This is a genomic window from Streptomyces sp. ISL-66, from assembly GCF_018614135.1.
GTDB lineage: Bacteria > Actinomycetota > Actinomycetes > Streptomycetales > Streptomycetaceae > Streptomyces.
The window spans coordinates 1-56,062 of record NZ_JAGGOW010000048.1 but is presented as its reverse complement, the minus strand read 5'-3'; the positions used below and the strand labels follow the sequence as shown (position 1 = coordinate 56,062).

Below are 56,062 nucleotides of genomic sequence, written 5' to 3'. Positions count from 1 at the left end.
GGCGGCCAGGGCGGCGAGGTCGGGCTCGGACTCGGGGTGGCAGCAGAGTCGGGCGGCCGGGTAGACGGTGGTGAACTCCCTGCTCAGGGAGAGTCGTTCGGCTGCGAGGGCGCCCGGGCCGCGGCCGACCAGAGCCAGTTCGGTGCCGGAGGGCACGAGGCGGCGTACGGTCGCGGCCACCGTGCGGACGTACACCACGTAGGGCTCGTACGCCTCGTCGGCATCGTACGCGTCGTGGGCCTCGTGCGAGGCTTCCACGCGGCCCGGATCCCTTGGTGGGCCGGCGAGTTGGACCACGCACCGCTCGGTCCCGTCGGCCCCGGTGACCAGCTGGAGCAGGACAGCTCCCCCGGCCGTGGCGATCAGGCCGGCGTTGCGCAGGTATCCGGCCGGGGTGCCGGTGGTGTCCGGCTCCGCGAGGAGGCCGGTCTCCGGCTCAGCGCAGGCGGGGCCGCGGTCGAAGAAGGCCAGGAAGGCGGCGCCCAGCCCGAGGAGCGGTTCGGCGGCCATGGCCCGGCCCGTGGCGACCTGCCAGCCGGCGTGGTCGTTGAAGGGGTTGTCGTCGGTCAGCGCGTTCCAGGCCAGGATGTCGGCGAAGGACGGGTTCAGCAGCGCGAAGGCCGGTCCGGCGCCCTGCCTGCGCACGAGGTCGCGGAACTCCCGCACCGCGTCCGCCTGCCGGTCGTCCTCGACGGCCCGGAGGACCACGGCCGCGTCCGGATCCTCCTTCAGGCCCGGGTTGCACGTGTTCGCGACCCGGATCCGGCCCTTGAGCCCGCACACGGCGAGGCTGACGGCGAGGTTCTCCCGGCCCGCGAAGACCCCGGCCAGCCAGCCGGCTCGCGCCACGCCCCTGCCCCGGGGGGCCCAGCCGAGTCCGGCGGGGTCGGTGAGGGCGCGCAGCAGTGTGCGCCAGGCCGCGCGGCGGCGGCTGCCGAAGCCCAGGGCGGTGAACGGCAGTCGGGAGCCGAGGGCCAGTCGGGAGGCGTAGCCGGCGGCTTCGCCGACGGCGTCGGCGGCCTCGGCCAGCTTCCGGCACAGAGCGCCCAGCTGGTCGGCGTCCGGGTCGGTGGACTCGGAGGTCGCGGCGTCGGACATGGATTCCTCGTGGGGTCGAGTGGGCCGGGTGGGCCGGCGGAATGCTCAGGATGATGTCGCGGGGCTTCAGGGTCGGCGGTTCGGCTTCCGGGGGTTCAGGTCAGCCGGCTGCTCCCCGGGGCAGCGCCCTCCGGCACGGCTGAACGGAGCCATCCGGATGCCGGCGTCCGCCTCGCGGAAAGCCCAGCTGCCCTTAACCCGGGCCCCGGGCCCGAGTCCGTCGAGGGTGGTCCCGTGGACCGTACGCATCCGTGTACCTCCGCGCAGCCGGGACCAGACGGTCGGTGATCTCGCGCTCACCGTACGTCGGCCATCGCGGGTCCGCGCTTCGGGGACCGTCGCGGCTACGGGAGCGGATCGGGCTCGGACGCGGGGTCGGCGTCGAGGTCGACGAGCAGGGCGGCGGCGTCCAGTCCGGTGGCGAGGAAGGCGGTGAAGGTCCCGTTGTGCAAGGCCCGGGGCGAGCGCTTGTGGCGGACGAGGCCGATGGCGGCGTCCGGCGCGAGGCCGATGGCGGCGTCCGGCGCGAGGCCGATGGCGGCGAGGCATTGGGCGACGACGAGGCCGGACCGGTTGTAACCGGAATGGCAGCGGACGAGGATCGTCCGTCCGGAGTCGAGCGCGGCACGGGCCGCGCCCGCGAGCCGTTGGACGGTACGGAGCTGCGCGCCCGTGAGCGGAGCGTCGGGCATCTCCGCGACCAGGTGTTCCACATGCGGGTCGGGGCCGTGGCCCGGTCGGGTGAAGAGGCTGATCGCGAGGTCGAACTCGGCGCCGACGACGACCGGCCACAGCTCCCCGGCCGGGCCGGTCCAGAGGTGGCCGCCCATCCAGAGGCCGGGGACGATCTCGTCCCACGGACTCTGCGGACCGGGCACGTCGCGGTCCCGCCGACGGGTTCTCCTCATGACCCGCCGAGAATACGACAGCCTTCCCAAGGAGGGCAGTTCAGGTGAAGACCGCATCGCGGAAGGCTGTGCGGAGCGAGTCCGACGGAGCCGTCGGCACGAGGGCGGCCCAGCGCTGTCGGCGGGGGGAGATCCAGACGGCGGGGCCTTCGCCGTGGGACCAGGCTCCCTGCGGGGCCGGATGCCAGAGGAGGCCCCGGGCAGGGATGAGCTCGCCGGTGCGGATGCGCAGCGATTCGGCGGTCCACGCGCGGCTGACGGGCCCGTCCGCCGCCGGTGCGAGGAGGTGGCTCAGGAAACGGGCGAGGTCGGCGATGGGCGCGCGCAGGGTTCCGTCGGCGGCGAAGCGGGTCCGGGTCATGCCGAGCGGGCCCCAGATCCGGTCCGCGGCGAATCCGGCGAGGGGGCTGCCGCACAGCCGCTCGGCGAGGGCGGTGAGCCCGGCGAGGGCGGACGACGGCCCGCCGCCGTGGGTGAGCAGGTGGTGGGCGGTGGTTCCGGCGGGCAGGCCGTCGCCGGCCCCGTACGCGGTGAGAGGGGTGTGCAGGCTCAGCTCCCCCGCGTCCACGAGGATCCCGATGACGGGCCAGACGGCCAGCACGGCCGTCAGCCCGCCGACATCGAGCGCACCGGCCGGGGCCGGACCTCCGGTCCCCGTTCCCGGCTCTGCCTCGGCCCCCACTCCGGCCTCGGCCCCCACTCCGGCCTCGGCCTCGGCCTTGGCCTTGGCCTTGGCTCCGGCTCCGGCTCCGGCCTCAACCATCGCGTCCGGCCCGCCCGGGCCGCCCGGACCACCGACCGCCCAGGCGGCCCCGGGATCGATGTCCCGCACCATCGCCCGGATCCGGTCGGTGTCCTCGTGCGGACCGTACGGCCCGGCCGGTACGTGGGGCCCGGTCGGCTCGGCCGGTGCCTGGGGCGCGGTCGGTTCGCTCTGCTCGGCCTGCCCGGCCCGGTCGCTCTGGAGCGTCATGGTCAGCCACGGTACGACGCCTCCCGCGCCCTCCCCCGCGCGTCGCGCGGGCCGGTCGCCGGCCGCCACCCGATTGCCCCGCGCCCATTCAGCCGGGCTCCAGGCGGCGCCTTCAGGCCGAGGCGCCGTCAGGACGCAGACGTCGTCAGGCCGCAGGCTGGCCCGGCTGATCGTGGGTCGAGCAGTGGATGCCGCCGCCGCCCGAGGCAATCGTGTCGATGGCGACCGGTACGACCTCCCGCTCGGGGAAGTGCTCCCGCAGAATGCCGCGGGCCCGGTCGTCGGCTTGACGGTCCCCGAACAGCGGCATGAAGACGGCGCCGTTGGCCACGTAGATGTTGGCGTAGGTCGCCACGAAGTCGTCTCCCCTGCCCGTGATCCTGTCCAGGTCGGGCTGCGGAAGGTCGATGATCTCGAAGCGGCGGCCGCGGGCGTCGGTCGCCTTCGACAGGACGGACTTGGCCTGGTCGGCGGAGCGCGACCAGGAGTCCGGCGGGGTTCCCGGGTGCGCGCGGTCCAGCAGGACGACCCGGGGCGCGGTGAACCGTACGAGGCTGTCCACGTGGGCGTCCGTGATGTCCTCACCGCGCACGCCGGCCAGCCACACGACCTTCTCGACGCCCAGGGTCTGCTTGAGCTCCGCCTCGATCACGTCCCGGTTCTTGCCGCGGTTGCGGCTGTCGTTGACGATCGAGCTCTCGGCGATCAGCAGGGTGCCCTCGCCGTCGGTCTCGAAGGAGCCGCCCTCGGCGACCAGCGGAGCCTGGTTCCGGGGGATCCCGTACTTCTGGAGCAGGGTGCGACCGACCGCCCCGTCGTTCTTGTGCTCCTGCTTGTCGCCCCAGCCGTTGAAGTTCAAGTCGACGCCGGTGACCTTGCCGCCCTCCTCGACGAAGACGGGGACGGTGTCCCGGGCCCACAGGTCGTCGACGGTCAGCGGGATGACCTCGACCTGGGAGCCGACGGCCCGCCGCGCCGCGTCCACCTGCTCGGGCCGGGCCATCATCACGACCGCCTCGTACTCTCCGACGGCCCGGGCGATCCTCGCGATGTCCTCGCGTACGGAACGCAGGTCTTCCTCCCAGATCGCGTCCAGCGCGGGCCAGGCCATGAAGGTGCGGGTGTGGCTCCCACTCGGCTCCCAGCCGGCGCTCGCCGGGGTCGGCCGCGGGGATTCAGTCAAGCCGTCGGGGCTTTCCCGCGCTCCCCGCGCCGCCCCCTCCGGTGCTGCCGTGCGGAACCGGCACGCGGAAGGGCGGGGCGCCCGAAGGCACCCCGCCCCGGATCACCGCCGGGTCAGCTCTTGTCCGGGCGGTCCGTGACGCGCAGGGTGTTCAGCAGGGGTTTGCCGTAGCCGCTGTGCGTGACGAAGCGGACGTTGAGGGCCCCGTCCGTGACCGTGACCGTGTATGTGCGGGTCAAGGCCGTGTACGCGCCCGCCTCGAGGGAGATGTCCAGGGACGGCAGCACTTGGGTGCCTTCCGCCAGGACGTCGAAGACGCGCTTGTTCGGCTTGGTGGAGGAGAGCTCCGCGAAGCCCAGTTCCACGGTGTAGGTGCCGTTCGGGACGTTGTCGAATCGGTACTCGTACGCGCGGCCGTGAGGTCGGCGGCGCTGTCGAGGTAGACCCAGAAGACGGCCTTCGCGGAACCGTCGAGCTGGGCGCGCAGACTCGGTTCGATCTTCCGCTCGGCCGCTCCGGGCCCGGGGGTGGGGCCGGGGTCCGGGGCGGCCGCGGCGAGGCCCGCGCCGAGGGGGAGGAGCACGGTCGCGCCGAGGGCTGCCAGCCCGGTGCGCAGGAATCGTCATCGCGATCTGGAAGATCGCCGGCTGTCGGTCCGTGCCACGTGGGGTCTCCTCGTACGCCGTGTGCAGGTCGTGCGGAAAGGGGTGTGCGTGACGTGCGCGGGTCATGCTGCGGGAGATGTCATGAGCAGTACAAGAGGGCCTAATGAGCCGATCCCCGCACCTGATCCCCGGGCCCGATCCCCACACCGGATCCCCGGACGCGATCCCCACACCCGCCCCCGGGTCGCCGTTCGGCGCCCCACGGTCCAGCCTGGTGGAATGACCGACCCCGCACTCCCGCCGCCGTCCCCCGGTGTGCGGCTCGGCACCGCGCGGGGCCGGTGGATCGTGCTGACCACCGTGCTCGGGTCTGCCATGGCGCTGCTCGACTCGACCGTGGTCAACGTCGCCCTCCCCCGCATCGGGCGGGACCTCCACGCCGATCTGGCCGTCCTGCAATGGACGGTCAACGCCTACCTGCTGACCCTCGCCGGACTGATCCTGGTCGGCGGGGCGCTCGGCGACCGGTTCGGGCGGCGACGGATCTTCGTGCTCGGGGTGGTGTGGTTCGCCGTGGGCTCGCTGCTGTGCGGGATCGCGCCGAACGCCGGGGTGCTCATCGGCGCCCGCGCCCTGCAGGGCATCGGCGGCGCCCTGCTGACACCCGGTTCGCTCGCCCTGATCCAGGGCTCGATCCACCCGGACGACCGGGCCCGCGCGGTGGGGCTGTGGTCGGGTTTCGGCGGGGTGGGCGCGGCCGTGGGGCCGTTCCTGGGCGGCTGGCTGGTGGACGGTCCGGGCTGGCGCTGGGTGTTCCTGCTGAACGTGCCGGTGGCCGCGCTGTGCGTTCCGGTCGCCCTGGGGCACGTACCGGAGTCGCGGGACCCACGGGCGCACGGGCGGTTCGACGTCGCCGGGGCCGTCCTCGGCGCGGCGGCGCTCGCCCTGCTCACCTACGCCCTGATCGAGGCCCGGTCCGGCTCCGCGCTCGTCCCGGCCGCGGCCGTCGGCGGTGTCCTGCTGGCCGGCGTCTTCGTCCGGGTCGAGCGGCGGCGGCCCGATCCGATGGTGCCGCCGGAGGTCTTCGCCTCGCGCCAGTTCACGGCCGTCAACTTGGTCACCCTGTGCGTGTACGCGGCCTTCGGCGGGTTCTTCTTCCTCGTCGTGCTCCAGCTCCAGGTGGTCTGCGGCTACTCCGCCCTCGCGTCCGGGGCCGCGCTGCTGCCCGCCACCGCCCTGATGCTGCTGCTGTCGGCCCGGTCCGCGGAGCTCGGCGAGCGGATCGGTCCGCGGATCCCGCTGACCGTGGGGCCGCTGCTGTGCGCGGCGGGGATGCTGCTGATGCTGCGGGTCGGCCCGGAGGCCTCGTACGTACGGGACGTGCTGCCGGCCCTGATCGTGATGGGCATGGGCATGGTGACCTTGGTGGCTCCACTGACGGCCGCCGTCCTGGCTTCGGTGGATCCCGGCCGGGCGGGTCTGGCCAGCGGCGTCAACAACGCCGCCGCGCGCGCCGCGGGGCTCCTCGCGGTGGCCGCCCTGCCGCTGCTGGCCGGGATGGGGCCGGAGGCGTACCTGTCGGCCGGCGCCTTCGACGCCGCGTTCGGGCGGGCGATGCCCTGGTGCGCGGGGGTGCTGGTGGCCGGAGCCGCCCTGGCGTGGGCGACCGTACGCTCGCCCGCTCCGGGGGCGTGCCACGCGCAGTGCCGTACCCACTGCGCGGTGACCGCCCCGCCGCTCGAACCCCCGGGAGCGGCGAAGCGGTGATCCGCGGACCGGCTGCCCCACAACACAGCAAGATATGCGCGGCATTTTCTTGTCCTCATCGAATTCTTCCATTGATCTGTGACGTGGTGGACGAGAAAGCCTCCGCTTTCCCGTGGTACGGGGAGGTCGCCATGTGCTGGAGCGCGACCGCCGATCTGACGGCGGGCACGGCCATCACCGCCGTCGGGATCGCCTGCCTGGTCCGCACGCGCCGGATCCGGGGCCTGCCCGTCGCCGCGCTGCCGCTGATCCTGGGTGCGCACCAGCTGGTCGAGGCCGCCGTCTGGCGCTCCGGCGGTGGCTGCGGCCCGGCCACCACCGCCTGGGCGGTGATCGCACTGCCGCTGCTGGCGGCGTGGGTGCCGCTGGGGGTGCTGCTCGCCGCCGCCCCCGCGTTCCGTCCCCGCCTGTGGTGGCCGGTGGCCTCGGGACTGGCCACCGGCGCATACCTCTCGTACTGCCTGGCGACGCGGCCGGTGAGCGCCGAAATCCGCAGCCACGTCCTCGGGTACGGAGTGCATGTTCCATGGATGGCGCCGACTCTTGCGGCCTATCTGTTCGCCACGCTCGGCTCCCTGTCGATGTCCGGTGACCGCCTGCTGCGCGTAATCGGCGCGCTCATGGCGGCCGGGGCGCTGGTCTGCGCGGTGCTGTGGAGGCTGGAATTCGCCTCCACCAGGTGCGCCTTCGGCGGCCGCCGCGGCCGCGCTGATCCTGGTCTGGACCGGCCGTCGCGAGGGTTCCCCTTGTGCACGCAAGACCCTCGCGCGGAGATCGCCGGGTCTGTAACACCGGTACGGGCGGCGAACAGACCGCTGGGTGAAGGTAAAAAGATTCCGGCACCGATCGTGGGCTCGCCTGCGGTTCGCCGCTTTTCGGCCTCCGCCTCCGTGGGACGCAGCCATGACGCGGTGGCTGGGTCCTCCAAGATCGCCGGTCGCCCGGCGCAGGACGTCCCTTCGCCCCGCGTTCGACTTCTGACGTGCCGGATTCGGCCGCGGGAGCACCGCCCGGCCCGTACGACCCCGCCCCCAGGGCCGTCACTCTCAAGCCATCGCCCGTCCACAGCCAGTCGCCGTTCCCAGCGCCCGATGGGACCTTCGCGGCCGCGGCGCGGACTCCGGAACGTCGCCCGTCAGGACCATGATCGGCGAAAGATACCCCGGCGTATCTAGTGACTTCACATGCACTCAGCAGTAGAACTCGTTCTCATTCAGCCTAGCGTGAGGAAGCTCACATGACCGATAAAGGCCTGCACAAAACAGGCTCCAACGGAGTCTCGCGTCGCGGTTTCCTGGGTAGAACTGGTTCCATTCTCGGCGCCATGGCCCTCGCGGGTCAGATCGCCCCGACCCAGGCACAGGCCGCTGCGGCCAGCGCGGCCGCGGCCGCCGCCGGACCCATCGACAACGGAGCCCACGTACCGGTCCTGGTGATCGGCACCGGGTACGGCGGCTCCGTCGCCGCCCTGCGGCTCGCCCAGGCCGGCGTGGACGTCCACATGATCGAGATGGGTATGGCCTGGGACACCCCCGGCTCGGACGGCAAGATCTTCTGCAACACGACCACCCCGGACTACCGCGCCTACTGGCTGCGCACCAGGACCAAGGCGCCCCTGAGCAACTTCCTGGGCTTCCCCATCGACAAGAACGTTCCGCGCTACACCGGCATCCTGGACGCCGAGGAAATGGGCGGGATCATCGTCTACCAGGGCCGCGGCGTCGGCGGCGGCTCGCTGGTCAACGGCGGCATGGCGGTCACCCCGAAGCGCTCGAACTTCGCCGCGGTCCTCCCGTCCGTGGACGCGGAGGAGATGTACGGAACCTACTACCCGCGCGCCAACGCGGGCCTCGGCGTCGGCCTGATCGACCCGGCCTGGTTCGACACCGTCGACTGCTACCAGTTCGCCCGGGTCGGCCGCAAGCACGCCCAGCGCTCCGGATTCCCCTTCGTCTTCGTCCCCGACGTGTACGACTGGGACTACATGAAGGCGGAGTCGGCCGGGACCGTCCCCAAGTCCGCCGTCGCCGGCGAGATCCTCTACGGCAACAACGCCGGCAAGAAGTCCCTCCAGCAGACCTACATCGCCCAGGCCAAGGCCACCGGCAAGGTCACCATCTCCCCCCTGCACAAGGTCACCTCGGTCTCCCAGTCCGCTGCCGGCGGGTACACGGTCGTCATCGACCAGATCAACACCACCGGCGACACGACCGGCACCAAGACCGTCCGCGCGGACAAGGTCTTCTTCGCGGCCGGCAGCGTCGGCACCAGCAAGCTGCTCGTCCGACTCAAGGCCACCGGCGCGCTGCCCCACCTCAACAACGAGATCGGCAAGGGCTGGGGCGACAACGGCAACGTCATGGTCGGCCGCGCCAACCACATGTGGGACGCGACCGGCAAGGTCCAGGCGTCCATCCCCTGTGGCGGCATCGACAACTGGGACGCGGGCGGCGCCTTCGCCGAGGTGGCTCCGCTGCCGACCGGCATCGAGACGTACGCCTCGTTCTACCTGTCGATCACGAAGAACCCGAACCGCGCGGAGTTCACGTACAACGCGGCCTCGGGCGCGGTCGAGCTGAACTGGCAGACGGCCTGGAAGCAGCCGTCCATCGACATGGCCAAGACCATCTTCGACAAGATCAACTCCAAGGAGGGGACGATCTACCGGACCGACCTCTTCGGCACCAACAAGATCTGGGGCGACCACCTCACCTACCACCCGCTCGGCGGCGCGATCCTGAACAAGGCCACCGACAACTACGGCCGCCTGCACGGGTACACCGGCCTGTACGTCATCGACGGCGCGCTCATCCCCGGCAACACCAGCGTCAACCCGTTCGTCACCATCACCGCCCTCGCCGAGCGCAACATCGAGAAGATCATCGCCACCGACCTGTAGCACGGCCGAGTACGTCGGCAAAGGCCCGGGGCCGTCGGATCCACCGACGGCCCCGGACCCGTGTCCGCGCGTCGCGCGTCCTTTTTTCGTGTCCGCGTGTCCGCTTCGCCTCTGCCCGGACTCAGTGGCCCGGGAGCACGCACACGCTGTCGAGACCGAGCACGTGGTTGAGGCGGCCGAAGGCCAGCCACGACCCGATGCTCATCGTCAGCTCCACGATCTCCACCTGGCTGTAGCACGCCGTCATCCGCTCCCAGAACTCCTCGTCCAGACCGTGGTGGTCGAGGCAGTACCGCTCGGCGTACTCCGCCGCCAGCCGGGTGCGCTCGTCGAAGCGGTCCGTGGTGCGCCACTCGGTGACGGCCTCGGGAAACGCGTCCTCGACCTTCTCCCCGTCCCGGTCCGTCCGCCAGTCCAGGCAGAAGACGCACCCGTTGATCTGCGCCACGCGCAGCCGCGCGGCCTCGAACTCCCGCAGGCCCAAGGTGGTGTGGGCGTACACCGACAGGGAGAAGTTGGCTGCGGCCATGCCGATGCCGGGTACCAGGTCGCCCCACACGTACTCGATGGGGTGCTGGCCTTCGGGCACGTCGATCCTCATGGCTGTTTCCTTCCGAGTTTGCCGATGGCGGGGCGCAGGGGGACGTCCAGGGCGTCGTAGAGCCCCGGTTCGGCGGCCACCAGCCAGTCGATGGCACCGACCAGCCGGCCGACGGCGGTGGCGTTCCCGCCCGCGGAGCGGTTCTCGCCCTCGTCCGTGGCCTCGATGGTGACCTCTATGCGCGGGCGGCCCTCGATGACGACCCGGTGCGCCCCGTCCCCTCCGTCGGGCGGGGAGGGCCAGTCGGGGGCGCAGGAGCCGTGGATGCGGGTGACGTGCTCGATGACGATGCGCGGTTCGCCCTCCACGATGCCCTGCACCTCGAAGCGGATGGCGCCCTGCGTACCGGCCTCGAACGCGCCCATCGTCCGTGTGGTGACGGTGGTGTCGAGGGCGCGGCGGTCCACCGTCTCGCGGATGTCCTCGAGTTCGACCCCGAGCGCGCGGGCCATCATCCGTATCTGACCGCCCCACACCATGGTCGGGACGGAGGGCATGAGCATCATCGGCTCGAAGTCCATGGGCTGGCCCATGCCGACGAGGAGGCGGACCGAGTCCGGCTGGTCGTAGGTGGAGTAGTCGAATATCTCCTGGCAGCGGATGACGTCGATCCTGGTGCCGAGTCCGCTGAGCAGGAGCGGGAGCACGTCGTTGCCCCAGCCGGGGTCGACGCCCGAGCCGAAGAACGAGCCGCCGCCCTCCGCGATGGCGGCGGTCACCGGATCGAGGAACTCCGGCGGTGCGCTGCGGTGGTCGTAGAGGGGATAGAGGGCGGGGCTGACGACGACCGCCCCGGAGCGGATCGCCCGCGTGATGTCGGCGAGTGCGTCGTCGGGGCGGATGTCGCCCGAAGCCGCGTACACGACGGCCTGCGGACGGGCGGCGAGCACCGCCTCGATGTCGTCGGTGGCCCGAACCCCGACTCGGTGGTCCAGTTGGCCGAGTTCACCGGCGTCGCGGCCGACCTTGTCGGGAGCGTGGACGATGACTGCGGCCAGTTTCAGCGCCGGATGGGCTTCTACGGCACGGATGGCCAAACGGCCGACGTTGCCGGTACCCCAGACAACCGTGGAAATCATGCGCGGAGGGTAACTTCAAGACTTGCAGGTTCCTAGAGCCGCGAACGGAAACTTCGAGCCCGGCCTCACTGGTTCTTTCCGCCGAGGACGAAGAGCAAGTAGACGAAGAAGGCGAAGAGATGGCCTACGAACAAGTAGGCAATGAGCCGGATGACCAGACCGCGCGGGAACTTCGACTCCAAGCGCCGCCGGACGCCCTCGGACGCCGCCGCCTCCGCGGGCTGAACCTCCGTGGCTCCGGAGGGCTGGGTCTGCGCGGCCGGGGCTTGCGGCGCCTGGGGCTGCTGCTCCGTCTGGGACATGGGTGGGGACTCTCCTCTGCTTTCGGTCGGGGCGGCTTACGGGGGCGCCGCTTCGGCCGTCTTCGGCCGACGGTCCGCTACGGGTGGTGCGTCGTGGTGGTGCCTGCGCCGAGGCACAGTCCGGCGAGGCTGCTCTGCAGCAGGGTGTGGACGAACAGGAGGTCGGCTCCGGCCGACGAGGCCGCGCCGATCCGGTGCGCGGTGAGCGAGTCGAAGTGCGCGCTGTCCCCCGGTTCCAGCAGGTGTTCGCTCTCCCCGAGGTGCAGCCGTAGCCGCCCCTGAAGGACGTACAGCCACTCCTCCCCGGGATGTACGCGGACCAGCTCGCCCTGGCTGCGGCCGTAGGGGACGTGCACGCGCAGCGCCTGCATCCCGCGGCCCGAGCCGCCGGCCTGCCAGTACGTCCAGCCGTCGGCCTCGCGGGCGCCCGGGCCCCCGGACCGTACGATGGGATCGGCGACGGCCGGGGTCTCCCCCAGCAGCTCCGAGACGGTCGTACCGTAGGTGCGGGCCAGACCGAGCAGCAGCGGGAGCGAGGGCTGGCGCCGGCCGGTCTCCAGTCGCGACAGGTGCGCGGGCGAGAGTCGGGCGCGGGAGGCGGCGGCCTCCAGGGTGAGCCCGGCGCGGCGGCGCAGCTCGCGCAGCTGCGGGGCCACGGTGGGCAGCTCCGCGCCGCTGCCGGCCGTGTCGGTGATGCTGTCGGGGGCGACCGCGTCTTCGGGGCCGGGGGCAGGACCGGTTGTCATGCCCCCGATTGAGCCAGATGATTACCTCGGTGGCAATCTCCGTTGCCTCTGAGGCAAATCCTTCCTCGGCCAGCCGACCGCCCCGCCTGATCTGGCTCTTGTCCGCTCAAGCGGAACGGTCCGGGCCGAACCCGGCGAGCACCGTCTCCACCGTGTCCGCGTCCTCGGCCCGCTTGTCGGGCCGGTGGCGCAGGACCCGGGCGAAGCGCAGGGCCACTCCCGCCGGGTAGCGCGGGGAACGCTGCAGGCCGTCGTAGGCGATCTCCACGACCAGTTCGGGGCGGACCCGGACGGTGTATCCGTCGTCCTCGACCGCGAGCTCGCCGAGCCGCTCGGTCTGCCAGCGCAGCATCTCGTCCGTGAGCCCCTTGAAGGTCTTGCCGAGCATGGCGAAGGTCCCGTCGGCGGACCGGGCGCCCAAGTGCAGGTTGGACAGGAGGCCGGTGCGCCGGCCGTGTCCCCGTTCGACGGCGAGGACCACCAGGTCCAGGGTGTGCACCGGTTTCACCTTGAGCCAGTGTTTGCCGCGTCGGCCGGCCGCGTAGGTGGAGTCGAGCGACTTGGCCATGACCCCCTCGTGGCCCCTGCGCAGGGTCTCGATCCAGAACTCCTCCGCCTCGGCACTCTGGGTCACCGGGTCCTCGACCACGAGCCGGCGCACCCGGAATTCCTGGGGCACCAGGGCCGCCAGCGCCTCGTACCGTTCGCGCACCGGCAGGTCGAGGAGCACGTCGTCGCCCGCCGCCAGCACGTCGAAGAAGAAGGGGGAGACCGGCAGGACACGCCGGGCGGCCTCGACGTCGGTCCGCGAACCGACCCGGCTCGCCACTTCCTGGAAGGGCACGGGCCGCCCGTCCCGCGCCGACCGTCCGATGACCTCCCCGTCGAGGATGAACCGCTCCCCGGGCAGCGACCGGGCCAGTTCGGCCACCTCCGGCAGCCGGTCGGTGATCTCGTCGAGGGAACGCGTGTACACCCGGACCTCGTCGCCCTCGCGGTGGACCTGCACCCGGATGCCGTCGAGCTTCTCCTCCACCACGCACGGCCCGAGCGCGGCCAGGGCCTCGGCCACCGATCCGGCGGTGTTCGCCAGCATCGGCTGTACGGGCCGCCCCACGCGCAGTGTCACCTCGCCCAGGGCCGCCGCGCCGCCGGCGAGGGCCGCCGCCGCCACCCGGGGCAGGGAACCCTCGAGCATCGCGGCCCGGCGCAACGCGGCGGCCGGCACCCCGGCCGCGGCGGCCGCGCCCTCCAGGGCGACCGCGTCGAGCGCACCCTGGCGGACCTCGCCGGAGAGCAGACTGCGCAGGAACCGCTGCTCCGGTCCGGTCGCCGCCGCGAAGAGGCCCTCCAGGATCCGGCGGCGCTCGGCCTGCGCGCCGGCCCCCGCGACGGCCGCGAACCGGGTCACCGCCTCGTCGACGGCGGACACGGTCAGGGTGGGTTCGGCGGCGGGCTCCGTCTCCCGGGCGAGCGCGCGCCAGCCGATTCCGGGGCGGCCCTGCGGGAGCCGGCCCGCGAGGTAGGAGACCACCAGCTCGGCCTCGTCGCGGGGCGCGGCGGCGAACAGCTCCGCGAGCAGGGCGGTCTTCCGCGAGCGGGCGGAGCTCTCCGCGACCTCCCGGGACACGCGCGCGACCTCGGCCAGCAGCATGCGGCCATCCTCCCGCCGGCCGGCGCCGGGCGCAGGTCGGGGCTCGGGGCAGGGGCGGGAGCTCCGCTCCATTTCTTCGGCGGCGTACCCGCCCTGGGCTGGGCTGCCCTGGCCTCGCATGGCCTGCTGCCCTGGGCTGGGCCGGGCTGGCCTGGGCTGGGCCGGGCCGGGCCGGGTCGGCCTGGACTGGACTGGGCTGGGCTGGGCCGGGCCGGGCCGGGCCGGCCTGGACTGGACTGGACTGGGCTGGGCTGGGCTGGGCTGGGCTGGGCTGGGCTGGGCTGGGCTGGGGTCCCTACCGCGTACCGGCCTCCCTACGGGGCTGCGTACCGCGCCGGGCCTGCCGCGTACCGACTCGCGTGCCGCCCCGGGCCGACCGTGTACCGCAGGCGCGGTACGCGCGGTCGGCGGCGTAGTCCTTGAGAAGGTCGGCAGTTCACCCTTCGGGAGCGCGGACGGCGCGGGCCTGGCGATTAGGGTTCCCGTATGAAGCTCCGACTGCCCCGGCGCCGCCGAAGCCGCCTGCTCGCGGGCGCGGCCGCGCTCGCCGTCGTCGCGGGGGCGGGCAGCGCCGCGGCCACCGCCGCGGCCGGCGGCGCTCCGGTCGTGCGCCGCGAGGACCACGTAGTGGACATGCCCGGCGCCGGCATCGACATCTCGTACTTCACCACCGACAGTGGCGACGGGCACGGCTCGGACGGCGGGGCGAAACGTCCCGCCGTCCTGCTCGCGCACGGTTTCGGCGGCAGCAAGGACGACGTACGGCCGCAGGCCGAGCGCCTCGCCCGCGACGGCTACGCCGTGCTGACCTGGTCCGCACGCGGCTTCGGCCGCTCCGGCGGCAAGATCGGGCTGAACGACCCCGCCTACGAGGTCAAGGACGTCTCCCGGCTGATCGACTGGCTCGCGGCCCGCCCCGGGGTGCGGCTCGATACGGCGGGCGACCCGCGCGTGGGCATCGCGGGCGGCTCCTACGGCGGCGCCGTCTCCCTGCTCGCGGCCGGTCACGATCCGCGCGTGGACGCCATCGCCCCCTCGATCACGTACTGGAGCCTCGCCGACTCGCTCTTTCCCGACGGCGTCTTCAAGAAGCTGTGGGCGGGCCTCTTCTTCACCACCGGTTCCGCGAGCGGCCTCCAGCCGGGCGCCCCAGGCGCTTCGGGCGGACCGGGCGCTCCGGGTGCGCAGCCCGCCGCGCTCGCACCCGGCTGCGGGCGGTTCCAGCCCGAGCTGTGCTCGATGTACGAGCGGGTCGCGGTGGCCGGGAAGCCCGACCCGGAGGCCCGCGAGCTGCTGGATCGGCGCAGTCCTTCCGCGGTCGGCTCGGCGATCAAGGTGCCGACGCTGATCGTGCAGGGCCAGGACGATTCCCTCTTCCCGCTGGACCAGGCCGATGCCATGGCCAAGGCCATCGCCGCCAACGGGGCGCCCGTCTCCGTGGACTGGGCGGCCGGCGGCCACGACGGCGGGATGCGCGAGGCGGACCGCGTCGAGGACCGGGTGAAGACCTGGTTCGACCGCTACCTCAAGGACGACACGGCCGTGGACACCGGTCCCGCCTTCCGCGTCTCGCGTTCCGGCGGCATCGACTCCACCGACGGCGAGGTCAAACTGCGCGGAGCGACGGGCTCCACGTACCCCGGGCTGCTGTCCGGCCCGCGCGCGTTCGCGCTGACCGGCCGGGAGCAGACCTTCGCAAACCCGGCCGGCGGGGCCCCGCCCGCGCTGTCCGCGCTGCCGGGCATCGGCGGGCAGCTGGCCGCCCTGGGGGGCGGGCTCTCGCTCGACTTCCCCGGGCAGAACGCGCGCTTCGATTCGGAGCCGCTGGCCGAGGGGATGCGCATCACCGGCACCCCGACCATCACCCTAAAGGTGAGGTCGACAGCTGCGGACGGCGCGGCCGTGCTGTTCGGCAAGGTCTACGACGTCGGGCCCGACGGGCGCCAGCAGGTGCTGCCCAGTCAGCTCGTGGCCCCGGTGCGCGTGGAGAACGCGCAGCAGGACCGGACCATCGAGCTCCGACTGCCCGCGATCGACCACGCCGTCGAGGCAGGGCACCGGCTCCGGCTCGTCGTCGCGGCCACCGACCTCGGTTACGCGTCCCCGGCCGCGCCGGCGGCGTACACCGTGTCGGCGACGGGGCCACTGGCCGTGCCCGTCGCGGAAGGGGTGCGCACGGCGTCTTCCGGGCTGCCCGCCTGGACGTGGGGGATGCCGCTCGCGGCGGTGCTCCTGGCCGCGGGTCTGGGGGGGATCCGGAGGACCGGCCGGGGGCGGGGCGGGATGGGGGCGCGCGCACCGCAGCCCGAGCCCGCGCTCGTCGGCGTACCGCTGGAGATCACCGGGCTGACCAAGCGCTATGCCAAGGCGCAGGACCGCTATGCCGTACGGGACCTGTCCTTCCGCGTGGAACGGGGCCAGGTGCTCGGCCTGCTCGGTCCCAACGGCGCGGGCAAGACCACGACCCTGCGGATGCTCATGGGCCTGATCACCCCGGACGCCGGGGAGATCCGGGTGTTCGGGCACGCGGTACGGGCCGGCGCGCCCGTGCTGTCGCGGGTCGGAGCGTTCGTGGAGGGCGCCGGATTCCTGCCGCACCTGACCGGACGGGCCAACCTGGAGCTGTACTGGCAGGCCACCGGCCGCCCCGCCGAGGACTCGCACATGGGAGAGGCCCTGGAGATCGCCGGGCTCGGTGACGCCCTGGAGCGCGCCGTGCGCACGTACTCGCAGGGCATGCGCCAGCGCCTCGCGATCGCGCAGGCCATGCTCGGCATGCCGGACCTGCTGATCCTCGACGAGCCGACGAACGGCCTGGACCCGCCGCAGATCCGCGAGATGCGCGACGTGATGATCCGGTACGCGGCGGCCGGGCGGACGGTCATCGTCTCCAGCCACCTGCTGTCGGAGGTCGAGCAGTCCTGCACGCACCTGGTGGTCATGGACCGCGGCCGCCTCGTGCAGGCGGGCGAGGTGGCCGAGATCACCGGCGGCGGGAACGTCCTGCTGGTAACGCTGGCCGCGCCGGTGGACGAGACGGTGACCGAGAAGGTGGCCGCGCTGGAGGGAGTGGAGGCCGTGGAGCGCGCCGACGACGGGCTGCTCGTACGACTGGACGGCGCGAGCGCCGCCGACCTGATCGCCGAACTCGTACGGCTGGAGGTGCCGGTGTCGGGAGTGGGGCCGCACCGTCGGCTGGAGGACGCGTTCCTCACCCTCATCGGAGGTGCGGCGTGAAAGCCCCGACGGATGTGACGGACATGGCGGATGTGGCGGACATGGCGGATGTGGCAGAGCTGATGGACGTGACCGAGGTGGCTCCCGGCTACCGGGCGAACCGGACGCTACCGCTGCGCGTGGAGGCGCTGCGGCAGTGGCGTCGGCGCCGGACGCTGGTCATGGGCGGGATCCTCGCCGCGCTGCCGTTCGTCCTGATGATCGCCTTCGCGGTGGGCGGCGGACCGGGCAGCCGCGGCGGCGGCAACGGCCGGATCACCCTCATCGACACGGCGACGGCGTCGGGCGCGAACTTCGCGGCCACCTGCCTGTTCGTGTCGGCCGGTTTCCTGCTGGTGGTGCCGGTGGCCCTGTTCTGCGGGGACACCGTGGCCTCCGAGGCCAGCTGGTCCTCGCTGCGCTACCTGCTGGCCTCGCCCGTGCCGAGGGCGCGGCTGCTGTGGAGCAAGCTCGTGGTGGCGCTCGGGTTCAGCCTGGCGGCCATGGTGCTGCTGCCGGTGGTGGCGCTGGCGGCGGGCACGGCCGCGTACGGCTGGGGGCCGCTGAAGATCCCGACGGGCGGCGCCCTGGCGGCCGGGGACACGGTGGGGCGGCTCGCCCTGGCCGTCGCCTTCATCTTCGTATCGCAGCTGGTCACGGCCGGACTGGCGTTCTGGCTGTCGACGCGGACGGACGCGCCGCTGGGCGCGGTGGGCGGCGCGGTCGGTCTGACGATCGTCGGCAACGTGCTGGACGCGGTGACCGCGCTGGGGTCGTGGCGCGAGTTCCTCCCGGCGCACTGGCAGTTCGCGTGGGCCGACGCCCTGCAGCCGCAGCTGGAGTGGGGCGGCATGGTCAAGGGCGCGGCGGTGTCTGTCTCGTACGCCTTGGTGCTCTTCGCGCTCGCCTTCCGCGGATTCGCGCGCAAGGACATCGTGTCCTGACCCCGGACCCGGTGTCTGTCATGCGGCCGCCGCCGCGATGGCGTCGACCTCGTCCAGCAGCTCGGCGACGAGCTGACGGTCGGCCACGGCCGCGTTGGCACGCACTTGTTCGGCGGAGGTGGCGCCCGCGATGACCGAGGCGCAGCCGGGCTGGGCGGAGAGCCAGCCGATGGCGAGTTCCAGCACGGTGCGGCCGTGCATCTCGGCGAGCGCGGCCAGCGCTTCCACGGTGTCGAGGCGCTCGTCGGTGAGGTAGGCGTCCCGGCCTTCGAGGCGGGAGCCGGCGGGGACGGGCGCGCCGCGTCGGATCTTTCCGGTCAACAGACCGTTGGCGAGCGGGAAGTACGGCAGTACGCCGACGCCGTAGTGGAGGGCGGCGGGGACGAGCTCGCGCTCGGCGGACCGCTGGAGCAGCGACCATTCGTTCTGCGCGGACACGAAGGGTGCCGCGCCGGTTTCGCGGGCGACGTGGGCGGCTTCGGCGAGCTGCCAGCCGCTGAAGTTCGAGTGGCCGAAATAGCGAATCTTGCCTTCGGCGACGAGCTCGGTGAGCGCGGCGAGCGTCTCGGCCACGGGAACGGCCGGGTCGGGGCTGTGCAGCTGGTAGAGATCGATGTGGTCGGTCTGCAGGCGGCGCAGGGATTCTTCGACGGCACGGCGGACGTAGGCGCGGCCGCCGCGGGAGCCGGCCGCGGGTCCGTAGCCCATGTCCACGCCGTCGAAGCCGAACTTGCTGGCGAGGACGACCTGGTCGCGGCGGCCCTTGAGGGCTTCGCCGAGGTGAGTTTCGGAGCCGCCGCGGCCGCCGTAGATGTCGGCGGTGTCGAGGAGGGTGATGCCCGCGTCGAGCGCGGCGTCGACCACGGAACGGGTGGCCCGTGCGTCGAGGCGACCGCCGAAGTTGTTGCAGCCCAGCCCGATCGCGGACACCTGAAGACCTGAACTGCCCAGGGGGAGATAGCGCATGAGAGTCGTTCCTCCACACTCGTCCGGCACATGATCAATCAAGCGGCCAGTCTAGGACGAACGGTTCGGGCGGGGCATGTGCCTGTGGACAACCCTGGTGCGGCCGTCCGCCGTCCGCCGGTGGGCAAGAACAAGTCCGTCTGCCCGCTTGCGCGTCAGCCTGTCGAACCGCGGGGCGTCGCGGCCGGTGCGAGCTCCTCCACACGGCCGCGCGCTCCGGGCAGCGGGTCAGTAATCGATGTCGACGACCGTCGGGCGGCCGAGGTCGGGCTGGTCGCGCAGCGGCAGTTCGGTGCCGGGGGCCTCGAGCTCGAGTACGACGATCTCGTTGGCCCCGGCCCGCCACAGCGGGGCGGGGGCGTACAGCGTGCGCTGCGGGCCGCGCGGAGTGTCGTAGTGCCCCAGGAGGAAACCGTTCAGCCAGATCAGGCCGGTGCCCCAGCCGGAGAGGTCGATGAACCCGTCGGCGGGACCGCCGGGGCCGCCGGAGGAACCGGCCGGGCCGAGGGTGTGGGTGAAGCGGTGGAAGGCGGGCCTGGCCAGACCGTCCGTGCCCATGTCCGTGCCCGCATCGGCTCCCGCGTCCGTGCCCGCGTCGCGGTCTTGCGACCACTCCAGCGCCGTGAGCGCGGCCGGGTCGGCCAGCGGTAGCGGCCGTATCTCCCACTCGAAGAGGTGCTGGTGCCCGTGGCGCACCGCCCGCGCGATGCCCTTGCGGTCGTCGAGCAGCGGGCCGTAGTTGACCCGCCCCTGGGCCCGGACGAGGACGTCGAGGACGACTCCGGCCTCGCCGACGGGCAGGGCGATCCCCTCGTCGGGGGCGTTGCGGTCCAGGATGCCGAGCGGCACGCCGTCGGCGAAGAGGTACGCGCGGTCGCCCAGCCCGTCGATCTTGATCGGCATGGCGGGGCGAGGACCGGTGATCGTGGTCCGGTAGTGGATCAGGCCGTGGTCCTGGCCGAGCTTCTCCATGGATTCGGGAGCCGGGCGCAGGACCGGGGCGCCCGCGAGGACGTCGAGGTGCGTCAGGAGCGGCGCGGCGCCCCCGGGGACGGCGAGGGCGGGGGTCATCCGGGGCAGCGGCTCGGGCAGGGGTCCTTCGGGCAGCGGCACGTACTTGCCGATGACCTCGCGGAACGCGTGGAACTTCGCCGTCAGCTCACCCGCCTCGCCGATGGGGGCGTCGTAGTCGTAGCTGGTCACGGTCGGTTGGTAGCCCGGATCCCCGGGGCGGGAGCCGGAGTGGTTGGCACCGGCCCAGAAGCCGAAGTTGGTACCGCCGTGGGCCATGTAGAGGTTGACGGATGCGCCGGAGGCCAGGAGCTCGTCGAGCGACTGCGCCGCCTCCTCGGCCACGCGTACGTGGTGTTCCTCGCCCCAGTGGTCGAACCAGCCGATCCAGAATTCCATCGCGGTGAGCGGGCCGGTCCGCTGGTAGCGGCGCAGGTGGGCGAGGCGCTCGGCGGGCTTGGCGCCGAAGGTGGCGGTGGCGAGCCGTCCCCGGAGCATGCCTCCTTGCTGCATGGCGTCCTCGGGGCCGTCGGCGGTGAACAGCAGGCAGTCGACGCCTCGTTCGACGAGCCCCCGCTCGATGTGGGCCCGGTAGCGGACGTCGTTGCCGTACGAGCCGTACTCGTTCTCTATCTGGACGGCGACGACGGGCCCGCCGCGGCTGGCGAGGTGGGGCAGCAGCTCGGGGACGACGAGGTCGAACCAACCGTCCACCTCGGCCTCGAAGCGGGGGTCCGAGCAGCGCAGGCGCAGGCCTTCGTCGGCGAGGAGGCGGGCGGGCAGACCGCCGAAGTCCCATTCGGCGCAGATGTACGGGCCGGGGCGGACGATGGCGTCGAGGCCGAGGTCCTGGGCGATGCGCAGGAAGCGCCCGAGGTCGCGCCAGCCGGTGAAGTCGGCCTTGCCGGGGGCGGTCTCGTGGAAGTTCCAGGGGACGTAGGTATCCACGGTGTTGACACCCAGGGCGCGCAGCCGGGTGAGGCGGTCCTCCCACAGGTCGGGATGGACCCGGAAGTAGTGCAGGGCCCCCGAAACGATGCGGTGGGGGCGGTCTGCGCGCCGGAAGCCGTCCTGGTCGTACGTGAGCATGCGCTGACTCCCGGGAGAGGTAGAGATGCTGCCGTGAGGTGCGGGACCTGGCCGAATATATGAATGCGCGGATCACGGCGTCAATGACCACTTGATCGGTAGCGATCGATTCGATCGTTTGGTTCTCTATGATGGAGCCGCCTCACGAACACGCAGGGCCGCGGACCGTGCCTCAGCACCCGTGCGCAGCGCGCCCGCCGACCGCAGGGGGACCCCTTTGAGACCACATGTGGACCAGCGCCAGGCCCGGGTGCTCGAAATCGTCCAGGCCCGGGGCAGCGTGCGCGTGGCGGACGTCGCCGGAGAGCTCGGCGTCTCCCCCGTGACCCTGCGGCGGGACATCGAGGCGATGGCGGCTCGCGGCGAGATCCGGCGGATGCACGGGGTGATCAGCCGGGTGGAGGCGGGGCGGGACGGCCAAGACGGGCCCGCCGCGGCGGTCGGAGCGGCCGGGCCGCGACCGTCCCGTACGGGTGGCACGGGCGGCGGAGGCGACACGGACGGCGGTGCCGAGGAGGGCGAGTGCGCGGGCGCGGGCGCGGGCGGCGGCAGCGGGCTGGTGGTCGGGATGGTGGTGCCGACCACCGAGTACTACTTCGCCGATGTCGTGCGCGGTGCCCGCGAGGTCGTCGAAGCGCGGGGCGCGCGGCTCACCGTAGGGCTGACGCGCTACCTGCCGGGCGAGGACCGGACGCAGGCGGAGCGGCTGCTGTCCACGGGGGCGCACGGACTGCTGCTGACCCCGACCTGGGACACCGGCTCGCCCGGGCCCGGCGAGGGCGCGTGGACGGCGGAACTGGCCGTCCCGACGGTCCTCGTGGAACGGTGGGCGCCGCCGGGGCACCCGGCCGCCTCGCTGGACCGGGTGGCCTCCGACCACGCCCACGGCGCGGCGCGGGCGGTGCAGCACCTGGCGGGGCTGGGCCACCGGCGGATCGCGCTGGCCAGCCGCGAGACGCCGACGTCCGCGCGGCTGCGGGCCGGGTTCGAGGCGGCCGTGGCCGCGCTCGGTCTGGATCCGGCCCCGGCCTGGCCGGAGGCCGGACCGGGGCCGAGTACGGAGGCTGAGGTGTTCGCACGGGCGCTGGAGTACCTGTGCGCGGCGGTCACGCGGCGCGGGGTGACGGCTGCCCTGATCCACAGCGACACGGACGCGATCATGCTCATCCCGCGGCTCCAGGCGCGGGGCGTGCGGGTGCCGGAGGACCTGGCGGTGATCACGTACGACGACGAGGTGGCCGGGCTGGCCGACGTACCGCTGTCGGCGGTGGCGCCGGCCAAGCGCGAGGTGGGGGCACGGGCGGCGGGGCTCCTCCTGGACCGGCTGACCGGGGGCGGGGGCGGGCACGGTTATGGGTACGGGCAAGCAGGACGCGGCGGTTCGGGAGAAGACACCGCGGACGAGGGTCCGCGGCAGCACGTGGAACTGCTTCCCCGGCTGATCGTCCGCCCGTGAAGGGAGGGCCGGGAGGGCAGGCGGAACGGACCGGACTGATCGTTTCGATCGACTCGTGCGTTCGCTCTTGACGACGTGGCTGACGGTGCAAAGGATGGGCCTCACACGGACAGCTCCGGGGCCGCCTCCTTGGGGAGCGGTGGCCCTGGCCCCCCACCCCCACCCTCCCGGCCCGGCCCGGCCCGCACCCTCCGGACGGCAAGAGTGAACCCGCGCACGCTCGTACCCGTGTCGTTCCCGGTGTCGCGGTCGGGGTTTGTGACCATCTTCCTGTTCGCCTTCGCGGCCGCCCGGGACAACTTCGGATCTCACCGCAGGAGCCGCCAAGTGACCGACCCAGCCCCCTCGTCCGGCCCGGCCGCCGCCTCGGCCGCCGCATCGGTCCCCGCCGCTGAATCCGTCTCGGCCGCCGCCGCCTACCGGCCCGTTACCGTGCTCGCAATGAGTCCGGGCACCCGGGCAGCCGTCCTCGGCGGCCGGATCCTGCCGGAGCTGGTCAGGGTCGCGGACGTGGACCCGGACCTGCTCGTCACCGACTTCGATTCCGCCTTCGCCGAGGACTCCTGCGCCCAGCGGCTCGCCGCGGCCGAGGTGTTGTTCACGGGCTGGGGCTGCCCTCCGCTGGAGGCGTACGCACTGGACCGGATGCCGCGGCTCCGGGCCGTCGTGCACACCGCCGGAAGCGTCAAGCACCATGTCACTCAGGCCTGTTGGGACCGCGGGCTGCTCGTTTCCAGTGCCGCCGCCGCGAACGCCCTGCCCGTGGCCGAGTACACGCTCGCCGCCATCCTCTTCGCCAACAAGCGCGTCCTGGAGTCCGCGCACACCTACCGGGCGGCCCGCGGCCCCATCGACCTGTTCCGCCGCTACCCGGCCGTCGGCAACTACGGACGCACGGTCGGCCTGGTCGGCGCCTCGCTCATCGGCCGCCGCGTACTGGAGCTGCTGCGCCCCTTCGACCTGCGGGTCCTCGTGCACGACCCGTACGCCGATCCGGCCGAGCTCGCGGCCCTGGGCGCCGAGGCCGTCTCCCTCGACGAACTGCTGTGCCACAGCGACGTGGTGAGCCTGCACGCGCCCGCACTGCCGGAGACCTACCACCTGTTGAACGCCTCGCGGCTGGCCCTGATGCCGGACGGCGCCACCCTCGTGAACACCGCGCGGGGCTCGCTCGTCGACACCGCCGCACTAACCGAGGAGCTGGTGTCGGGGCGACTGCACGCCGTGCTCGACCACACCGAGCCGGAGGTGCTGCCCGCCGTCTCCCCTCTGTACAACCTGCCGAACGTGCTCCTGACCCCGCATGTGGCGGGGTCGCTGGGCGGGGAGCTGGACCGGCTGGCGGCGACGGCCGTCCAGGAGCTGGAGCGCTACGCGCTGGGGCTCGGCTTCCGCCACCCCGTCGACCCGGGCCGGCTCACCCACTCGGCCTGACGGCCCCCGCAGGCCCGCCGGTCCCGCCGGTCCCCCGGGCCACCAGCCCCTCCAGGTACTCCCGGCCCCGCGCGAGCTGCCCCGGCAGTTCGGCGGCGTCGGGGTGCCACCGCTTCTCGTACTCCCAGCAGATCCAGCCGCCCGGCGGTACGAGGGCCACGGCTTCGGCGAGCGGCAGCGCTCCCCGGCCAAGACCGAGGGGAGTCAGCTCGTGCGCGGACGCCACGTCCTTGACCTGTACGTAGCCCAGGTGCGCGGCCAGGGCCCGGCTCGACTCGGCCGGCGACTCGCCCCCGAGCCAGGTGTGCAGTACGTCCCACAACACGCCCGCGGCCGGATGCGCGACCCGGTCCAGCACCCGGGCGGCCGCGGCCCCGGTGCGGTGCGAGTCGTGTGTCTCCAGGAGGATCCGCACCCCGTGCCGCTCGGCGAACGGGGCGGTCGCCAGCAGCCGGCGGACGGCCCGGTCGTCGGCTTCCGCCCCGGCCTGCGCGCCGCCGCCGGGAAAGATCCGTACGTAGGGGGCTTCGAGGTCGGCGGCGAGCCGGATCAGGGCGTGGACCTCGGCGACGACCGCCTCGTCGGGGCCGGGGGCGGCCACCTTGGCGTACCCCGCGACCCCGAGGACGCGGACGCCCTCGCCGGTGAGCGTCCGCAAGCCCGCCGTGCGCTCGGCCGCGGAACTCCCGGGGTGCAGGGGCTCCTCGGGGTGGGCGCGCAGTTCGAGGCCGTCGTACCCGTGGGCGACGGCGAGGGCGGCGCTCCGCTCCAGGGGGGTGCCGGGCAGACCGAGCGTGGAGAAGGCGTACCTCAAGGACGGCTCCCTCGGCGGGCGGCGGGCGGCGCGGCGGTGGAGGCGCGCACCATCAGCTCGGCGGGCAGTGTGGTGATGCCGCCGGGGGGCAGCGCTCGGCGGCCGGTGACCAGTTGGGCCGCGAGCGAGCCCGCCTCGCGCAGCGGCAACCGGACGGTGGTGAGGGCGGGCGCGGTGTCCAGGCAGACGGGCAGGTCGTCGAAGCCGGCGACGGAGACGTCCTCGGGTATCCGCAGGCCCGCTTCGCGCAGGGCGGCGGCCACGCCGGTGGCGACGGTGTCGTTGGCCGCGGCGACGGCCGTGAAGGGGGCTCCGCGGCGGAGCAGTTCGCGGGTGGCGTCATAGCCGGCGGAGCGCTCGAATCCGGCGTGCACCGTGAGGTCCGCGCAGCGCCCGGGCAGTCCAGGATCGTGCTGGCGCAGGGCGTCGTGGTGGCCTGCGAGCCGCTCCCGGGTGGTGCTCAGTTTCGGCGGGCCGGCGACGTAGGCGATGTGGCGGTGACCGAGGGCCAGCAGGTGCTCGGTGAGCCGGAAGGCGCCGCCACGGTCGTCGAACATGACGGTGGCGACGGGGAGTCCGGCGGGCATGGGCAGCGGGGGGCGTCCGCACAGGACCACGGGTGCGCCGCTGGCGGCTATCCGCGCGAGGCGGGCGGCGAGTGCCCGGGTGTGCTCCGGTTCCTCGACGGCGCCGCCGGTCAGGACCACCCCGCCGGCCCGCTGGCCCTCCAGGAGGGCGAGGTAGGCGAGCTCGGCGGCCGGATCCCCTTCGGTGTTGCAGACGACGGCCAGGCGGCGGGCGTCGCCTTGGCCGCCGGGGGCGAGGGCGCTCTGGAAGGAACCGGCGAGGATGCCGAAGAAGCTGTCGGCGACGTCGTGGACGAGGACGCCCACGAGGTCAGAGGTGGCGGCGGCCAGGGCCCGCGCGGGGCCGTTGGCGATGTAGCCGAGGTCTTCGACGGCCTGCTCCACGCGGGTCCTGGTGGCGCCGGCCACCGGGTAACCGCCGTTCAGCACGCGCGAGACCGTCGCGGGTGATACGCCCGCCTGTGCCGCGACTTCGGCGAGTGTCACCGCCATCGGACCCCTCCTCCCGATCTCTTCCCATCCGTCCCGGGTCATCGTCTCATCCCGTGTGTGGATCTCCATCCTCCCCGATCGAGAAAGCGCTTTCTATCACCCGTAAGAGTCTTGCACGGCGGCGTTGCGCGGCCCTAGCCTGAACGGAGTGAAAGCGCTTTCTATTGCGGCTTTCCCCGTATCGAACAACCGCACACGAAGTGAAGGAGGGGACTCCGTGAAGCGCAGGACGATCAAGATCGCCATGAACGGCGTCACCGGGCGGATGGGTTACCGCCAGCACCTGGTCCGCTCCCTACTCGCACTGCGCGAGCAGGGCGGGCTCGATCTCGGCGACGGCACGGTGCTGTGGCCGGAGCCGGTGCTGGTCGGGCGCCGCGAGGCGGCCCTGCGAGCCATCGCCGAGCGGCACGGACTGGAGCACGTCAGCACGGACCTGACGGCCGTGCTGGCCGATCCCGAGGTCGAGATCTACTTCGACGCACAGGTGACCAGCGCCCGCGAGGCGGCCGTGCGGCAGGCCGTGGCGGCCGGCAAGCACGTGTACTGCGAGAAGCCGACCGCCTCGAGCTTCGAGTCCTCGCTGGAGCTGGCCCGGCTGGCGGAGGCCGCCGGGATCAAGCACGGGGTGGTGCAGGACAAGCTGTTCCTGCCGGGGCTGCTGAAGCTCAAGAGACTCATCGACGGCGGCTTCTTCGGCGAGATCCTCTCCGTACGCGGAGAGTTCGGCTACTGGGTGTTCGAGGGCGACTGGCAGGCCGCCCAGCGGCCCTCGTGGAACTACCGGACGCAGGACGGCGGCGGCATCGTCGCCGACATGTTCCCGCACTGGGAGTACCTGCTGCACGAGCTGTTCGGCCGGGTCCGCACCGTGCAGGCGCTGACGCGCACCCACATCGGCCGCCGCTGGGACGAGGACGGCAAGCCGTACGAGGCCACGGCGGACGACGCGGCGTACGGGATCTTCGAGCTGGAGGGCGGCGCGGTCGCGCAGATCAACTCCTCCTGGGCGGTCCGGGTCAACCGTGACGAACTGGTGGAGTTCCAGGTCGACGGGACGCACGGCTCGGCGGTCGCCGGGCTGCGCGGCTGCCGGATCCAGCACCGCGCGGCCACGCCGAAGCCGGTGTGGAATCCCGACCTGCCGCTGACCGAGCGGTTCCGCGACCAGTGGCAGGAGGTTCCGGACAACAGTCCCGCCGACAACGGCTTCAAGGCCCAGTGGGAGCTGTTCCTGCGCCACGTCGTCCTGGACGAGCCCTGGCAGTGGGACTTGCTGGCGGGGGCCCGCGGGGTACAGCTGGCCGATCTCGGACTGCGCTCCTCGGCGGAGGGCCGCCGGCTCGCGGTGCCGGAGGTGGCGCTGTGAGCATCCTGCTTCCGTCGGTGGACGGCGCGTTCCGCCGGCACACCCCGCTCACCGCTCCGCTGGCGCCGCTGAGCTGTGGTGCCGCCCACAGCCGCACCTTCTACTCGGCCGCGCACGTGGTCGCCGATCCGCTCGCCGCCTCCGCCGACTCGGAGCCGGTGATCGACTGGGAGACCACACTGGCCTTCCGGCACCGGCTGTGGTCTCAAGGCCTCGGGGTCGCCGAGGCCATGGACACGGCGCAGCGCGGGATGGGCCTGGACTGGCCGGCCGCCGCGGAGCTGATCCGCCGGTCGGCCGCCGATGCGGGATCGGTGGGCGGCCGGATCGTCTGCGGCGCGGGCACCGACCAGCTGGCCCCGGACACCGTCCACTCCCTGGCCGTCATCACCTCGGCGTACGAGGAGCAGCTGGCGCACGTCGAGGCGTGCGGGGCGGGGGCCGTGCTGATGGCCTCGCGGGCCCTGGCCGCGGCGGCGCGCGGTCCGGAGGACTACCTCGAGGTCTACGGCACCCTGCTGCGCCAGAGCGCCCGGCCGGTGGTGCTCCACTGGCTAGGGCCGATGTTCGATCCGGCGCTGGAGGGGTACTGGGGTCACGGGGATCTGGACGAGGCCACGGACGTCTTCCTGAAGATCATCGCGGAATGTCCGGAGAAGGTCGACGGGATCAAGGTCTCGCTGCTCGACGCGGGGCGCGAGGTGGACATCCGGCGCCGGCTGCCGGCGGGCGTGCGCTGCTACACGGGCGACGACTACCACTATCCGGAGCTGATCGCCGGGGACGGGGAGCGGTCCAGCGACGCCCTCCTGGGGATCTTCGATCCGATCGCCCCGATCGCGGCGCGGGCCGCGATCGCCCTCGACCGGGACGACCCGGCGGGCTTCCGGGAGCTGCTCGATCCCACGGTGGCACTGTCGCGGCACCTGTTCGCGCCACCCACCCGGTACTACAAGACGGGCGTCGTCCTGCTGGCCTGGCTGGCGGGATACCAGGAGCACTTCGCGATGGTGGGCGGGCTGCACTCGGCCCGGTCGCTCCCCCATCTGGCGACCGCCTACGAACTGGCCGACGACCTCGGCCTTTTCCCCGACCCGGAGCTCGCCGAGGCCCGGATGCGGCAGCTGTTCGCCCTGCACGGGGTGGCATCGTGAGCCGGGCGTCGGCACTCGCCCGGTTCAGCCTGAACCAGGAGACGGTCCGCCAGTGGTCGATGCCCGAGCTGGTCGCCGGATGCACGGCGGCCGGGGTCGGCGCGGTCGGTCTGTGGCGCGATCCGGTGCGGCGGTTCGGGGTGCGGGAGACCGCGAAGCTGATCGCCGGGGCCGGGCTGCGGGTCAGCTCGCTGTGCCGGGGCGGCTTCTTCACCGCCGCCGATCCGGTGGGGCGCGCGGCCGCCCTGGAGGACAACCGCCGGGCCGTGGAGGAAGCCGCCGCGCTGGGGGCCGACGCACTGGTCCTGGTCTCGGGCGGTCTGCCGGAAGGGGACCGGGATCTGGCAGGGGCCCGGCTGCGCATCGTCGACATCCTGGGCGAGCTCGCCCCTTACGCCGCCGCGCACGGGGTGCGCCTGGGGATCGAGCCGCTGCACCCGATGTACGCGGCCGACCGCTGCGTGGTCTCCACCCTCGGTCAGGCCCTGGACATCGCCGAGCCGTTCCCGGCCTCACAGGTGGGGGTGGTCGTCGACTCGTACCACCTGTGGTGGGACGAGCGCGTCCCCGCCGAGGTGATGCGGGCGGGCGAGGCGGGACGGATCGTGTCCGTCCAGGTCGCCGACTGGGTGACTCCGCTGCCCGAGGGCGTACTGCTCGGCCGGGGGCAGCTGGGTGACGGCTCGATCGACCTGCGGGCCTTCCGGGAGCTGACCGACGCCGCCGGGTACCGGGGGCCGGTGGAAGTGGAGATCTTCAATCCGGGGCTCTGGGCCCGGGACGGCGAAGAGGTACTGGGGGAGGTGATCGACCGCTACCGCGAGCACGTCGCATGAGGTGGCGGGCGCGGCGGTCGACCGGGGTGTGAGGGGCGGGCGCAGGAAATCGCAAGGGGACGAGGGGGCACGGGGAGTACGAGGAGCACGGGGACCGGAAGCGTTTCAGTCAAAGGAGACTGTGATGACAGATGTGTGGAGCCGCCGCGCCTTCCTCACGGCGGTGGGCGGAAGTGTGGTGCTCATCGGAACACCGGCCTTCCAGGCGGTCGCCGGGACGGTCACCTCGGTTCACGACGCCATGCGCACGGTGTGGCAAGGCCTCGTCCTGGGTACGGGGTTCTCCGCCACCGCGGAGCCGTTCCGTACCCGGCTGGCGAAGCTGGGCACGCAGGCCGGCCAGTGGCAGTCCTCGATGGCTCCGGCCACCGGTTCGCTCTGGCCCGACCAGGTCTTCACCACCGATCCCGAGTGGATGGCGCAGAGCTACTACCGGTTGAGGGGCATGGCGGAGGCCTACGTCCGGCCCGGTACCGGGCTCACCGGTGACTCCGGGCTGCGTACGGCCCTGCTGACCGGGCTGGACCACATGCACGCCCAGGCCTACAACGCCACCCAGGCGCGGTACGGAAACTGGTGGTGCTGGCAGATCGGCGCTCCCCAGGCGCTGCTCGACGTCTGTGTCCTGTTGTACGGCCAGCTACCGGCCGCCCGGCTCGCCGACTACTGCGCCGCCGTGGACCACTTCGTGCCGGATTCCGCCGTCGCCGCTTACACCGGGACCAGCACCGGAGCGAACCGGGTGGACCTGTGCCGCGTGCTGGCGCTGCGCGGGGTGGTCGGCGGGGACAACGCGAAGATCGCCCTGGCCCGGGACGCCCTCTCGCCGGTCTTCCCGTACGTCACGAACGGTGACGGGCTCTACCGGGACGGCTCCTTCATCCAGCATTCCTACGTCGCCTACACCGGTTCGTACGGGTCCGTCATGCTCGGCGGACTGGGCATGCTGTTCGGCCTGTTGAAGGGGACGACGTGGGAGGTGACCGATCCCGGCTCGCAGGTCGTCTTCGACGCGGTCGAGCACGCGTGGGCACCGTTCCTCTTCAACGGCCTCGTGATGGACGCGGTGTCGGGACGCGCCCCGAGCCGGGGCGTTCAGGTGGCCGACCCCTTGCAGGTGCAGATGGACGACCACACGCGCGGGCACGCCGTACTCGCCGCGATCCTGCTGCTCGCCGAGGGCGCGAGCAGCGCCGAGCGGACCCGCTGGCGAAAGTTGGTGAAGGGCTGGGCCGCGCGGGACTACTTCAGTCCCCCGCTGGCGGACACCACGCAGAGCCTGTCCGCCCTGGCCCGGCTCTCCGCGGTGACGGCGGACACCTCGGTCACGGCGGAGCCCGAGCCGGTGGTGCACCGGCTGTTCCCGTCCATGGACCGGGCGGTGCACCGGCGGCCGGGCTGGGCGGCCTCGCTGTCCATGGCTTCGAAGCGGATCACGCACTACGAAACGGGCAACGGTGAGAACCTGCGGGGCTGGCACACCGGCAGCGGAATGCTCTGCTGGTGGGGTTCCGCCTCCGGGAACGGCCAGTACTCGGACGCCTTCTGGCCCACGGTCAATCCGTACCGGCTGCCCGGGACCACGGCCTCGCGCAAGCTGCTCGCCGACGGGGCGGGAGGTGACTGGGGGGCCTCGCGGCCGGACGTGACGTGGGTGGGCGGCACGACCGACGGGGAGTTCGCCTCGGTGGGCCAGCACCTGAAGGGGCTGGGGAGCACGCTCACGGCGCGGAAGTCCTGGTTCTTCCTCGATGACACGGTGGTCTGCCTGGGCGCCGGGATCAGTGCCGCGGACGGCACGGCCGTGGACTCGGTCATCGACAACCGGAATCTGGGCGCGGCCGGCACCCACGCGCTGACCGTCGGCGGCACGCTCCAGCCGGGCACGCTGGGCTGGAGCGCGTCCTTCCCCGGTCCCGGCTGGGCCCATCTGGCGGGCTTCGGCGGGTATGTCATGTCGGGCTCGGGGACGTTCAGGGCGCTGCGGGAAGCGCGTACCGGCAGGTGGAGCGACATCAACCGGAGTGCTTCCACCACAGCCCTGACCCGGCGCTACCTGACCCTCTGGTACGACCACGGAACGGATCCGACGGCCGGGAACTACGTCTACCAGGTGATGCCGGGAGCCACGGCCGCCCAGACCTCGGCGCGGGCGGCCACCGCGGGATGGCTCGCGGTGATCGCCAACAATACGGCCGCGCAGGGTGTGACGGTCGGCTCCCTCGCCTTCACCGGGGTCAACTTCTGGCAGTCCGGGACGGTCGGCGCACTGCAGGCGAGTGCGCCCTGTTCGGTGACGGTGCGGGAGCGCGGAGACGGCACGGCGGTGCTCTGCGTCTCGGACCCGACCCGCACGCTGACATCGCTGACCCTCGCGTGGGACAGGCCCGTCAGCCAGGTGCTGTCCCAGGCGGCGAGCGTGGTCTCGGCGTCCACCGGGGCACGGCTCCAGCTCGGCCTCGGCAGTCTGACCGCGGCGGCCGGAGCCTCCCAGGAGGTGGTGGTGCGGCTGGCGTGATCCAGGTGCCTCGTGCGGGGCGGCAGAAGCAGAGGGCATGGGGTGACATAGCGTGCCCTCCATGGATCAGGAGCACATAACCGGGGACGGCGAAGGCGCGGGCAGGCGGCGGTTCCTCGCCCTGGCGACGGGGGCGGCGGCCACCGCCGCCGGGCTGGCTGCCGTAGCCGGCTGCGGCAGCCGGGACACCGCGAAGGCGGACGGAGCGGGGCCGGGCGAAAGCCCGAAGCCGACCGGCTCGCCGGAGAAGCCGGAGAAGGACGGGCCGCACCGCTTCGACGTCAAGGCCGAGAACGCCCGGCCGGGACACGCCGACTGGCAGGTGACCAAGGCCGGACCGGCGCGGGCCATCGAGGGCTTCGCCGACAAGGTCAGCGTCCTGCCCGGCGAATCCTTCGGCCTGCACGTCTCCACCACCGCGCCCCGCTTCACCGTCTCCGCCTACCGCATGGGCTGGTACGGCGGCGCCCGCGCCCGCCTGGTCTGGCGCTCCGAAGCCCTGCCCGGGGTGCGCCAGCCCGACCACACCGTGGATCCGGCGACGCGGACGGTCCGCACCCGGTGGGCCCGTAGCGCCACCGTCGAGACCAAGGACTGGCCCGAGGGCTGCTATCTGCTGCGGCTCGACGCCCAGGGCGGGGAGGGCCAGCGGTTCGTCCCCGTCACCGTGCGGTCCGCCGCCACGACCGGACGTACCGTCGTCGTCAACGCGGTAGCCACCTGGCAGGCGTACAACCGGTGGGGCGGCTACGGCAGTTACGACGGCCCCGCCGGTGGGTACGCCTCGCGCTCGCTGGCGGTGTCCTTCGACCGGCCGTACGAGTACGACGACGGCGCGGGCCTCTTCCTCGTCTACGAGGCACCGCTGCTCGCGCTCGCAGAGCGGCTCGGGATACCCCTGGCGTACACCACGACCACGGACGTGGCCCGGGAGAAGCGGCTGCTCGAAGGCGCGGCGGCGGTGCTCTCCCTCGGGCACGACGAGTACTGGTCGCCGGAGCAGCGCGCGCACGTCACGGCCGCCCGGGACGCCGGCACCAACATCGCGGTCCTCGGCGCGAACTGCTGCTACCGCCGGATCAGGCTGGAGGCCTCCGACCTCGGACCGGACCGCACGCTCGTCTGCTACAAGTCCTCCTACGAGCAGGACCCCGGCTTCAAACGCGGCCACCCGGCCACCGTCGACTTCCGCTCCCCGCCCGCCGCCGACCCGGAGAGCTCCCTGCTCGGCGTGATCTACGACGGCTACCCGGTGGACGCCCCGTACGTCGTCACCCACCCGGGCCACTGGCTCTTCGAGGGCACCGGCGCCAAGGCGGGTGACCGCTTCGCACACCTGGTGGGTGTGGAATACGACCGGGTCAACACCGGCTTCCCGACCCCGCGCCCGATCGAGATCCTGGCCCATTCCCCCGTGGTCTGCGAGGGCCGCCCCAGCCACCAGGACACCGCGTACTACACCGTGCCGAGCGGCGCGGGCGTCTTCGCCACCGGAACCATGCGCTGGGTGGAGGCCCTCGACGCGACGGGCGACGGCCGCAGCGGATCGAACCACGGCCTGGACGCGCGCTCGGGCGCCCTGACCACCAAGGTGACGGAGAACCTGTTGCGCGTCTTCGCGGCCGGCCCGGCGGGACGGACGCATCCGGCGCAGGACAACGTGAGGGCCGTGTACGGGGGTTCGGGCGCGGGTTCGTGAGACCGACCGGTCCGCTCGAATGGGCTGGACTCCACCCGTAAGGGCTGTTTAGGATCATGCCGCGGCATCGCGTGTCGGTCACCGGCCGGGTGAGACATGGAGGTGCCGGGACATGCCTTTCGGAGGCATTCACCCATGGCGATTCAGCTGAACCACACGATCATCCACTCCCGTGACAACCGGGAGTCCGCCGAGTTCCTGGCGTACTTCCTCGACCTGGAGGTCGGGACCCCGTGGGGCCCCTTCATCCCCGTCGACACCGCCAACGGCGTCACCTTGGACTTCGCGACCGCCCCGGCCGAGTCCATCACGCCGCAGCACTACGCGTTCCTGGTATCCGAGGCCGAGTTCGACGAGGCCTTCGAGAAGATCAAGCGGGCGAAACTCACCTACTACGCCGACCCGCACGGGCTCCACCCCGGCGAGATCAACCACAACGACGGCGGGCGCGGCGTGTACTTCCAGGACCCGTCGGGCCACGGGATGGAACTGATCACCCGCCCGTACGGCGGCTTCAAGGAGTAGGGCCGGGGCAAGCGGTCGCAGGCGCCCGCGGCGCGGCGCAGAGCCGCCGAGCGCGCCCGCCCGGCGGTTGCGGGAGGTGTGGCACCGGATCGGGCAGCGGCTCAGTCGAGCATGCGCCACATGGCCCACTCCGGCAGCGCCGGGTTCCGCGCCGCCGCCCGCGCCGTCTCCTCGTCGCCGAGCAGCCGGACCAGGTCCGGTACCGGCAGCCGTGGATGCTGAGCGGCGAGCCCGCGGACGTGCGGGTCCGGGTCGTCGAGCAGCCGCGCCGCCGACCGCGCGGACAGCCGGGGATCGGTAGCCGCCCTGGCCCGGACCTCCTCGTCCTCGTCCCGGCTGAAGCGTTCCACCAGCGCCGCCGTCGAGTCGGGGTCGTCCAGCGCGAGCTGCCGCAGCCTGCGGTGGGGGTCCTCGGCGTGCCGGAGCAGGTCGCGGCGGGGGAAGTTCGGGTGGCCGTAGGGCCGGTTGGGCGTGGAGAGGCTTCCGGTCCACCAGTTCCAGACCTCCAGGAGCATGTCCGCCGGGGCGTCGTCGCACCGCTCGGCGAGGAACAGCCGCACGACCCGGTCCTCGTCCCGGGCGAGGCGCTCCACGACGTCGGTCGGCAGCCGCCGGGCCGTCGCCACGCTGCCGCGCAGCACGGGATGGACGGAGGTGGAGAGCCGCCGCATCGCCTCGGGGTCCTCGTGCAGGGCCTCCACCCACGGCACCGGGCGTCGCACGCCGTCCAGTTCCAGGCCTTCGAGGAGGTCCGCCCGCTGCTCCTCCGTCAGCCCGGGCCGCACCGACACGGCGAGGCGTACGCCGGCGTCCGGATCGACGGCGAGTACGGAGACCAGGAAGGGGTCGAGGTACGGGTTCTCCGCGAGGCTCCGGCGCACCGAGGGCGCCCCCTCGGCGCAGAGCCGGGCGGCGAGGTCCCGTTCCAGCCGCCGGGTCTCCACCAGGCCGTACCGGTCCGCCAGTGCGTCGAAGAGCTCGGCCGTGACCGGGACTTCCTCGTGCCGGGCCAGTGCGACCGCCGTCCGCACCGCCTCGGCGCGGTCCGCGGCCAGGCGGGCCCGGACCTCGTCGTCGAGCTCCGCCCAGGCCGCCCCGCAGACCGCCGCGCGTACGGTCGGCGCCGGATCGCGGGCCAGCGCACGGAGCAACCGCTCCGGCAGGCCGGGCAGGCTCGCGGCCTCCTCCCTGGCCGCGTCGGCGCCGGCGCTCGCCAGCGCCTCGTACGCCTCCTCCGTGAGCCGCGCCGTATCCTCGAGCGCCGTTACCGCCAGCCAGTACCTCCGCCGGGAGTCCGGCTCCGCGAGCACGAGCCGGGACCATTGGTCGGCCGTCAGCCGGGCACAGGGGCGGGTACCGGTCCTGGAGAAGCGGAGAGTAGCGCCCCGGTGCTCGGCGAAATGACCGCGTACCTTCCGGTCCGGGTGGTCGATCACCGCCTCCAGCACCGCCTGTGGCAGGTCCGGCCGGTACGGCAACTGGTCACTGACGTCGATCAGTCCCACCAGGATCCCGTCCGGCGCGGCGCGGTTCATGCTCAGGCCCTCCCGGCGGACGTGGCGCAGGCGCTCCCCCACCGCCTCGCCGAACTCGAGGCCGTCCCAGCCCGCCACATCAGTACCCCGCTCGTTCCCCATCCTCCGGAAGGTAGACGATGCTCGGCGCGCCCGTCGTCGGGTGGGTGGCGATGCGGGCGCGGACCCCGTACACCTCGGTCAGCAGGGCCTCGGTCAGTACCTCCGCCGGGGTGCCCGAGGCCGCCACGCGGCCGCCGGCCAGCACGTACAGCCGGTCGCAGTACAGCGCCGCCAAGTTGAGGTCGTGCAGGACCAGGAGGGCGGTGGCCGGCAAGCCGCGGACCAGTCCCAGGATCTCCAGCTGGTAGCGGATGTCCAGGTGGTTCGTCGGTTCGTCCAGGGCGAGGAGGCCCGGGTCCTGGACGAGGGCGCGGGCCACCAGGGCGCGCTGGCGCTCGCCGCCCGAGAGCTCGTCGAACCGGCGCCCCGCGAGGGCGCCCGCGCCGACGGTGTCCAGGGCCTCGGCGACGCGCCGTACGTCGTCGGGACCGTCCTGTTCCCAGAACCGCTTGTGCGGGCTGCGTCCCATGGCCACCACCTCGCGCACGGTCAGCCCGAAGGTGCCTGCCGCGTCCTGGGGCACGACCGCCACCCGTCGGGCGCGGTCCTTCACGCCCAGCGAGGCCGCGTCGACGCCGTCCAGCACCACGCGCCCGCGGTTCGGGCGCAGGGCGCCGTAGACGCAGCGCAACAGCGTCGTCTTGCCGCTGCCGTTGGGGCCGACCACGCCGACCGTCTCGCCGGGGCGGGCGGTGAGGTCGATGCCGTGCAGCAGCGGCTGCCCGTCGATCTCGTAACGCACGGCCTCGACGGCGAGTTCCACGGGACGCGCCGTCATCCCGCGATCCCCTCGGTACGGGTGGACCTGCGCAGCATCCACAGGAAGAACGGCCCGCCGACGAGCGCGGTGACCACGCCGACGGGGATCTCCTCCGGTGCGGCCGCGGTGCGCGCGGCCAGGTCGGCCAGGGTCAGGAACACCGCGCCACCGAGTGCGGCTACGGGCAGCAGCGCCCGGTGCCCGGCGCCGACGACCATCCTGGCGGCGTGCGGAACCATCAGCCCCACGAAGCCGATCGCCCCGCTGTAGGCGACCAGCACTCCGATGACGAGCGAGGTGAGGACGAAGACGGCGGCCCGGAACCGGCCGGTGTCCAGGCCGAGCGCGTGCGCGCCCTCCTCCCCCGCGAGCAGCAGGTCGAGCGGCCGGGCCAGCGCGATGAGCAGGCCGGTCCCGACGAGCAGCGCGGCGGCGGGCAGGGCCAGTTCCCCCCAGCGGGCTCCGCCGAGGCCGCCCAGCGTCCAGAACAGCACGCTGCGCATCTGGTCGGGGTGCGCGGCCAGCACCAGGACCAGGCTGGTCAGCGCGGAGAGGACGTACTGGACGGCGACTCCGGCGAGGATCAGCCGGCCGGTGGTCATGGAACCGCCGCGCCGGGCCATCGCGTAGACGGCGACGAGCGCGCCCATCGACCCGGCGAAGGCGGCGAGCGGTACGGCGGCCCCGCCCGCGAAGGCGAGGACCCCGGCCCCGAAGACGATCACCAGTACGGCCCCGGCCGAGGCCCCGGAGGAAGCTCCGAGCAGGAACGGGTCGGCGAGCGGGTTGCGGACGAGGGCCTGCAGCACGGTGCCGGAGACGGCGAGGCCGGCGCCGACGACGGCCCCCAGCAGCACGCGCGGCATCCGGACGTCCCAGACGATGGTCCCGAACGCCCCACCGCCCGGTCGGGGGCCGGGGCCCGGGGCCGGGCCGGCGAGCACGATGTCGAGCACCTGGCCCGGCGGGATCCGGACCGGCCCGAGGGCCAGCCCCGCCACGGTCGAAGCCACCAGCGCGGCGGCGAGTACGGCCAGGACGGCAGGGGTACGGGTGAGCGCGCGGGCGAGCCGTCGCCTCACGCGGCGTCGGGGTGCAGCTGGGCACCCAGGGATTCGACCGCGTCGGCCACGCGCACGCCGAGTACGGCGCAGGACAGCGGGAGCACGACGAACCGCCGGTTCTTGACGGCGGGAACCTGCGCGAGCGCCGGGTCGTTCAACAGGCGCTGCTTCTTGGCTTCGACGGTGGTGCCGCCGTAGTCGTAGATGAGGACGACTTCGGGCTTCCGCTCGATGACCTTTTCCCACGACACGTCACCGAAGGTGTCCTTGAGGTCGGCGAACACGTTCGTCCCGCCCGCCAGGGAGACGATCTCGTTGCCGATCCCGTTGCCTCCCGAGGTGAAGGCGGAGGCGTCACCGGAGTCGTAGGCGAAGACCGTCGGCCTGGTCTTCTCCTTCACCCGCGCGGTGACGGCGTCGATGCGGCGCTGCTCGTCCGCGATGAGCTTTTCGCCGCGCTCGGGCACGCCGAAGGTCCGGGCCACCTCGGTGATCTCGGTCTTGAGCTGGTTCAGGCCGACGGGCCCCTCGGTGCAGTACTCCACGCTGAGCCGGGAGTTGATGCCGGACTTCGCGAGCCCCTCGCGGTCACGGCCCTGCGCCTTGTCGAAGGCGCTGGAGTAGCCCCCGTACACGAAGTCGGGGTCGGCGCCGAGGAGGACCTCCTTGGAGGGGTACTCCTTCGCCAACACCTTGATCTGGTCGTAGGCGGGCCGGTAGGCGGGCAGTACGGCGTCGTCGAGGTAGGCGGTGCCGACCATCTTGTCCCGCAGCCCGAGGGCGAGGAGGAGTTCGGTGGCGTGCTGGTTCATCGCGACCGCGCGCTGCGGCGGCGCCTGATAGGTGCTGCTGACACCGCAGTTGGTGACGGTGTACGGATACCCGGGCGCGGCGGGCGCTCCGGCGGCCGCGCCCCTCGCCCCGGGCGATCCCCCGCAGGCGGTCATGGGTATCAGGAGCGAGACGGGTACGAGCGCGCGCAGAAGAGCGCGGGGGTACGACGACATGGCGAAGCCTCTCCCGGGGATCCGCGTCCCCTGGTCGAACCGAAGAGGCGGTGCGTCAGTGTCTGACTCCCGACTCCCGCAGGGGGAGGTCCGGTCACAGTGGCGGGACCGCACCGGATTCACACCGGTTTCCTGTCCTGCACCGCCTGGATAGCTCGTCCCAGTCTGCCAGACGGGATGATCTCTCGTGGGGACGATCGCGCCGGGCTTGGTGCACGGGCCAGGATCTGATCCGAAACCCCCGGGACGAAGTCCCCGTTGTCAGTGGTGTGTCCGAGGATGGGCACATCAACCAGCGGCTACTACATGCGGGGATGCTGCAGGGCTGCGGGTGAGCGGTTCCGTCCCGCCGGGCCCCCTTGGGGGGACAGCGACCGGCGGGGCGGAGGGCCGTCCGGCTCCGGCCGGTTCTGGCCGGTTCCCGGGGGCCGGTCGGGGGCCCGCGCGGCTACAGCGTGACCCGGTAGAAGACCTTTCCGTCGCGGGGTACCGCGCCCAGGGCCTTGTAGAACTCGAGGGCCGGCGGGTTGTCCGTGTCGGCCGTCCACTCCACTCGTGAGCAGCCGGCCGCGACCGCCGCGGCCTTGAGTCCCTCCATGAGCGCTCCCGCCACGCCGCGGCGGCGGGCGGACTCCCGGACGTACAGCTCCTTCAGGAACAGGGAGGTACCGGCTCCGGACGCCGGCCACAGGAAGGTGTACGAGGCGAAGCCGAGTACGCCGTCGCCGTCGCGGGCGTCGAGTACGCCGTCGCCGTCGCGGGCCAGGAGGACCGTTGCCACCGGCCGTTCGCCGAACAGGGCACGCCGGATCTGCTCGGGGTCGCCCGGAGTCGGCTTCCCGCCGTAGTAGGCCGCGATCTCTCCGAGGACCACGGAGATGACGTCGACATCGCGCTCGGTCGCCTGCTCGATCCGCACTGCTGTCCCTCTCGCCATTCTCACCAGGGATCTGCGCCAACACCCCGCGCACCACCCGCGCCTGCGGCATCGTCCGTGCCTCGGAAACCCTAGCCGCCGACTCCCTCGCCCGGTAGGTGATCAGCACAGAGCGGAGCCCGCCTGGCAGGCGCCGGCAGGCTCCGGGGAAACGCCGAACGCCCAGCCGGGATACCTGCTCCCGCCTGGGCGTTGGCTTGGGGCTACGGACATAGCCCCGTGTTCTGGGGCTACATCCAGGAAGCGGACCCCTGGACCGATGCAGCATCCGAGGGCATCGGGCTCTGACCTGCACTTAGGGGAACACTATGCGCTGGCCTTGTTCCAGCAGAGAGCCCCCGCGCCAGCTGGATGCGGGACCTTCGGTTGCATGTGGGTCAGGACACGTCGGTCCGAACGGCCTTGCCGATCAGTCCGTCGGTGTAAGTCACCGTCTTCGGAGCGAAGGCTCCCTTGCCCGTGATCGAACCGGTGACGTTCTCGCCCGGGGCGAGCTCGACCGTTGCGATCTGATCCTCGTCAGCGCCGAGTTCGGCGGGGTGCTTGGTGCCGTTCGTGTCCGTGATCGCGAAGTAGAGCGGGTTCACGTTGATCGACTTGCTGCCGTTGTTCGTGATCGTGACGGACACGCTCGTGTAGGCGCCGTCCTGCGCGATGATGCTCTTCTTGAACTCCGCCTTTTTCGCTACCACTTCGACGGCGGGCTTCTTCTCGGGTGCGGCAGACGATGGCTTGGCCTCGGGGGACTTCGCCGGCTGAGAGGAAGCTGCTGCGGGCGGTGCGGCCGTTTCCTTCGTCTTGTCGTTGCTCTCGTCGCCGAGCAGCGCGCCGATGATGCCGAGGAGCACGACGCACCCGACGACGCCGAGGCACGAGAAGCCGACGATCTTTCCGGCGTTGGACTTCTTCGGCTGGGGCGAAGGCGGGTACCCGTATCCGGGTTGCTGCGGCTGGCCAGGCGGCGGGTACCCGTACCCCGGGTTCGGCTGCTGATCGGGCGGCGGGAACTGCTGAGACATGTAACCCCCACAAGGCTGGTGCGAACCTCGCCACCGTATGGGCGCGTTGGGATACACGGGCGCTCATGTCCGAACCGTGACATTCGAAGATTCAACGACTGAGTGCCCTTAGAGGCGCCATCTATCCGGAACTTCCCCTGCCATATGCCTACCGGCCTGCGTCGGCAGGGGTGTCCGACAGAATCCCTTAGGCGATTCTCAGGAGACGGGACCCGCGCAAGAGCCACGACCACCAACGCGCGCACGCCGACCTCGCACGCGTCCTCGCACGCATCCGGCGGCGCCGATCCGGTCACCCCGGCTGCGATCGGCGCGGCCACCACGGCCGCCCTGACGCTGGTGTCCGAGCAGGGCTGGGCAGACCGACCGCAGGACCAAGGCCTGCTGGCGTGGACGTACAACCCCAACATGGCTGGCCACGTCACCGCGCAGAGCAACGGCGGCGTGGCGGGCCGAATCACGCTGGTGAGGATCATCCTGCGCGAGGACATCACATGGTCCAACGTCTGGATCGGCCTCGCCGGACTCGTCGCGGCCGCGGTCCTGTCGAACTGCTACCTCGGCGTGTACTCGGCCGCCGGCACTCTGCTCGGCACGACGACCGACATCTCGGCGTCCCTGATGACCGGGGCCACTGCGAAGGCCCTGCCGTTGGTGACGCCTTTCGCCGCGGCTGCGGGAACGTACTTCATCGCCATACTGCTGAACGGAACGTGGGCGCCCAACAGCCTCACTTTCAAGGCGAGCGGCGCGGGCGTCTCGGTGAACGCTGGGCTGACCGCGCCGAACCTCCGCTACTCGAACACGCTCACCTCGCAGACCAGCCTGCCGTCGTCGCTGACACTGTCCGGCCAGCTGACCTCGTTCATCAACACGGGCTGGGCCAGCCAGTGGTACGGCGTCTCCTGACCCCGTGCAGCACAACGCCCCGTCTCGGAGCCTTCGGGCCGCGGGAGGGGGCGCTTTCGTGCGTCCGGGCTCAGTCGAGCGGGAGGGCCTGGTGTGCAGCGACGATCGCGTCGATGCGGTGCGCCAGGTCCACGTCGGCCCGGGTCAAGACGTGGCCAGCGTCGTGCGTCGTGATCCGCGCGGTGAGGCTGTCGATACGCAGGTCAAGGTCCGCATGGTGATGCACCCGGCGGGAGCGGTCGGCGATAGTAACGATGGCGGCTACGGCCGCGTGGTAGCGGATCTCGTACGTCCGGGCGATCACGTCGCCCTGCCGCTCCCAGCCGGGCAGGCCGACCAGCGCGGCCGTGATCTCCTCGTCGGTCAACGGCTTCGGAACTCCCACGTCATACCCCCTCGGTGACGGGCGCCAGGAGCTCGGCGAGGTCCCGGCCTACCGGGGCATCCTGCCACGGCCGCATGGCCCGCTCCAGGGTGGCCAGTTCACGCAGCATCCGAGCCGAGCGCGTCTCTGCCGCAATCTCGGCGGCCACCCGGGCGATCTCGACGGCCTGCTCCGGCTCCCGAGCCCCAGCCGCTGCGGTGGCATGACGGGCGAGGTACACGCCGCGGTCCCGGCGCGCGGTCGCGGGCACCGCGGTGAGGACCTGCGACCACAGGAACTCCGCCTCGCGGCCAAGCCCGAGCCGCCCGTAGCAGGTGGCCCGCTGCACCTCCAGGTAACCGGGCGTGCGGCGGCAGGCGTTGCCCCAAGGGAGGTCGTCGTCGACCCGAGAGATGAGGCCGCCTGCGGTGTCGATGAGCCGGTCGACGGCAGTCCGGTCCCCGGTGAGGCTGGCGCCGTAGGCCTGCTGCTGCATCGCCATGATCTGTACCTTGGGGAGGACCCGGTCGTCGTCGAGGGCGGCCTCGCACAGGTCGATGACGCCGTGCCCGTCGCCGAGATCGGTCCGGACCTGCGCGAGGTTTACGAGGGAGTAACCAACGAGGTGCGGGTCCCGAGAGCGGGCCGCGATCTCCTGAGTTATCCCCCGCCAGAAGCTGGCCGCGCCGAGGTCGCCGGCATCCTGGTAGAGCCAGCCGACGAGCGCGGCGTAGGCGGCGCCGACGCGGAGTAGGCCGCGGCGGGTCTCGCCGTGGGCGGAGCGGATGAGCTTGTCGATGAGCTGGTACTGCGCGGACACGGTCCCGATGAGGTCGTGGGGGCCGAGGAACATGTCGGCGCGGTAGTGGCCCTCCAGCTGCTCCTGGAAGTAGTCGATGAGCGCGGGGTCGACGTGCTGCTTGGCGACCGGACCCGGTAGGAGTGCGGCTGCGGTGACGTTGACGAAGGTGCGGCGCTTCATGTCTTCCTCTTGGTGGGCTTCGGGTCTGATCCAGCCGGCGGGCGCTCTGAAGCCGAGGTCTTCGGGCCACCGACCGAGAGCGTCGTGCAGCACGGTCGCGGTTTCCTCCGGCGGCCATCCCGGGCTCGCGCCTTCCCACCGGCGCCAGGTACGGGCGGACACCTCGTACGAGCGGTCGTCGAGGAAGCGCTGTCCGTGCGCGCTGAGGGCCGCGGCGGCTGCGTCCATGCTGCGCCATCCGGCCCGGAGCCGGGCGGCCCTGAGAGCGTCGTTTCGGTGCCCCATGGCCCCAGTGTGAGGTGTCATCGCGTCTGTCCCCGGCCATGGCCGCCGCGTGACCACCGATGGCCGCGCGATGGCCTATCTGCCCATGTGCGTGCCAGCACATCATCCTCCTGTGGCCGGACGTTGCCCAGCTGAACAGGCGCCGCACCCAAGGCCATTCCACCCGCTGACAACGGTAGGGAGCACCACCATGCGGCCCCAGGCCCAAGCGATCGACGATCTCGTAGAGCGAGCTTTGACGCGCTACGACCAGCGGCCCGACGCCCAAGGCGTGGCGGCCCTCGTCGACGATCTGATCACCACGGGCCAGGAGCTGCACGCCACGGTCTCCCAGATCCCCGTGGCCCAACAGTCCGAGCGCGCTTCCGCGTCTCTGGCCGAGTGGGCGTACTTCCTCGAGGCAGGCCCTCTCGGCCACGGCGATCACGCGAACTGGAACCATGCCCGCGGCCTCGCCCGCATCATCCGGACGATGGCGGCAACGCTCGCCGAGCAGGACCGGGCCGGCGCCCGGTGAACGAGCCCGCCCGGCAGTTCCTCTACGTACTGATCGTGCTCGGCATCCTCACCGCCATCCTCGTCGGCATCCACTGACCCGCACCTCCTGCAAACGACTAGGGAGACGCATGTCCAGTCCCGTACCCAACCCCGTCCCGCCGCCCTGCATCAGCAAGCCCGGCGACCCGAAGCCCGCGACCATCTGCACGGCCACGCTGAGTGCGCCCGCGAACCCGCGCGCGCTGCTCAGCGACGCCGAGTTCAACGGCGTGATGCACACCGTCCTCGATAACAACCCGGGCATGGAGCCGAGCCTCGCCGGCCGGATCGTCACCGACGCACTGGCGTTCCTCGCCACAGCAGTCTGGCGTCCGCAGGGTCTCGTGCCCTCCGGGGTGGTCGATGAGGGCTGGCACGCGCTCATCCTGCACACGGGCCTCTACCAGTCCGTGTGTGCCCGGCTGGGCGGGTTCATCCACCATGTTCCGGAGCGGCCCGACCCCGAGAATCGTCCGCACAGCTCGGTCGAGCGCACCGTGGCCGCGATCAAGGCGGCGGGCTACAGCGTGCACGAGGAGCTGTGGCGGGGCCCGGAGGACTCCACTATCTCCGTCGCCGCGAACTGCCGGCACTCGGACGACGGCGGACCGATCGTCATCATCCCCAAGCCCAAGGGCTGAGTAGGCTCGGCGCATGACTGAGTGGATCGATCCCAGGTACGCCGATGTGGTCGCCGAGCTGCGCGAGCAGCAGGGCCCGGATCGGCGAAGCCCGCAGCCGGTGCGGGGGTTCATCGTGTCGGAGCCTGACGAGGCCTGACCAAGACCAGCCCCGACCAGCCGGCAATCCCCCCGCCGGTCGGGGCTATCCAACTTGGCTCGCGCCCCATACGGTGTGTGCATGCCGCAACTAAAGGTCTTAGGTTCCGCTTAGCTACTCCCGCACCAGTTCGGCGAGTGGTACGCCGAGTGCATCGGAGATCCGTAGCAGCGTGTCCAGCCGCGGCGAGACCTTGCCCTGTTCGAGAAGGGTGTACGACGGTCGATCCATGCCCATGCTGTTTGCCAGCCGCTCCTGAGTCAGGTTGCGGTGCTCCCGTGCGGCCCGGATCTGGCGCGCGATGCGTTTTCGACGGGCGAGCACATCGTCGGAGGGTGGTTCGGAGCGCGCAGCTCGCGGCCCGCCCCATGAACTCGCCCCCGCGCCACGCGCGACCAGGGTGGCCGGTTCTGGCGTTCGTACATCCGCCATACCGGTCACCCTGGCTCTGATTTCGGTCAGGACAAGCCCCCCCGCCCCCATTCCGGGGCGGTCTAGCGTGTACACGAGAGAACCCTCCGACATAACACGCCGGGGGGTTCTCTGCCTGGAGCCGGGTCTCCCCACCCGAACGTCCAGACCCCGAGCGGCGTACATCTGGCGCGCATGGGGAGTAGCGCCGGCCCCGCTCGCGCCTGCACTCTAACCCGATGATCTGCCAGTTGTGACCCCCCACATGGGTGATGACAGGAGCCGCCCCGTGGGGCGTGTGGATTCTTAGTGGACTCCGATCACAAGAAGACCCCCCGACCGATCCCGGTCGAGGGGTCAAAAACAGGGTCTCACCTGCTACTTCTCCTGGCAGGGGTGGCAGGAGTCGAACCTGCGACATCTGGTTTTGGAGACCAGCGCTCTGACCAGCTGAGCTACACCCCTTCGGCGAGACCAACCATGTCATGGCGCGCGCTGAAGATCCACTGAATTCGGGGGTCAGTCGCGAGGAAATTCTTCGCGGGTTCGGGCTTCGGAGGAGCGGAGCCAGTCGATCAAGGCGGCGTCGCTGCTGGTCAGGGCTGTGTCGAGCGGGGTCAACTCGTCGTAGTCGATCCAGCCGATGTCCGCACGTTGAGACAATGGGTATCGATTGGTGGACAGTACGAGGCCTTGCGCGTGGAGCCGCGGTGTGGCGGGCCGGCCGGGGTGGCGGGAGCAGGCGGGCCGACGGAGCGGCCGGGGTGGCAGGGGCGGGCCCGGCGGAGGATCGTGAGCGGGGTGAACCGTGGAACAGCAGGTTCCGCCCTGCCCAGCCGCCCCCTGGCCCACCGCGCTCCGGCCCGGCCGCCCGGCCGGGGCCGCCGCAGGGCGACCGCCCTCGTCGCCCTCGCGGCGGCCTTGCTCCTGGTCCCCGCCCTGCTCGGCGCGGGCCCCGGCGGCTCAGGTGAGACCGTCCCCCTCGCCGGCAAGGAGCCGGGTGAGCGGCTGGACGTGACCCTGACCCAGGTGGTCGACCCGGCGAGCCCGGCGCCCGACGACACCGACCGGCTGGTCTCCGTACGGTTCCGGCTCGAGAACACCGGGACCGCCTCGTACAAGGATTCCCCGGCCTCCTCGGCGCACCTGCTCGACTCCGACGGGCAGCGGTTCACCGGCCTCAACGCGTCGACCGGGGCCGGCCCGGCGTTCCCCGACACCGTCACCCTCGACCCGGGTGACAGCGCGACCGGCTTCGTGACCTTCAAGCTGCCGAAGGACGCGGGCCTCGCCGCGGTCCAGTTCGCCCTGAACGGCGGCCTCGCCGACGATGTCGGCCAGTGGAGCCTCTCCTAACGCTCTCCCGACGCTTGGCGACGGCGACACCGGACCGCCGCCCGAGGTCGCTCCCTTCGCCGGCCCGTGGCCCACCGCACGGCCACGAGACGGCCACGAGACGGCCACCGCCCGATCCCTTCACATCCCGCCGCATCGCGCCGCCCCCTTGACCCGGTCTGGTCCAGACCAATAGTTTCCGCATGCACAGCGCACGTGCCCCGGCATCACTCACCGCATCCGTAAAGGAAGCCCATGCGCCGCAGCATGCTCGGCAGGCTGGCCGTCGCCGCCTGCTCCCTCTCCCGGCTGACCGCCTTCGCTCCCGCCCACGACGACTCCGGGTACGGGGACTCCGGGCACGACCGCTCGTACAAGAAGGTCGGCTACTTCACCCAATGGGGCGTCTACGGACGGGACTTCCAGGTGCAGGACCTGGAGAAGAACGGCAGCGCGAGCAAGCTCACGCACATCAACTACGCCTTCGGCAACATCAGCGCGGACGGGAAGTGTTTCACCGGCAACGTTCCCGGTGAGGCCGACGCCTGGGCCGACTACGTCCGTCCGCTGGACGCCGAGAACTCCGTGGACGGCGTCGCCGACGACTGGGTGCAGCCGGTCGCCGGCAACTTCAACCAGCTGCGCGAGCTCAAGGCCAAACACCCGAACCTCAAGGTCCTGCTGTCGTTGGGCGGTTGGAGCTGGTCCACGCACTTCTCGGACGCCGCGCTCACCCCGGCCTCCCGCGAGGCGCTCGTCGCGTCCTGCATCGACCTGTACATCAAGGGCAACCTCCCCCAGGAGGGCACCCGCGGCGGTGCGGGCGCGGCCGCCGGGCTCTTCGACGGGTTCGACATCGACTGGGAGTGGCCCGGCTCCGCAGGCGACACCGACACCACCTACCGCCCCGAGGACAAGAAGAACTTCGCGGCCCTGGTGAGCGAGTTCCGCACGCAGCTCGACGCCTACGCCCGGAGCCAGAAGCGGAAGTCGAAGTACGAGCTGTCCGCCTTCGTTCCGACCGCCCCCGCCAAGATCGACGCGGGCTTCGACGTCCGCCGCATCATGCGCGACCTCGACTTCGTCACGCTCCAGGGCTACGACTTCCACGTCTCCGGTGAGGCGAAGACGGCCCAGCAGTCGGCGCTGTACGCCCGGGGCGACTTCAGCGTCGACGGTACGGTGGAGGCCTGGGAGCGGCGGGGCGCGCCCGCGCACAAACTGGTGATGGGCATGCCGTTCTACGGGCAGGGCTGGACCGGCGTGAGCGGTGGCGGGGACGGCATGGGCCAGCCCGCGACGGGCCCGGCTCCAGCCGCGTGGGCGTCCGGGTACGCGGACTACAAGGAGCTCAAGCAGCTTGCCGACGCGGGGGATTACCAGCTCTTCCGCGACCGCCGCAACGGCCACGCCTGGCTGTTCGACGGCGCCACCCTCTGGACGTACGACGACCCGCAGGTGCTGCGCGCGAAGACCCGCTACATCCGTGAAGAGGGCCTCGGCGGCGCGATGTTCTGGTCCCTGGACGCGGACACCGCCGACGGCGAACTGATGACCGCCGTCGACCAGGGCCTGCGCGGCCACTGACCGGGCCGTCGCGGCGCAGTCGCCGACCCCTCTCCCTCTCCCCGAACAGCGCCGCCGGGCCGCGGAAACGGACCCGTCCCGGCGGCGCCCCAACCCGCACGCCGCCCGCATCAAGACCTCCACGGTGACGGGTTCGCGGACCCGGATACCCTCACCGGATGACTTCTTCCGACCAGATCACCGCCGCCGACTCCGGTACCTGGCAGCTGGGTGACCTCACCGTCCGCCGCATCGGCTTCGGCGCGATGCGGCTCACGCACCTCGCCGACGGCTCCCCCAGCGACCGGGACCGGGTGACCGGGGTGCTGAGGCGGGCGGTCGAGCTGGGCGTCAACCACATCGACACCGCCGCGTTCTACTTCTCCTCGACCCGCTCCGCCAACGAGCTCATCAACCGGGCCCTCGCCCCTTACGCCGACGACCTGGTCATCACCACCAAGGTCGGGCCGGGCCGCGACCCCTCCGGCGAGTGGTGGTGGGCCACACCCGAGCAACTGCGCGGGCAGGTCGAGGAGAACCTGCGCCAACTGGGCCGCGACCACCTGGACGTCGTCAACCTGCGCGCCCCCCGCCAGGCGACGACCGGTTCGATCGCCGAGCACTTCGGGGCGCTCGCCGAGCTGCGCACGGCAGGGCTGATCCGTCACCTGGGCGTGTCCAACGTACGGCCGGACCACCTCGCCGAGGCCCGTGCCATCGCGCCCGTGGTGTGCGTGCAGAACGCGTACGGGATCGGCTCCCCGGCCGAGGAGCATGCCTTCCTCGACGCGTGCGGCGAGCAGGGCATCGCCTTCGTCCCGTTCTTCGCGATCGCGGGCGCGGGGAAGGAAGCCGGAGTGGTCGCCGAGGACGGCGAGGCCGTACGCCAACTCGCCCTGGCTCATGGCATCTCCCCGGCCCAGCTGCGCCTCGCGTGGACGTTGAGCCGGGGAGCACACGTCCTGGCCATCCCGGGCACCGGCAACCCCGTGCACCTGGTCGAGAACGTCGCCGCCGGCGCGCTGCGGCTGTCGGCCGAGGAGATCGCGCTGCTCGAAGCGGCGTAGGCCGAGGCCGGGGCACGCACCCGGCCTCCCCGGACCGCGCGACCCGCCCCCGCTGTTCGGGGGGCGGCGTCCCTGCCGTGCCCGTTCCCGCCGCTCACACCATCACCCCGCGGTTGCAGGGGTGATGGCGCGGTGGGCGGCGGCCAGGGCCGCCGTCTCGGTGAAGGCGGGTACGCGTCCGGTGCCCCCTCGGCCGGACACGGAGAGGGAGGCGGCCGCCATGCCGTAGGCGACGGCGTCCGCGAGGGTGTCGCCCAGTACGAGGCGGGCGGTGGCGGTGCCCGTGAAGCAGTCTCCGGCGCCGGTCGCGTCGACCGGGTCCGGATTGACGGGGACCGGGTGGTACGTCACCCCCGAACCCGCGCCCCCGTCGAGGAGCAGCCGGTCGGAGCCCGCCGTGACCACGACCGTACGGGCGCCCAGGGCTCGGTAGCGGGCCGCGGCTTCGGCCGGGTCGGCGGTGTCGACCATGGCCAGCGCGTCGCCCGGGCACGAGGTCTTCAATATCCCGGTCAACGGGGCGATGTGGGCCAGCAGTTCGCGGGCCTCGCTCCGACCGGTCAGCGGCGCGCGAAAGTTGGGGTCGTAGGAGAGGTGCCCGCCGGCCGCGTGCACGGCCCGGGCGGCGGCCAGCACGGCGTCACGGCTGCTCGGTGACAGGGCGCCGGTGATTCCGCTGGTGATGAGGGCCTTGGAGCCGGTGAGCAACTCCCGCCAGGACTCGACGTGTTCCTCGGAGAGGGTCGAACCGGCGCTGCCGGTGCGCCAGTACACGAAGGACCGGTCGCCCTCGGTGTCGGCGCAGAGCAGATAGGCGCCGTTGGGGCGCGGGGACCGGCGGACGTGGGACACGTCCACGCCGAGTGCGGCGGCTCGGGCCAGCAGCGGCGCGCTCAGCTCGTCGTCACCGACGACGGCGAGCAGGGCGGTGCGGGCTCCGGCGGCGACGGCGGCGGCCGCGGCGTTGAGGGCGTCCCCGGAGTAGGAGATGCGGGCGGGCGTGCCGTCGGCGGCGTCGCGCAGGGCGGTGTCGGCGTGTACCTCGACGAGCACCTCGCCGAGCACGAGGACGTCGTACCCCTGCGGTCCCGGTGACGGCGCGGTCGGACCGCCCTCCACGGCGCGGGCACCGGCCGAGCGGCCCGGCAGGGCCGGGGCCGGGGCCGGGGCCGGACTCACGGCCGGGATCGGGCCCGGGCTCACGGCCGGCGTCGCGCTCCGGGTCACGACCGGCGCTCCGCACCCGTACGGGCGGGCACATCCGCGCACGCGTCGCAGCAGGGCCCCGCCAGGTCGGCGAAGACGGCGGCCAGCTCGCCCGGGTCGGCCGGGAGGCCGCTGCCTATGCCGACGGCCGCGGCGCCTGCGGCGAGCCAGTCGCGCACCTCGCCCGGCCTGATGCCGCCCGTCGGAATGATCAGGGCGTCGGGGAGGACGGCCTTGAGGGAGCGGATGAACTGCGGCCCTCCGACGTGCGCGGGAAAGACCTTCGCGGCGCCCGCGGAGCGGACGGCCGAGGCGATCTCACCGGGGGTGAAGCCCCCTTCTACGAAGACGGCCCCGCACTCCGAGGCGACGGCGCGGACCTCGGGTGCCGGGTAGGGGGAGACGAGGAAGGCGGCGCCCGCGTCGAGGGCGGTCATCGCGTCTTCGGTGGTGGTGACGGTGCCGACGCCGATGAGGGCCGGACGGCCGTGCGCGTCGCGGAGCGGCGCCGTGCGGGCGACGGCCGCGGGCCAGCCGGGTGTGGAGGTGGTCAGTTCGACCACGCGGCAGCCGGCGGCGAGCAGGGCGGTGGTGTGGCGGACGGCCTCGTCGGCATCGTCGTTGCGCAGGACCGGCAGCAGACGCTGCGCGGCGATGGCCGCGTACGGGTGACAGGACAAGGAGCCCTCCATTCGTTCCACGTAGTGGAATCATGTATCGTTTAGCGGAACTTCTGATTGCAGACCATACCCGCGGTACCCCACCTTTGGAGAGCATGTGCCCACGGACGGAAGAAGCTCTGGGGACGCGGAGGCCGAAAGCGCCGCGCGGGGCGGCCGGACCTCCGCGGCGGGTTCGGCGCTGGAGAAGTCGATGCGGATCCTGGAGGCCGTGGCCGCGCCCGGCGGCCCGCACCGCCTCACCGACCTGACGGCGGCGGCCGGGGTGCCGAAGTCGAGCACCTTCCGCATCCTGGCCTCGCTGATCGAGCAGGGCTTCGTACGCTCCGAAGGCGAGAGCCGCTACGGGGTCGGTCCGCGGCTCCGGGGACTGTCCGCCCTCGTCAGCGGCGGGGAGCCGGCCAGCATCGAGCAGACCCTGCGGGAGCTCCAACAGGCCACGGGGCAGACGGTCCACCTGGCACTGCACAGCGGGGAGACCATCACCTACATCCGGAAGCTGGAGGGCGACCAGCCCTTCCGGACCGCCTCGCGCATCGGCATGCGGATGCCTCTGCACACGACCGCGATCGGCAAGAGCATCCTGGCCCACCTGCCGGAGAACGAGGTCCGCGAGCTGGTCGCCGCCACCGGACTGCCACGCCGTACGCCGAAGACGCTGACGACTCCGCAGGCACTCGACGCCGAGCTGGCGGCCGTGCGGGCCCAGGGGTTCGCGCTGGACGACGAGGAGAACGAGCCCACCATCCGCTGCGTCGGCGCCGCGATCCTGGGACCGCGAGGCCGACCGATCGGTGGCGTCAGCGTCACCACCGTCACGTTCCTGGTCTCCCGCGAGGAGATCGAGGCCTACGCGCCCCACCTGCGCGCGGCCGCACAGGCGCTGGCTCCGCTGCTCTGAGGCCCACCGCTCGGAGGCCCGGCGCGCCGAAGCCCGGCGCTCCCAGGCCAGCTGCTTCAAGGTCAGCTGCTCCGAGGTCCGCTGAACCGAGCCTGCCGTACCGTGCCCCGCGGTTACGCGTCCTCGCGCCCGGCCGGGCCGGCGAGCCGTGCCGGGTCCGCCGGGTCGGCGGCCCGTGCCGGATCCCCGATCCCGGCCAGCAGTTCACGGGCGGTCCGCAGGTGGCGGTGCCCCGGCTCGAGGACGGACCGGGCCCGCTGCGACGCGCCGGTCAGGAGCGCGCGGGCCTCGCCGGTCCGGCCCCGGGCGAGCAGGGCGCGGGCCCATTCCAGCCGGGAGTAGAACACGTGCGGGTGGTCCTCGCCGAGCACCCGGGTCCGGTCGGCCGTGAGCGCCGCCCAGGCGTCGGCGGCCTCGGCAGTGCGTCCGGCGCGGGCGGCCAGCGCCGCCAGGCTTCCCCGGATCGCGAGGGTGTGCGGATCGTCGGGCCCGACCCCGTCGGCTGCCTCGGCCTCGGTCAGCAGCTCCGCCAACTCCCGCTCCGCGTCGACCGGATCGCCCGACCGGAACCAGATCAGGCTGCGTCGGGTTGCCAGTACCTGCGGGTGGCCCGGGCCGTGGACGCGCAGCCGATCGGCCAGCAGTGCCTCCAACTGGCGGGCCGCCATACGGGGATCGCCGCCCTCGCCGGTGAAGTAGGCCAGCTGGTGGCGGGCCGCCAGGGTGTCCGGGTGGTCCGGTCCCAGCACTTCACCGGCGTCCGTGAGCAGCTCCGCGAAGCGGGCCGCGGCCGCCAGGTGGTCTCCCGACTCTCCGACGAAGAAGGCGAGTTGGTGCCGGGCGGCCAGCGTGTCGGGATGCCTGGGGCCGAGCCGGTCCGTACGCCGACGGGCGATGCCGGCGAGGTCGGCGGCGGCCCTGCGCGGTTTCCCGGAGTCCCCGATGGCGATGGTCAGCGGCAGTTCGGCGCCGGGGACCCCGCCACGCAGGGCGAGACCGAGGGCTTCGACGGCGCGCGCGAGGCGGCCGTCCTGATGGGCGACGAGCCCCATGTCGTAGGCGTCGGCGGGCTCCACCCGGGCCAGCAGCCCGCGCCAGAGGTGGTCGGGAACGGGGCCGTGGCCCGGCGCGTTCAACAGGTAGTCGAACGCGGTGTATCCGGCGCCGTAGTTGCCGATGAGCAGCCCGCTCGTGGCGTAGGCGGCCGCGCAGGCCCAGTCCATCGCCTCCGCGAAGGGCTCGGGCTGGAGGTCGCCGCCGCCGCGGGCCGCCAAGTAGGGGGCGTGCAGCTCGCGCAGCCATGCGCGGCTCACCGGACGGCGCAGTCCGGCCCGGCGGCAGTCCACCGCCGCCGTGACCACGGCGGCGCCGCGCGGGTTTGCGCCCGGCGCCCAGGCGTTCTCCCAGGAGGCCAGGAGTTCGGGTCCGGCCGCCAGCACCTCGGCGACCCCGAAGCGCTCCCCCGCGCGCAGCGCGGCCCCGATGCGGGGATCGCCGCGGTGGGCCGCGGCCCGGCGGCGCTCGTCCGGGGACCAGTGCCGGGGCAGTCTGATGACGGCGGCCTGCTGGAGCAGGTCGCGCTGGGCACGCCAGGCGTCGCGGTCGGAGCCGGTGAGCCGGCTCTCCTCGCGGGCGTCGTAGCGCCGGTACTCCTGGACCCGCATCGTGGCGATCACCATCGTCGTGCGCAGGGAGGCCAGTTGAACGGCGGTGAGGCCGCCCGCGCCGAGGTGGTCCTCCAGGTCGTCGAGCCACAGCACGGCGCGCCGCCGCCGCGAGGAGATCCGTACCGCCTCGGGCAGTGCGGTGCGGGAGAGCGGGCGGACGAAGGCGTGACGGGGGTAGCGGGCGCGGGCCACCTCGTAGGCGAGCCGGGTCTTGCCCGCCGTGGACTCCCCCACCACGAGGACGAAGCGGGCCTCCTCGAGGGCGGCGTGGAGCCTCGGTTCGGCGTCGCGCTCTATGTACGCGGGCGGCGTGGCCGGGGCCTCGGCCGGGTGGGCTCCGGCCAGTTCGGGCCGGTCCACGTGGCGCAGCAGAGGAATCCGACCGCGGGCCGTGCGCAGCACCTCCCCGGCGCCCTGGGCGTCGGCGCCCTCCTCGGGCGGCCGCATCCGCTCGGCCGCCAGCCCGGACAGGGTGGTGACGGCCGCGCCGATCCCGGCGGCCCAGGGGCCCGAAGTCCACACCGCTGCCAGCGCCACCGCCCCCGCGCCGAGCCCGACCGCACCGAGGTATCCGACCCAGCTCCGTGCCCGGCCGGATCCCTGTAAGTGCAACGCCGACATGCCGCCCCCAACACGTCCCGTGGGAGTCCCATTGTCACCCCGGACCCGGCTCCGGGTACCCCAGCGGACGGACTCTGACGGGATGTTCGTCAGGTGACGACCGCGCTCCTCGTGCCCGAGCCGGTTCTCGAAGACCAGTCCAGCCATGGATACCCTAATCTTCCCTATCTTCCCTCATTGGCGCCTTTCCAGGGTAAGGTTCGGCACTATGAAGAATGAAGGACGCGGAGCCGAGCTCTACTCGGTCGGCGAAGTCGCCGAGCGGCTGGGGCTGCACGTGCGGACCGTACGGAACTACGTTCGCGACGGCCGGCTGAAGGCCGTCCGGATCGGCAAGCAGTACCGGATCAGCCGCGAGGACTTCGAGGCCCTGACCAGCCGGCCGGCCGAGCCCGAGAGCGCCGGGGCACGCCCTGGCGGGGACGCGCCGCTCGGGCACGTGGAGGTGTCGAGCATCGTGCAGATCGACGCGATCGGCCCGGACGCCGCGAGCCGGCTCGCCCACCTCGTCACGGCGACCGCCCAGTCCGCGCGGGACACACCGGCCCCGTTGCGCGTCCAGACCCTCTACGACAAGGAGCGGGCCCGCATGAAGATCGTGATCCTCGCCGACGCCCCCACCTCCGCCGAGCTGCTGCATCTGATCGACGGCGTACTCGGACCGGGCAACGGCATGGGGGTGGCCCACCGTGACTGACCTCCTCGTGGAGCACCACGGCGTTCCGGTGCTCGTCTGCGCCGCCGACGGCCCGACCGTCGCCACCGCGCAGGACGCCCTCGACCAGCTGATCGGCGGGGCGTTCTACCGCGCCGAGGTGGTCGCCGTCCCCGCGGAGCGGTTCGACGACGAGTTCTTCGACCTCAGCAGCGGTATGGCCGGGGCGATCATGCAGAAGTTCGTGTCCTACCGGATCCGGCTGGTGGTCCTCGGCGACATCACGCACCACCTGCGGGCCAGTTCCGCCCTCCCCGACCTGGTCCGCGAATCGAACCGGGGGCGGCACATCTGGTTCCTCCCCGACCTCGACTCCCTCGCCACCCGGCTGGCCCCGGAGGTGCCCGGGAGTTCATAATCCGATAAGTGTTATCGGGGCCCCTCTCGACGGTCTCCCAGGTATTGGGCATCATCGACCGCCGGTACGGACAGGGACTTTCCACTATGAGCACTCAGCACACGGCAGCGCTGGTCGCCGCGGCCCGCGCGGGCGATCCCCGCGCGCAGGACGATCTGGTCAGCGCACATCTGCCGCTCGTCTACAACATCGTCGGGCGGGCCCTGAACGGGTCCGTCGACGTGGACGACGTGGTCCAGGACACCATGCTCCGGGCCCTCGACGGGCTGGGCGGCCTGCGCGACGACCACAGCTTCCGGTCCTGGCTCGTCGCCATCGCCATGAACCGCGTACGCGCCCACTGGCAGGCCCGCCGCAGCGCCCCCGGCGAGAGCGGCCTGGAGGCCGCTTGGGACCTGGCCGATCCGGGCGCCGACTTCGTGGACCTGACGGTCGTACGGCTCCAGCTGGAGGGCCAGCGGCGCGAGACGGCCCGCGCCACGCGCTGGCTGGAACCCGAGGACCGGGCGTTGCTGTCGCTGTGGTGGCTGGAGTGCGCCGGGGAGCTGACGCGCGCGGACGTGGCGGCGGCCCTGGAGCTCTCCCCGCAGCACACGGCGGTACGGGTGCAGCGGATGAAGGCCCAGCTCGAGTCGGCCCGCGTGGTGGAGCGGGCGCTCGCCACGCAACCGCCCTGTGAAGGCCTGCGGTCGGTGTCGGCGGGCTGGGACGGCCTGCCCTCGGCGCTGTGGCGCAAGCGAATAGCCCGGCACGCCCGCGAGTGCCTGCGGTGCTCGGGGCTGTGGAACGGCCTGCTGCCGGCCGAGGGCCTGCTGGCCGGGCTGGCGCTGGTACCGGTCTCGATGGCGCTCCTCGCGGGCATCCGGTCGGCCGCCGCGACCGGCCTCGCCCCGGCGGGCCTGGCCACCGTCGGATATGCCGACGCCTCGGACACGGCGGGCGATCCCGGCACGGTGTTCCAGGCGGACGCGGCTTCGCACATGGGTCCGGACGCGGGCCCGGGCACGGGAGACGACGCGGCCCCGGACGCGAGCCGCGCCTCGCTGCGCAAGCAGCGCCGTACCCGCGGCCGCCGCCGGGTGGTCGGCGGTGCGGTGCTCGCCGCCTGCGTGGTGGGCGGCGGACTGACGTACCTCGGCACGCGACCCGGCACGGCGGCCCCCGAGGCGCCGGCCGCGCTGGCGGCGCCCGCGTCGGGCGACGCGCTGCCGCCGGAGTCGGCCCCGCCCTCGGCGAGCCCCTCAGAGTCGGCCTCACCCAGCCCGAGCCCGAGCGCCACCCCAAGTCCGACCCCACCGCCGACGCCCACGCCCACGCCCACCCCCAGCG

50 protein-coding genes, 1 tRNA gene, 1 pseudogene and 1 riboswitch (1 of these 53 cut by a window edge) are annotated in these 56,062 nt (G+C 72.7%); of the genes and pseudogenes, 24 read left to right on the top strand and 28 right to left on the bottom strand.

Features of this window, described 5'->3' with window-relative positions; translation table 11 throughout:
- From J7E97_RS10625 to J7E97_RS35685, 5 genes and pseudogenes are all read right to left on the bottom strand, one after another.
- Window positions 1-1,098: the 5' portion of a hypothetical protein gene (locus J7E97_RS10625; RefSeq protein ID WP_215024883.1), read on the bottom strand. It extends 81 nt beyond the left edge of the window; 1,098 of the gene's 1,179 nt are visible here — the first part of the coding sequence; its start codon is at window positions 1,096-1,098; its stop codon lies off the left edge, out of view.
- A 344-nt stretch (window positions 1,099-1,442) separates the two neighbouring features.
- A complete protein-coding gene (locus J7E97_RS10620; protein WP_215024880.1) occupies window positions 1,443-2,006 on the bottom strand; it encodes a protein phosphatase in 564 nt (187 codons plus the stop codon).
- A 40-nt stretch (window positions 2,007-2,046) separates the two neighbouring features.
- The gene (locus J7E97_RS10615; protein WP_215024877.1) at window positions 2,047-2,979 is read right to left on the bottom strand and encodes a hypothetical protein; all 933 of its coding nucleotides are present in this window, start codon (window positions 2,977-2,979) and stop codon (window positions 2,047-2,049) included.
- Window positions 2,980-3,124: 145 nt separating this feature from the next.
- A pseudogene (locus J7E97_RS10610) lies at window positions 3,125-4,145 on the bottom strand (agmatine deiminase family protein); the annotation flags it as partial.
- 130 nt (window positions 4,146-4,275) lie between these two features.
- Window positions 4,276-4,788 (bottom strand): malectin domain-containing carbohydrate-binding protein, encoded by a 513-nt coding sequence (locus tag J7E97_RS35685; RefSeq protein ID WP_251054227.1) that lies wholly within the window; start codon window positions 4,786-4,788, stop codon window positions 4,276-4,278.
- 258 nt (window positions 4,789-5,046) lie between these two features.
- Between J7E97_RS35685 and J7E97_RS10600 the strand changes: the two genes are divergently transcribed.
- The 3 genes from J7E97_RS10600 (at window position 5,047) to J7E97_RS10590 (ending at window position 9,433) form a co-directional block, all read left to right on the top strand.
- Window positions 5,047-6,534, top strand: coding sequence for an MFS transporter (locus J7E97_RS10600; RefSeq protein WP_215024871.1), 1,488 nt, complete (start codon window positions 5,047-5,049; stop codon window positions 6,532-6,534).
- A gap of 71 nt (window positions 6,535-6,605) precedes the next feature.
- Entirely contained in the window at window positions 6,606-7,709 is a 1,104-nt protein-coding gene (locus J7E97_RS36805) for a DUF6629 family protein (protein WP_308346454.1), read from the top strand.
- A gap of 62 nt (window positions 7,710-7,771) precedes the next feature.
- Window positions 7,772-9,433, top strand: a complete 1,662-nt coding sequence (locus tag J7E97_RS10590) for a GMC oxidoreductase (RefSeq protein WP_215024868.1) — start codon at window positions 7,772-7,774, stop codon at window positions 9,431-9,433.
- A 121-nt stretch (window positions 9,434-9,554) separates the two neighbouring features.
- Here the strand turns inward: J7E97_RS10590 and J7E97_RS10585 are convergent, their stop codons facing one another.
- The 5 genes from J7E97_RS10585 to J7E97_RS10565 form a co-directional block, all read right to left on the bottom strand.
- Window positions 9,555-10,034 carry a carboxymuconolactone decarboxylase family protein gene (locus J7E97_RS10585; protein WP_215024865.1) on the bottom strand — a complete coding sequence of 160 codons (480 nt, stop codon included), beginning with the start codon at window positions 10,032-10,034 and terminating at the stop codon, window positions 9,555-9,557.
- The gene (locus J7E97_RS10580; RefSeq protein WP_215024862.1) at window positions 10,031-11,113 is read right to left on the bottom strand and encodes a dihydrodipicolinate reductase; all 1,083 of its coding nucleotides are present in this window, start codon (window positions 11,111-11,113) and stop codon (window positions 10,031-10,033) included. The genes J7E97_RS10585 and J7E97_RS10580 overlap by 4 nt, the downstream gene beginning before the upstream one ends.
- Window positions 11,114-11,178: 65 nt before the next feature.
- Complete coding sequence (locus J7E97_RS36800; RefSeq protein ID WP_308346453.1) at window positions 11,179-11,415, bottom strand: DUF6126 family protein; 237 nt, start codon at window positions 11,413-11,415, stop codon at window positions 11,179-11,181.
- Window positions 11,416-11,492: 77 nt separating this feature from the next.
- On the bottom strand, window positions 11,493-12,161 hold the full coding sequence (locus tag J7E97_RS10570) for a helix-turn-helix domain-containing protein (RefSeq protein WP_251054216.1): 669 nt from the start codon (window positions 12,159-12,161) through the stop codon (window positions 11,493-11,495).
- Between the two features lie 106 nt (window positions 12,162-12,267).
- Window positions 12,268-13,815, bottom strand: coding sequence for an ATP-dependent DNA ligase (locus J7E97_RS10565; protein ID WP_215024859.1), 1,548 nt, complete (start codon window positions 13,813-13,815; stop codon window positions 12,268-12,270).
- 486 nt (window positions 13,816-14,301) lie between these two features.
- Here J7E97_RS10565 and J7E97_RS10560 point away from each other — a divergent pair, with 486 nt between their 5' ends.
- Both J7E97_RS10560 and J7E97_RS10555 read left to right on the top strand, forming a co-directional pair.
- Window positions 14,302-17,052 (top strand): alpha/beta fold hydrolase, encoded by a 2,751-nt coding sequence (locus J7E97_RS10560; RefSeq protein ID WP_215024856.1) that lies wholly within the window; start codon window positions 14,302-14,304, stop codon window positions 17,050-17,052.
- A 41-nt stretch (window positions 17,053-17,093) separates the two neighbouring features.
- A complete protein-coding gene (locus tag J7E97_RS10555; protein ID WP_215024853.1) occupies window positions 17,094-17,975 on the top strand; it encodes an ABC transporter permease in 882 nt (293 codons plus the stop codon).
- 18 nt (window positions 17,976-17,993) lie between these two features.
- Here the strand turns inward: J7E97_RS10555 and J7E97_RS10550 are convergent, their stop codons facing one another.
- Together J7E97_RS10550 and J7E97_RS10545 are read right to left on the bottom strand one after the other, a co-directional pair.
- Window positions 17,994-18,941: an aldo/keto reductase gene (locus J7E97_RS10550; protein ID WP_215024850.1), complete on the bottom strand. Its 948-nt coding sequence runs from the start codon at window positions 18,939-18,941 to the stop codon at window positions 17,994-17,996.
- 228 nt (window positions 18,942-19,169) lie between these two features.
- The gene (locus tag J7E97_RS10545) at window positions 19,170-21,041 is read right to left on the bottom strand and encodes a beta-galactosidase family protein (protein WP_215024847.1); all 1,872 of its coding nucleotides are present in this window, start codon (window positions 21,039-21,041) and stop codon (window positions 19,170-19,172) included.
- 217 nt (window positions 21,042-21,258) lie between these two features.
- On the opposite strand from J7E97_RS10545, the gene J7E97_RS10540 reads away from it, so the two are divergent.
- Window positions 21,259-22,497, top strand: coding sequence for a substrate-binding domain-containing protein (locus J7E97_RS10540; protein ID WP_215024844.1), 1,239 nt, complete (start codon window positions 21,259-21,261; stop codon window positions 22,495-22,497).
- A gap of 441 nt (window positions 22,498-22,938) precedes the next feature.
- The gene (locus J7E97_RS10535) at window positions 22,939-23,931 is read left to right on the top strand and encodes a hydroxyacid dehydrogenase (RefSeq protein WP_215024946.1); all 993 of its coding nucleotides are present in this window, start codon (window positions 22,939-22,941) and stop codon (window positions 23,929-23,931) included.
- On the opposite strand, the gene J7E97_RS10530 is transcribed toward J7E97_RS10535, so the two are convergent.
- Both J7E97_RS10530 and J7E97_RS10525 read right to left on the bottom strand, forming a co-directional pair.
- Window positions 23,915-24,745 carry a sugar phosphate isomerase/epimerase gene (locus J7E97_RS10530; protein ID WP_215024841.1) on the bottom strand — a complete coding sequence of 277 codons (831 nt, stop codon included), beginning with the start codon at window positions 24,743-24,745 and terminating at the stop codon, window positions 23,915-23,917. The genes J7E97_RS10535 and J7E97_RS10530 overlap by 17 nt on opposite strands.
- Complete coding sequence (locus J7E97_RS10525) at window positions 24,742-25,824, bottom strand: LacI family DNA-binding transcriptional regulator (protein WP_215024838.1); 1,083 nt, start codon at window positions 25,822-25,824, stop codon at window positions 24,742-24,744. The genes J7E97_RS10530 and J7E97_RS10525 overlap by 4 nt, the downstream gene beginning before the upstream one ends.
- Before the next feature lie 244 nt (window positions 25,825-26,068).
- Here J7E97_RS10525 and J7E97_RS10520 point away from each other — a divergent pair, with 244 nt between their 5' ends.
- The 6 genes from J7E97_RS10520 to J7E97_RS10495 all read left to right on the top strand — a co-directional run bounded on the left by J7E97_RS10520 (window position 26,069) and on the right by J7E97_RS10495 (window position 33,925).
- Window positions 26,069-27,193, top strand: coding sequence for a Gfo/Idh/MocA family protein (locus J7E97_RS10520; protein WP_251054226.1), 1,125 nt, complete (start codon window positions 26,069-26,071; stop codon window positions 27,191-27,193).
- A complete protein-coding gene (locus J7E97_RS10515) occupies window positions 27,190-28,347 on the top strand; it encodes a dihydrodipicolinate synthase family protein (RefSeq protein WP_215024833.1) in 1,158 nt (385 codons plus the stop codon). The genes J7E97_RS10520 and J7E97_RS10515 overlap by 4 nt, the downstream gene beginning before the upstream one ends.
- Before the next feature lie 59 nt (window positions 28,348-28,406).
- Window positions 28,407-29,183: a sugar phosphate isomerase/epimerase gene (locus tag J7E97_RS10510; protein WP_215024943.1), complete on the top strand. Its 777-nt coding sequence runs from the start codon at window positions 28,407-28,409 to the stop codon at window positions 29,181-29,183.
- 124 nt (window positions 29,184-29,307) lie between these two features.
- Complete coding sequence (locus J7E97_RS10505) at window positions 29,308-31,701, top strand: polysaccharide lyase 8 family protein (protein WP_215024830.1); 2,394 nt, start codon at window positions 29,308-29,310, stop codon at window positions 31,699-31,701.
- A 61-nt stretch (window positions 31,702-31,762) separates the two neighbouring features.
- Window positions 31,763-33,400, top strand: a complete 1,638-nt coding sequence (locus J7E97_RS10500) for a N,N-dimethylformamidase beta subunit family domain-containing protein (RefSeq protein ID WP_251054215.1) — start codon at window positions 31,763-31,765, stop codon at window positions 33,398-33,400.
- A 135-nt stretch (window positions 33,401-33,535) separates the two neighbouring features.
- Window positions 33,536-33,925 (top strand): VOC family protein, encoded by a 390-nt coding sequence (locus J7E97_RS10495; RefSeq protein ID WP_215024827.1) that lies wholly within the window; start codon window positions 33,536-33,538, stop codon window positions 33,923-33,925.
- Window positions 33,926-34,026: 101 nt separating this feature from the next.
- Here J7E97_RS10495 and J7E97_RS10490 read toward each other — a convergent pair whose 3' ends face one another.
- The 6 genes from J7E97_RS10490 to J7E97_RS10465 form a co-directional block, all read right to left on the bottom strand.
- Window positions 34,027-35,562, bottom strand: a complete 1,536-nt coding sequence (locus J7E97_RS10490; protein WP_215024825.1) for a PE-PGRS family protein — start codon at window positions 35,560-35,562, stop codon at window positions 34,027-34,029.
- Complete coding sequence (locus J7E97_RS10485) at window positions 35,540-36,340, bottom strand: ABC transporter ATP-binding protein (RefSeq protein ID WP_215024822.1); 801 nt, start codon at window positions 36,338-36,340, stop codon at window positions 35,540-35,542. The genes J7E97_RS10490 and J7E97_RS10485 overlap by 23 nt, the downstream gene beginning before the upstream one ends.
- The gene (locus tag J7E97_RS10480; protein WP_215024819.1) at window positions 36,337-37,404 is read right to left on the bottom strand and encodes an iron ABC transporter permease; all 1,068 of its coding nucleotides are present in this window, start codon (window positions 37,402-37,404) and stop codon (window positions 36,337-36,339) included. The genes J7E97_RS10485 and J7E97_RS10480 overlap by 4 nt, the downstream gene beginning before the upstream one ends.
- Window positions 37,401-38,393, bottom strand: a complete 993-nt coding sequence (locus tag J7E97_RS10475) for an ABC transporter substrate-binding protein (RefSeq protein WP_215024816.1) — start codon at window positions 38,391-38,393, stop codon at window positions 37,401-37,403. Before J7E97_RS10475 ends, J7E97_RS10480 begins: the two co-directional genes overlap by 4 nt.
- A gap of 56 nt (window positions 38,394-38,449) precedes the next feature.
- A riboswitch (cobalamin riboswitch) is annotated at window positions 38,450-38,529 on the bottom strand.
- Window positions 38,530-38,841: 312 nt separating this feature from the next.
- Complete coding sequence (locus tag J7E97_RS10470) at window positions 38,842-39,312, bottom strand: GNAT family N-acetyltransferase (RefSeq protein ID WP_215024813.1); 471 nt, start codon at window positions 39,310-39,312, stop codon at window positions 38,842-38,844.
- Between the two features lie 395 nt (window positions 39,313-39,707).
- Window positions 39,708-40,349, bottom strand: a complete 642-nt coding sequence (locus J7E97_RS10465) for a DUF4352 domain-containing protein (RefSeq protein ID WP_215024811.1) — start codon at window positions 40,347-40,349, stop codon at window positions 39,708-39,710.
- A gap of 408 nt (window positions 40,350-40,757) precedes the next feature.
- Between J7E97_RS10465 and J7E97_RS10460 the strand changes: the two genes are divergently transcribed.
- Complete coding sequence (locus tag J7E97_RS10460; RefSeq protein WP_215024808.1) at window positions 40,758-41,258, top strand: hypothetical protein; 501 nt, start codon at window positions 40,758-40,760, stop codon at window positions 41,256-41,258.
- 70 nt (window positions 41,259-41,328) lie between these two features.
- On the opposite strand, the gene J7E97_RS10455 is transcribed toward J7E97_RS10460, so the two are convergent.
- Together J7E97_RS10455 and J7E97_RS10450 are read right to left on the bottom strand one after the other, a co-directional pair.
- On the bottom strand, window positions 41,329-41,625 hold the full coding sequence (locus tag J7E97_RS10455; protein WP_251054213.1) for a 4a-hydroxytetrahydrobiopterin dehydratase: 297 nt from the start codon (window positions 41,623-41,625) through the stop codon (window positions 41,329-41,331).
- Between the two features lie 19 nt (window positions 41,626-41,644).
- Window positions 41,645-42,910, bottom strand: a complete 1,266-nt coding sequence (locus J7E97_RS10450; RefSeq protein ID WP_374224128.1) for a Twin-arginine translocation pathway signal — start codon at window positions 42,908-42,910, stop codon at window positions 41,645-41,647.
- 169 nt (window positions 42,911-43,079) lie between these two features.
- On the opposite strand from J7E97_RS10450, the gene J7E97_RS10445 reads away from it, so the two are divergent.
- The 3 genes from J7E97_RS10445 to J7E97_RS36595 all read left to right on the top strand — a co-directional run bounded on the left by J7E97_RS10445 (window position 43,080) and on the right by J7E97_RS36595 (window position 44,206).
- Window positions 43,080-43,406: a DUF6415 family natural product biosynthesis protein gene (locus J7E97_RS10445; RefSeq protein ID WP_215024800.1), complete on the top strand. Its 327-nt coding sequence runs from the start codon at window positions 43,080-43,082 to the stop codon at window positions 43,404-43,406.
- Window positions 43,407-43,515: 109 nt separating this feature from the next.
- Window positions 43,516-44,067: a hypothetical protein gene (locus J7E97_RS10440; protein WP_251054211.1), complete on the top strand. Its 552-nt coding sequence runs from the start codon at window positions 43,516-43,518 to the stop codon at window positions 44,065-44,067.
- Between the two features lie 13 nt (window positions 44,068-44,080).
- Window positions 44,081-44,206: a hypothetical protein gene (locus J7E97_RS36595; protein ID WP_285428036.1), complete on the top strand. Its 126-nt coding sequence runs from the start codon at window positions 44,081-44,083 to the stop codon at window positions 44,204-44,206.
- A 114-nt stretch (window positions 44,207-44,320) separates the two neighbouring features.
- Here the strand turns inward: J7E97_RS36595 and J7E97_RS10435 are convergent, their stop codons facing one another.
- The 3 genes from J7E97_RS10435 to J7E97_RS10425 all read right to left on the bottom strand — a co-directional run bounded on the left by J7E97_RS10435 (window position 44,321) and on the right by J7E97_RS10425 (window position 45,280).
- A complete protein-coding gene (locus J7E97_RS10435) occupies window positions 44,321-44,530 on the bottom strand; it encodes a helix-turn-helix transcriptional regulator (protein ID WP_308346452.1) in 210 nt (69 codons plus the stop codon).
- Window positions 44,531-45,005: 475 nt separating this feature from the next.
- Window positions 45,006-45,082 (bottom strand) — tRNA-Trp (locus J7E97_RS10430).
- A 54-nt stretch (window positions 45,083-45,136) separates the two neighbouring features.
- Window positions 45,137-45,280, bottom strand: coding sequence for a hypothetical protein (locus J7E97_RS10425; RefSeq protein WP_215024795.1), 144 nt, complete (start codon window positions 45,278-45,280; stop codon window positions 45,137-45,139).
- Window positions 45,281-45,418: 138 nt separating this feature from the next.
- Between J7E97_RS10425 and J7E97_RS10420 the strand changes: the two genes are divergently transcribed.
- From J7E97_RS10420 to J7E97_RS10410, 3 genes are all read left to right on the top strand, one after another.
- On the top strand, window positions 45,419-45,973 hold the full coding sequence (locus tag J7E97_RS10420; RefSeq protein WP_308346451.1) for a DUF4352 domain-containing protein: 555 nt from the start codon (window positions 45,419-45,421) through the stop codon (window positions 45,971-45,973).
- A gap of 234 nt (window positions 45,974-46,207) precedes the next feature.
- A complete protein-coding gene (locus J7E97_RS10415; RefSeq protein ID WP_215024791.1) occupies window positions 46,208-47,539 on the top strand; it encodes a glycoside hydrolase family 18 protein in 1,332 nt (443 codons plus the stop codon).
- A 158-nt stretch (window positions 47,540-47,697) separates the two neighbouring features.
- Complete coding sequence (locus tag J7E97_RS10410; protein WP_215024788.1) at window positions 47,698-48,585, top strand: aldo/keto reductase; 888 nt, start codon at window positions 47,698-47,700, stop codon at window positions 48,583-48,585.
- Between the two features lie 102 nt (window positions 48,586-48,687).
- Here the strand turns inward: J7E97_RS10410 and J7E97_RS10405 are convergent, their stop codons facing one another.
- A complete protein-coding gene (locus tag J7E97_RS10405; protein ID WP_215024785.1) occupies window positions 48,688-49,764 on the bottom strand; it encodes a PfkB family carbohydrate kinase in 1,077 nt (358 codons plus the stop codon).
- Window positions 49,765-49,808: 44 nt separating this feature from the next.
- Complete coding sequence (locus J7E97_RS10400; protein WP_251054221.1) at window positions 49,809-50,483, bottom strand: bifunctional 4-hydroxy-2-oxoglutarate aldolase/2-dehydro-3-deoxy-phosphogluconate aldolase; 675 nt, start codon at window positions 50,481-50,483, stop codon at window positions 49,809-49,811.
- Between the two features lie 85 nt (window positions 50,484-50,568).
- Here J7E97_RS10400 and J7E97_RS10395 point away from each other — a divergent pair, with 85 nt between their 5' ends.
- Window positions 50,569-51,372: an IclR family transcriptional regulator gene (locus J7E97_RS10395; protein WP_215024782.1), complete on the top strand. Its 804-nt coding sequence runs from the start codon at window positions 50,569-50,571 to the stop codon at window positions 51,370-51,372.
- Between the two features lie 113 nt (window positions 51,373-51,485).
- Here J7E97_RS10395 and J7E97_RS10390 read toward each other — a convergent pair whose 3' ends face one another.
- On the bottom strand, window positions 51,486-53,660 hold the full coding sequence (locus J7E97_RS10390) for a tetratricopeptide repeat protein (RefSeq protein ID WP_215024778.1): 2,175 nt from the start codon (window positions 53,658-53,660) through the stop codon (window positions 51,486-51,488).
- A 208-nt stretch (window positions 53,661-53,868) separates the two neighbouring features.
- Between J7E97_RS10390 and J7E97_RS10385 the strand changes: the two genes are divergently transcribed.
- The 3 genes from J7E97_RS10385 to J7E97_RS10375 all read left to right on the top strand — a co-directional run.
- Entirely contained in the window at window positions 53,869-54,357 is a 489-nt protein-coding gene (locus tag J7E97_RS10385) for a helix-turn-helix domain-containing protein (RefSeq protein WP_215024775.1), read from the top strand.
- Window positions 54,350-54,733, top strand: coding sequence for a DUF4180 domain-containing protein (locus tag J7E97_RS10380; RefSeq protein ID WP_215024772.1), 384 nt, complete (start codon window positions 54,350-54,352; stop codon window positions 54,731-54,733). Before J7E97_RS10385 ends, J7E97_RS10380 begins: the two co-directional genes overlap by 8 nt.
- 86 nt (window positions 54,734-54,819) lie before the next feature.
- Window positions 54,820-56,062: RNA polymerase sigma factor (locus J7E97_RS10375; protein WP_215024769.1), on the top strand; the 1,243-nt coding region annotated here is incomplete at its 3' end.

Coding starts and splice junctions, on each gene's coding strand:
- J7E97_RS10620 (WP_215024880.1), bottom strand. CDS start 2,006: ATGAGGAGAACCCGTCGGCGGGACCGCGACGTGCCCGGTCCGCAGAGT.
- J7E97_RS10615 (WP_215024877.1), bottom strand. CDS start 2,979: ATGACGCTCCAGAGCGACCGGGCCGGGCAGGCCGAGCAGAGCGAACCG.
- J7E97_RS35685 (WP_251054227.1), bottom strand. CDS start 4,788: ATGACGATTCCTGCGCACCGGGCTGGCAGCCCTCGGCGCGACCGTGCT.
- J7E97_RS10600 (WP_215024871.1), top strand. CDS start 5,047: ATGACCGACCCCGCACTCCCGCCGCCGTCCCCCGGTGTGCGGCTCGGC.
- J7E97_RS10590 (WP_215024868.1), top strand. CDS start 7,772: ATGACCGATAAAGGCCTGCACAAAACAGGCTCCAACGGAGTCTCGCGT.
- J7E97_RS10585 (WP_215024865.1), bottom strand. CDS start 10,034: ATGAGGATCGACGTGCCCGAAGGCCAGCACCCCATCGAGTACGTGTGG.
- J7E97_RS10580 (WP_215024862.1), bottom strand. CDS start 11,113: ATGATTTCCACGGTTGTCTGGGGTACCGGCAACGTCGGCCGTTTGGCC.
- J7E97_RS36800 (WP_308346453.1), bottom strand. CDS start 11,415: ATGTCCCAGACGGAGCAGCAGCCCCAGGCGCCGCAAGCCCCGGCCGCG.
- J7E97_RS10570 (WP_251054216.1), bottom strand. CDS start 12,161: ATGACAACCGGTCCTGCCCCCGGCCCCGAAGACGCGGTCGCCCCCGAC.
- J7E97_RS10565 (WP_215024859.1), bottom strand. CDS start 13,815: ATGCTGCTGGCCGAGGTCGCGCGCGTGTCCCGGGAGGTCGCGGAGAGC.
- J7E97_RS10560 (WP_215024856.1), top strand. CDS start 14,302: ATGAAGCTCCGACTGCCCCGGCGCCGCCGAAGCCGCCTGCTCGCGGGC.
- J7E97_RS10555 (WP_215024853.1), top strand. CDS start 17,094: ATGGCGGATGTGGCAGAGCTGATGGACGTGACCGAGGTGGCTCCCGGC.
- J7E97_RS10550 (WP_215024850.1), bottom strand. CDS start 18,941: ATGCGCTATCTCCCCCTGGGCAGTTCAGGTCTTCAGGTGTCCGCGATC.
- J7E97_RS10545 (WP_215024847.1), bottom strand. CDS start 21,041: ATGCTCACGTACGACCAGGACGGCTTCCGGCGCGCAGACCGCCCCCAC.
- J7E97_RS10535 (WP_215024946.1), top strand. CDS start 22,939: ATGAGTCCGGGCACCCGGGCAGCCGTCCTCGGCGGCCGGATCCTGCCG.
- J7E97_RS10525 (WP_215024838.1), bottom strand. CDS start 25,824: ATGGCGGTGACACTCGCCGAAGTCGCGGCACAGGCGGGCGTATCACCC.
- J7E97_RS10520 (WP_251054226.1), top strand. CDS start 26,069: ATGAACGGCGTCACCGGGCGGATGGGTTACCGCCAGCACCTGGTCCGC.
- J7E97_RS10510 (WP_215024943.1), top strand. CDS start 28,407: ATGCCCGAGCTGGTCGCCGGATGCACGGCGGCCGGGGTCGGCGCGGTC.
- J7E97_RS10505 (WP_215024830.1), top strand. CDS start 29,308: ATGACAGATGTGTGGAGCCGCCGCGCCTTCCTCACGGCGGTGGGCGGA.
- J7E97_RS10500 (WP_251054215.1), top strand. CDS start 31,763: ATGGATCAGGAGCACATAACCGGGGACGGCGAAGGCGCGGGCAGGCGG.
- J7E97_RS10495 (WP_215024827.1), top strand. CDS start 33,536: ATGGCGATTCAGCTGAACCACACGATCATCCACTCCCGTGACAACCGG.
- J7E97_RS10490 (WP_215024825.1), bottom strand. CDS start 35,562: ATGGGGAACGAGCGGGGTACTGATGTGGCGGGCTGGGACGGCCTCGAG.
- J7E97_RS10485 (WP_215024822.1), bottom strand. CDS start 36,340: ATGACGGCGCGTCCCGTGGAACTCGCCGTCGAGGCCGTGCGTTACGAG.
- J7E97_RS10475 (WP_215024816.1), bottom strand. CDS start 38,393: ATGTCGTCGTACCCCCGCGCTCTTCTGCGCGCGCTCGTACCCGTCTCG.
- J7E97_RS10465 (WP_215024811.1), bottom strand. CDS start 40,349: ATGTCTCAGCAGTTCCCGCCGCCCGATCAGCAGCCGAACCCGGGGTAC.
- J7E97_RS10460 (WP_215024808.1), top strand. CDS start 40,758: ATGGCTGGCCACGTCACCGCGCAGAGCAACGGCGGCGTGGCGGGCCGA.
- J7E97_RS10450 (WP_374224128.1), bottom strand. CDS start 42,910: ATGACACCTCACACTGGGGCCATGGGGCACCGAAACGACGCTCTCAGG.
- J7E97_RS10445 (WP_215024800.1), top strand. CDS start 43,080: ATGCGGCCCCAGGCCCAAGCGATCGACGATCTCGTAGAGCGAGCTTTG.
- J7E97_RS10440 (WP_251054211.1), top strand. CDS start 43,516: ATGTCCAGTCCCGTACCCAACCCCGTCCCGCCGCCCTGCATCAGCAAG.
- J7E97_RS36595 (WP_285428036.1), top strand. CDS start 44,081: ATGACTGAGTGGATCGATCCCAGGTACGCCGATGTGGTCGCCGAGCTG.
- J7E97_RS10415 (WP_215024791.1), top strand. CDS start 46,208: ATGCGCCGCAGCATGCTCGGCAGGCTGGCCGTCGCCGCCTGCTCCCTC.
- J7E97_RS10410 (WP_215024788.1), top strand. CDS start 47,698: ATGACTTCTTCCGACCAGATCACCGCCGCCGACTCCGGTACCTGGCAG.
- J7E97_RS10400 (WP_251054221.1), bottom strand. CDS start 50,483: ATGGAGGGCTCCTTGTCCTGTCACCCGTACGCGGCCATCGCCGCGCAG.
- J7E97_RS10390 (WP_215024778.1), bottom strand. CDS start 53,660: ATGTCGGCGTTGCACTTACAGGGATCCGGCCGGGCACGGAGCTGGGTC.
- J7E97_RS10385 (WP_215024775.1), top strand. CDS start 53,869: ATGAAGAATGAAGGACGCGGAGCCGAGCTCTACTCGGTCGGCGAAGTC.